At 39.7% G+C, this 40,503-nt stretch carries 41 protein-coding genes and 1 pseudogene (1 of these 42 only partly in view); 27 read left to right on the forward strand and 15 right to left on the reverse strand.

The window, feature by feature from the left end; all coding sequences use genetic code 11:
- On the reverse strand, positions 1-615 hold the 5' portion of the coding sequence (locus N9I19_RS06585) for a glycerophosphodiester phosphodiesterase (RefSeq protein ID WP_289336890.1). 135 nt of this gene lie to the left of the window's left edge; 615 of the gene's 750 nt are visible here — the first part of the coding sequence; the start codon lies at positions 613-615; its stop codon lies off the left edge, out of view.
- Positions 616-761: 146 nt separating this feature from the next.
- Between N9I19_RS06585 and N9I19_RS06590 the strand changes: the two genes are divergently transcribed.
- From N9I19_RS06590 to N9I19_RS06605, 4 genes are all read left to right on the forward strand, one after another.
- Positions 762-1,589: an undecaprenyl-diphosphate phosphatase gene (locus N9I19_RS06590; RefSeq protein WP_284469361.1), complete on the forward strand. Its 828-nt coding sequence runs from the start codon at positions 762-764 to the stop codon at positions 1,587-1,589.
- Between the two features lie 376 nt (positions 1,590-1,965).
- On the forward strand, positions 1,966-3,288 hold the full coding sequence (locus N9I19_RS06595; RefSeq protein ID WP_289319437.1) for an APC family permease: 1,323 nt from the start codon (positions 1,966-1,968) through the stop codon (positions 3,286-3,288).
- Positions 3,289-3,436: 148 nt separating this feature from the next.
- Complete coding sequence (locus N9I19_RS06600; protein WP_317777308.1) at positions 3,437-4,630, forward strand: MFS transporter; 1,194 nt, start codon at positions 3,437-3,439, stop codon at positions 4,628-4,630.
- A gap of 99 nt (positions 4,631-4,729) precedes the next feature.
- A complete protein-coding gene (locus N9I19_RS06605) occupies positions 4,730-5,059 on the forward strand; it encodes a hypothetical protein (protein WP_061465409.1) in 330 nt (109 codons plus the stop codon).
- Positions 5,060-5,123: 64 nt separating this feature from the next.
- On the opposite strand, the gene N9I19_RS06610 is transcribed toward N9I19_RS06605, so the two are convergent.
- The gene (locus N9I19_RS06610; RefSeq protein WP_176431797.1) at positions 5,124-5,267 is read right to left on the reverse strand and encodes a hypothetical protein; all 144 of its coding nucleotides are present in this window, start codon (positions 5,265-5,267) and stop codon (positions 5,124-5,126) included.
- Between the two features lie 145 nt (positions 5,268-5,412).
- On the opposite strand from N9I19_RS06610, the gene N9I19_RS06615 reads away from it, so the two are divergent.
- The 3 genes from N9I19_RS06615 to N9I19_RS06625 all read left to right on the forward strand — a co-directional run bounded on the left by N9I19_RS06615 (position 5,413) and on the right by N9I19_RS06625 (position 9,775).
- Positions 5,413-6,276, forward strand: a complete 864-nt coding sequence (locus N9I19_RS06615; protein WP_317777309.1) for an STAS domain-containing protein — start codon at positions 5,413-5,415, stop codon at positions 6,274-6,276.
- A 262-nt stretch (positions 6,277-6,538) separates the two neighbouring features.
- Positions 6,539-6,976, forward strand: coding sequence for a hypothetical protein (locus N9I19_RS06620; RefSeq protein ID WP_317777310.1), 438 nt, complete (start codon positions 6,539-6,541; stop codon positions 6,974-6,976).
- A gap of 429 nt (positions 6,977-7,405) precedes the next feature.
- Positions 7,406-9,775 (forward strand): penicillin acylase family protein, encoded by a 2,370-nt coding sequence (locus tag N9I19_RS06625; protein ID WP_317777311.1) that lies wholly within the window; start codon positions 7,406-7,408, stop codon positions 9,773-9,775.
- A gap of 52 nt (positions 9,776-9,827) precedes the next feature.
- Here the strand turns inward: N9I19_RS06625 and N9I19_RS06630 are convergent, their stop codons facing one another.
- Positions 9,828-10,046: a hypothetical protein gene (locus tag N9I19_RS06630; protein ID WP_089361833.1), complete on the reverse strand. Its 219-nt coding sequence runs from the start codon at positions 10,044-10,046 to the stop codon at positions 9,828-9,830.
- Positions 10,039-10,662: a sigma-70 family RNA polymerase sigma factor gene (locus N9I19_RS06635; RefSeq protein ID WP_061465403.1), complete on the reverse strand. Its 624-nt coding sequence runs from the start codon at positions 10,660-10,662 to the stop codon at positions 10,039-10,041. The genes N9I19_RS06630 and N9I19_RS06635 overlap by 8 nt, the downstream gene beginning before the upstream one ends.
- A gap of 156 nt (positions 10,663-10,818) precedes the next feature.
- On the opposite strand from N9I19_RS06635, the gene N9I19_RS06640 reads away from it, so the two are divergent.
- The 5 genes from N9I19_RS06640 (at position 10,819) to N9I19_RS06660 (ending at position 15,241) form a co-directional block, all read left to right on the forward strand.
- The gene (locus tag N9I19_RS06640) at positions 10,819-10,980 is read left to right on the forward strand and encodes a YvrJ family protein (RefSeq protein ID WP_081092540.1); all 162 of its coding nucleotides are present in this window, start codon (positions 10,819-10,821) and stop codon (positions 10,978-10,980) included.
- Between the two features lie 392 nt (positions 10,981-11,372).
- The gene (locus N9I19_RS06645) at positions 11,373-12,209 is read left to right on the forward strand and encodes a GNAT family N-acetyltransferase (RefSeq protein WP_317777312.1); all 837 of its coding nucleotides are present in this window, start codon (positions 11,373-11,375) and stop codon (positions 12,207-12,209) included.
- Positions 12,210-13,011: 802 nt separating this feature from the next.
- Positions 13,012-14,607, forward strand: a complete 1,596-nt coding sequence (locus N9I19_RS06650; RefSeq protein ID WP_317777313.1) for a spore germination protein — start codon at positions 13,012-13,014, stop codon at positions 14,605-14,607.
- A gap of 193 nt (positions 14,608-14,800) precedes the next feature.
- A complete protein-coding gene (locus N9I19_RS06655) occupies positions 14,801-15,034 on the forward strand; it encodes a hypothetical protein (protein WP_289319445.1) in 234 nt (77 codons plus the stop codon).
- Positions 15,035-15,073: 39 nt separating this feature from the next.
- The gene (locus N9I19_RS06660) at positions 15,074-15,241 is read left to right on the forward strand and encodes a YciI family protein (protein ID WP_317777314.1); all 168 of its coding nucleotides are present in this window, start codon (positions 15,074-15,076) and stop codon (positions 15,239-15,241) included.
- A 232-nt stretch (positions 15,242-15,473) separates the two neighbouring features.
- Here the strand turns inward: N9I19_RS06660 and N9I19_RS06665 are convergent, their stop codons facing one another.
- Positions 15,474-16,712: a Ger(x)C family spore germination protein gene (locus N9I19_RS06665; protein ID WP_317777315.1), complete on the reverse strand. Its 1,239-nt coding sequence runs from the start codon at positions 16,710-16,712 to the stop codon at positions 15,474-15,476.
- A 77-nt stretch (positions 16,713-16,789) separates the two neighbouring features.
- Positions 16,790-17,896 (reverse strand): GerAB/ArcD/ProY family transporter, encoded by a 1,107-nt coding sequence (locus N9I19_RS06670; RefSeq protein ID WP_317777316.1) that lies wholly within the window; start codon positions 17,894-17,896, stop codon positions 16,790-16,792.
- Between the two features lie 310 nt (positions 17,897-18,206).
- On the opposite strand from N9I19_RS06670, the gene N9I19_RS06675 reads away from it, so the two are divergent.
- The gene (locus N9I19_RS06675; RefSeq protein WP_317777317.1) at positions 18,207-19,070 is read left to right on the forward strand and encodes a DUF4349 domain-containing protein; all 864 of its coding nucleotides are present in this window, start codon (positions 18,207-18,209) and stop codon (positions 19,068-19,070) included.
- Positions 19,071-19,121: 51 nt separating this feature from the next.
- Here the strand turns inward: N9I19_RS06675 and N9I19_RS06680 are convergent, their stop codons facing one another.
- From N9I19_RS06680 to N9I19_RS06705, 6 genes and pseudogenes are all read right to left on the reverse strand, one after another.
- Complete coding sequence (locus N9I19_RS06680) at positions 19,122-20,489, reverse strand: amino acid permease (RefSeq protein WP_284469371.1); 1,368 nt, start codon at positions 20,487-20,489, stop codon at positions 19,122-19,124.
- 314 nt (positions 20,490-20,803) lie between these two features.
- Positions 20,804-21,079, reverse strand: a pseudogene (locus tag N9I19_RS06685) (endonuclease); the annotation flags it as partial.
- A 13-nt stretch (positions 21,080-21,092) separates the two neighbouring features.
- Positions 21,093-22,268 carry an MFS transporter gene (locus tag N9I19_RS06690; RefSeq protein ID WP_317777318.1) on the reverse strand — a complete coding sequence of 392 codons (1,176 nt, stop codon included), beginning with the start codon at positions 22,266-22,268 and terminating at the stop codon, positions 21,093-21,095.
- A 128-nt stretch (positions 22,269-22,396) separates the two neighbouring features.
- Positions 22,397-22,708: an ArsR/SmtB family transcription factor gene (locus tag N9I19_RS06695; RefSeq protein ID WP_061466277.1), complete on the reverse strand. Its 312-nt coding sequence runs from the start codon at positions 22,706-22,708 to the stop codon at positions 22,397-22,399.
- 421 nt (positions 22,709-23,129) lie between these two features.
- On the reverse strand, positions 23,130-23,477 hold the full coding sequence (locus tag N9I19_RS06700; protein ID WP_061465392.1) for a phage holin family protein: 348 nt from the start codon (positions 23,475-23,477) through the stop codon (positions 23,130-23,132).
- A gap of 155 nt (positions 23,478-23,632) precedes the next feature.
- Positions 23,633-24,523: a TetR/AcrR family transcriptional regulator gene (locus N9I19_RS06705; protein WP_317777319.1), complete on the reverse strand. Its 891-nt coding sequence runs from the start codon at positions 24,521-24,523 to the stop codon at positions 23,633-23,635.
- Between the two features lie 646 nt (positions 24,524-25,169).
- On the opposite strand from N9I19_RS06705, the gene katA reads away from it, so the two are divergent.
- From katA to rpsN, 13 genes are all read left to right on the forward strand, one after another.
- Positions 25,170-26,624, forward strand: coding sequence for a catalase KatA (katA, locus tag N9I19_RS06710; RefSeq protein WP_061465390.1), 1,455 nt, complete (start codon positions 25,170-25,172; stop codon positions 26,622-26,624).
- A gap of 326 nt (positions 26,625-26,950) precedes the next feature.
- Positions 26,951-28,144: a M14 family metallopeptidase gene (locus tag N9I19_RS06715; protein WP_317777320.1), complete on the forward strand. Its 1,194-nt coding sequence runs from the start codon at positions 26,951-26,953 to the stop codon at positions 28,142-28,144.
- Positions 28,145-28,783: 639 nt separating this feature from the next.
- Entirely contained in the window at positions 28,784-29,941 is a 1,158-nt protein-coding gene (gene purT, locus N9I19_RS06720) for a phosphoribosylglycinamide formyltransferase 2 (RefSeq protein ID WP_317777321.1), read from the forward strand.
- A 498-nt stretch (positions 29,942-30,439) separates the two neighbouring features.
- Positions 30,440-31,804 (forward strand): alkaline phosphatase, encoded by a 1,365-nt coding sequence (locus N9I19_RS06725; RefSeq protein ID WP_061466275.1) that lies wholly within the window; start codon positions 30,440-30,442, stop codon positions 31,802-31,804.
- 22 nt (positions 31,805-31,826) lie between these two features.
- Positions 31,827-32,474 carry a DUF4352 domain-containing protein gene (locus N9I19_RS06730; protein ID WP_284469374.1) on the forward strand — a complete coding sequence of 216 codons (648 nt, stop codon included), beginning with the start codon at positions 31,827-31,829 and terminating at the stop codon, positions 32,472-32,474.
- A 102-nt stretch (positions 32,475-32,576) separates the two neighbouring features.
- Positions 32,577-32,729, forward strand: coding sequence for a YpzG family protein (locus tag N9I19_RS06735; RefSeq protein ID WP_072272311.1), 153 nt, complete (start codon positions 32,577-32,579; stop codon positions 32,727-32,729).
- 215 nt (positions 32,730-32,944) lie between these two features.
- Positions 32,945-33,325 carry a nucleotide excision repair endonuclease gene (locus N9I19_RS06740; protein WP_176431821.1) on the forward strand — a complete coding sequence of 127 codons (381 nt, stop codon included), beginning with the start codon at positions 32,945-32,947 and terminating at the stop codon, positions 33,323-33,325.
- Between the two features lie 163 nt (positions 33,326-33,488).
- Positions 33,489-33,659 carry a hypothetical protein gene (locus N9I19_RS06745; RefSeq protein ID WP_176431796.1) on the forward strand — a complete coding sequence of 57 codons (171 nt, stop codon included), beginning with the start codon at positions 33,489-33,491 and terminating at the stop codon, positions 33,657-33,659.
- Positions 33,660-33,820: 161 nt separating this feature from the next.
- Positions 33,821-34,195, forward strand: coding sequence for a hypothetical protein (locus tag N9I19_RS06750; protein ID WP_317777322.1), 375 nt, complete (start codon positions 33,821-33,823; stop codon positions 34,193-34,195).
- Positions 34,196-34,402: 207 nt separating this feature from the next.
- Positions 34,403-35,596: a GTP-binding protein gene (locus N9I19_RS06755; protein ID WP_317777323.1), complete on the forward strand. Its 1,194-nt coding sequence runs from the start codon at positions 34,403-34,405 to the stop codon at positions 35,594-35,596.
- A gap of 21 nt (positions 35,597-35,617) precedes the next feature.
- Positions 35,618-35,767, forward strand: a complete 150-nt coding sequence (gene rpmG / locus N9I19_RS06760; RefSeq protein WP_061465383.1) for a 50S ribosomal protein L33 — start codon at positions 35,618-35,620, stop codon at positions 35,765-35,767.
- A gap of 66 nt (positions 35,768-35,833) precedes the next feature.
- The gene (locus tag N9I19_RS06765; protein WP_317777324.1) at positions 35,834-37,003 is read left to right on the forward strand and encodes an NAD(P)-binding domain-containing protein; all 1,170 of its coding nucleotides are present in this window, start codon (positions 35,834-35,836) and stop codon (positions 37,001-37,003) included.
- A gap of 266 nt (positions 37,004-37,269) precedes the next feature.
- Positions 37,270-37,539: a 30S ribosomal protein S14 gene (gene rpsN, locus N9I19_RS06770; protein ID WP_061465381.1), complete on the forward strand. Its 270-nt coding sequence runs from the start codon at positions 37,270-37,272 to the stop codon at positions 37,537-37,539.
- A 384-nt stretch (positions 37,540-37,923) separates the two neighbouring features.
- Here rpsN and N9I19_RS06775 read toward each other — a convergent pair whose 3' ends face one another.
- From N9I19_RS06775 to N9I19_RS06785, 3 genes are all read right to left on the reverse strand, one after another.
- A complete protein-coding gene (locus N9I19_RS06775) occupies positions 37,924-38,310 on the reverse strand; it encodes a VOC family protein (RefSeq protein WP_317777325.1) in 387 nt (128 codons plus the stop codon).
- Between the two features lie 226 nt (positions 38,311-38,536).
- Positions 38,537-39,220 carry a DUF3600 domain-containing protein gene (locus N9I19_RS06780; protein WP_317777326.1) on the reverse strand — a complete coding sequence of 228 codons (684 nt, stop codon included), beginning with the start codon at positions 39,218-39,220 and terminating at the stop codon, positions 38,537-38,539.
- Entirely contained in the window at positions 39,220-39,801 is a 582-nt protein-coding gene (locus N9I19_RS06785; protein WP_284469378.1) for a sigma-70 family RNA polymerase sigma factor, read from the reverse strand. The genes N9I19_RS06780 and N9I19_RS06785 overlap by 1 nt, the downstream gene beginning before the upstream one ends.
- 208 nt (positions 39,802-40,009) lie before the next feature.
- On the opposite strand from N9I19_RS06785, the gene N9I19_RS06790 reads away from it, so the two are divergent.
- Positions 40,010-40,279, forward strand: coding sequence for a DUF1292 domain-containing protein (locus N9I19_RS06790; protein WP_089361813.1), 270 nt, complete (start codon positions 40,010-40,012; stop codon positions 40,277-40,279).
- Positions 40,280-40,503 lie beyond the last annotated feature (224 nt).

Genomic DNA, 40,503 nt, shown 5'->3' on the forward strand with positions numbered 1-40,503 from the left:
TCCAAGTTTTTTCGCTTTATCACTCATTGCTTGAGTCAGGCTATTTTTATCAGGATGAAAACCGGCTTCTTTTTTATCACGTAAGATTTCTTCGAAGTTTTCAGGAAGCCCTTCGAACAATAATGCACGTTCAAGTTCTGGGGCAAGCATCTTCACTTTTTCAATTGATTGATGGTTGAAGGAAGATAGGATCACCCGATTTTCCATTCGGTATTGATGAATTAAATCAATGATCTTCTGTTCGATCCCTTCGTAAGCGAGTTTATCCGTTTTGATTTCGATATTCATCAATAAAGCATTATCCCTGGCCCAGTCGAAAACTTCTATTAAAAAAGGAATCCGCTCCCCAAGGAATTCCTTGGAGAATTTGCCCCCGGCATCAGCCGTCTTCAGCTCTTGTGACGAATGATCTTTTACATAACCAGTAAGGTTGGTCGTTCGATCAAGTGTTTCGTCATGGATGATGACCAATTCCCCATCAGAACTGAGGTGGACATCGAACTCGATCCCCTCGGCACCGATTTCTGCCGCCTCTTGAAATGCAGCCATGGTATTTTCAGGATGCGTCCCTTTGGACCCTCTATGGGCGAAAATCAATATGTTTTGCAAATTCATCACTTCCCCTTTAAACTTTATCTTGAACCCTATCATACATGTATCCCTAAATTGTTTCAGCAATGTTTAATAGACAATATTTTAAACAACGAGTAAAATACATATGGTATTTCCATAACAGGTGTTCGAATTATGAGGTGAAAAAAATGAATATGTGGGAAATTTTTGTTGCTGTTGTCCTTGGTCTTGTTGAAGGATTAACTGAATTTGCTCCTGTATCGTCTACAGGGCACATGATTATCGTTGATGATTTATGGCTGAAATCGAATGAACTTTTCGGGAGTGAAATAGCCAATGTGTTCAAAGTGGTTATCCAGCTTGGTTCGATACTCGCTGTAGTCGTGCTCTTCTGGGGGCGATTCATGGACTTGCTTGGTTTAAGGAAAATGAAAGACCCATCTGCTGTGAAGGGCCAAAAGCTTAACCTCTTGCAGATCATCGTCGGATTGTTACCAGCTACTGTATTAGGTCTATTGTTCGAAGATTATATCGATGAAAATTTATTTACCATGAAGACGGTTATCGTTGGATTAATCTTGGGCGCATTTTTAATGATTGCGGCTGATAAATTCCGTCCAAAGCTGACTACAGAAACGGTTGACCAAATCACTTATAAACAAGCTTTGGGTGTAGGGTTAATTCAATGTTTGGCACTGTGGCCGGGATTCTCACGTTCAGGTTCAACGATTTCCGGTGGTGTGCTATTAGGGATGAGCTATCGGGCTGCTTCCGATTTCACGTTCATCATGGCGGTGCCGATCATGGCGGGTGCCAGTCTTTTAAAGATAGTTAAATATTGGGATTACTTCACACCTGAAGTTATGCCATTCATTATCGCAGGTTTCATAAGCGCATTCATCTTTGCGTTATTCTGTATCCGCTTTTTCTTGATTTTAATCAATAAAGTTAAATTGACTCCTTTTGCCATCTACCGGATTGTCTTGGCGGTTGTGCTTTTATTCATTATTTGGTAATACGAATTGAAGTTTGAAAGAGGAGTGGAACCACCCCGTTGATTCGGAGTGGTTTTTTTGTGTCCGAGAAAAAACCTGGTATCTCAGACTATATATATAACGAATGATACTTACGTTTTGTGATATTTAATTCGTTATTATTGAGTTAAATTTCTATAAAACGTTTTTTCTGCAGAGAATATTCGGTTTTTGTTGCAGTTCCAGACATAATTAGTAAAAAAAATATAATTTTAATAAAGCTAGCTAAGAACAGTAATACCAACGTGTCCGGAACCTTATTGGACTATTCAAATTATTGAATAAGTTATTTCTATATAATTTATATGATATAATTTTAGTATAAAACAAGTACATGTGTACACCTGGGGAGGACATCATGGGGAATGACCAATTGAAAAAAACGATTGGCTTTTGGATTGGAACATCTATTGTAGTTGGTACAGTTATCGGTTCTGGTATTTTCATGAGACCTGGTGACGTGCTTGAGTTAAGTGGTAATTCAACCATGGCCTTATTAGCTTGGCTGATAGGTGGCCTGATTACCCTGGCAAGCGGATTGACGATTGCGGAAGTGAGTACTCGGATTCCTAAAACTGGGGGCTTATATGTCTATATGGAAGAAGTGTACGGAAAAGCATGGGGATTCCTATGCGGCTGGGTTCAGACATTGGTATATGGACCTGCAGTCATGGGCGCACTCAGTTTATACTTCGGGTTATTAGTCGCAGGAATATTTAATATCGCTTCAGATTACACTTTGGCAATAGGCATTCTTACGATCGTATTTATAGCAGGCATGAATCTGCTGGGGACAAAATACGGCGGTATAATACAAACATTATCGACCGTTGCTAAATTGATCCCCATCATATTCATAGCGGTGTTCGGTATCGCACAAGGTGATATGCCTGTATTCAATATCAGTAGTGAAAGTTCAATGAAAATCAGTATGGCTGGTGCGATTTTGGCTACCCTCTGGGCGTATGATGGCTGGATGAATGTCGGCTTCATGGCAGGGGAAATGAAAAATCCACAGAAAACGTTGCCGAGAGCAATCATAACAGGATTAGTCGTGGTCATGGTCGCTTACTTGGCTGTGAACCTTGCCATGCTTCATGTTTTGGGAGCAGAGGGAGTCATCGCTCATGGTACGAATGCAGCGAATGTTGCGGCAACGCTTCTATTTGGTGAATTGGGCGGGAAATTGATATCAATCGGAATAGCGATTTCAATCTTCGGATGTTTGAACGGAAAGCTTCTGACCTTTCCGCGCATAACCTTGGCGATGGCGACTGATAAAATGATGCCTGGCCATAAACAAATCGGGAAAATATCGCCCAAGTTTAAAACGCCCATAAATGCTACGATATTACAAGTGATCATTGCCATCATAATGATGGTTGTAGCAGACCCTGACAAACTTACCAATATGGCCGTATTCTCTGTCTTCTGTTTTTATGGATTAGCCTTCTTCGCGGTCTTCATCTTACGCAAGAAAGATCCCGATGCAAAAACATATAAAGTACCGTTTTACCCATTCATTCCCATTGTAGCCATTGCTGGTGCAATATATATTGTTGTAAGCACATTAATCCAAACACCTTTAAATGCCCTGTACTCGGTGATCATCCTCTTTATAGGTATGCCTGTGTACTGGCTGCTTAAAAAAAGTGAGCGGGATGATAAACGTTCATATTAATGAAAAGCCCTTCACTGCATGCAGTGAAGGGTTTTTTGTGAATTGCTGGAACTTACTTTTCCGTTTGGCCATAAGTGGCGAAATAGACAACTCAGGAAGTTCGTATTAACATAGGGGGGAAGTTTAATAGTGAAGGGTCTGAACAAAAGTGAATTATATCGAGCCTGCTGGCAAATCATTCAGGAAAACAATCTTGGCTTTATTTCTTGGTAGCTTTGTAACGTTTGCGGATCTGTATAGTACTCAACCGGTCATTCCGGTTTTCGCAAAGCAATTCGGGGTCTCTCCTGCAATGGCAAGTCTTACATTATCTTTCGCAACAGGAACGCTTGCCATCTGTTTATTGCTTGTTTCCTTTTTCTCAGAAAATATCGATAGGAAAAAAATAATGGGGACAGCGCTCACTCTGTCTGCGTTGTTATCCATATGCGTCAGCTTCATCCAGGATGACCTATACATCCTTATTGCAATACGGGCGATTCAAGGAGCGGTGCTTGCAGGTTTCCCGGCAATTGCGATGGCCTATATCAATGAAGAATTCGATCCGAAAAGCCTGGGCTATGTGATGGGAATCTATGTGAGTGGTTCGAGTATCGGCGGATTGGCAGGCAGGCTGATTGTCGGAGTGCTGACCGACCATTTCTCATGGAACATAGCGATTGGCAGCCTTGGGGCTTTAAGTTTGATCATCAGTCTGGCTTTTTGGTTGATGCTTCCACATTCGCAGCATGCTGTCCGTAAAAAAGTATCATTGTCGAGAATTAAAACCTCCCTTATTAATAACTTATGGAATAGCAGACTAGTACTTTTATTCGGGATGGCCTTCCTATTAATGGGCTCGTTCGTTACCGTTTATAACTTTGTGGGTATACCATTAATGGGACCGCCATATCATTTATCACAGACATTGATCGGCTTCATTTTCATTATTTATCTAGTGGGGACATTTAGTTCTACATGGATGGGGAAGCTTGCCGATCAATATAGTCGGAGGTTTGTTCTTCTTTCCGGAATCGCAATCATGCTGCTGGGGGCCCTTTTAACCTTATTGGATCCACTTTTGTTGAAGATAATCGGGCTTGCCCTGTTTACATTTGGCTTTTTTGGAGCTCATTCAATTGCGAGCACCTGGGTCGGATCGTTAGCTAATAAAAGTGAAAAGGCACAAGCATCCGCTTTATATCTCCTGTTTTACTATGCGGGGTCAAGTGTAGTAGGAGCATCAGGAGGTTTATTCCTGATGAAGTTCGGTTGGGGAGGGGTCATCTCGGCTGTATCCATCCTAATCATCCTTGCTGCCGTTTGTGTCATGATGGTTGAAAAAGTGAAAATCGTTAAATAAAATGGTCTTTTCTAGCATGATTTTCCGGAATCCTGAATATAATCTAGTGAAAAACGATATTGAATAAAAGATTGATAAGAGAAGAGGGTAATAGATAGAGTGAAACGAAAAGCAGTAATTCTCATTGGGTTAATAGCCGTTTTAATTATATTATTCGTTGTATACTTAACAAGTCCGGGCAGATTGGAAAAGGTGGAGATTGTTGAAAAATACTATCCACATTTCTCCGATGGCAAGGCAGTCGGTTTTAAGACGAACGAAGTCATTGATGTGACGGAAACCGAAGAGGGATCCAATTGCGCAATGAAATTCAACAATGGGAAAACGTTGGAAATCGATTGTGACCGTTATTTAACATACAAAATCGATGAAACAGTTTATATTACCACGGAAGGAAACCATGTGAAGGAAATTCGAAGAAAAAGATAGTGGCAGGAAGAGCTGAGTTTGCTCAAAAAATTTAAAAACCCAGACCATATTGGAATGGGCTTTTTCACTTTTTATCTTTGTTTTTATTTTTATCCTTTTTATTACGCCGTAGTACATCGAGGATTCTGCGGCTGTTATTTTTACTGTTTATGAGTTCGACTAAATCGCTCATGTTTTCAGATTCAAAGTCTTTTTGATCCTTTTTCATGATAATCCCTCCAAGTCATATATCATAATACCCTTATTAAGAGAAGGGTAAACGTCTATTATCATATTGGTAATAGAAGGATTTTATATCTTTTACCATTAACTATTTGATAAAATGTGATAAAAGCCCTGTGTGGGAGGTCTACATGGAAGAATTAAGAATGATCGGTGAAAAAATCGAAAAATTCAAATATATCTTAGTGGAGCATATCGAGTTGTTTGAAGAAGAGGGCCCACTCTATGATTTTGAAACCAGTAAAGAGGTAAGGTCGCAACTAATTCAAATTCATGCAGATGCCTTGATTCACGGTAAGGCACAAGCGATGGAAAGTATGAAAATAACGGGTATGGAAATAGGAAAGCGCGTCGTGGACATGGGAATCCCTTTAAATAAAAATATTGAGGAAGCTCAGCTGGTGCGTAACCTTTTCTGGAGTTTCATTGAAGAAGAAGTAAGCAACCGCTACTACTCCATTGAAATTTTGCTAAAGGCAAGCTCGATAATTGATGCAATACTGGATCAATTCATACACTGTGTGAGCATAAGTTATGTGAATCATTATAAAGAAATGGCAAAAGTGGCAAACGATTCTTTGCAGAAAATAAAAGAAAACCAGGAAGTCATGGAAGAATTGGCCACTCCGATTGTTCAGACCGTTTTAAAGGATGTGCTGCTCTTACCATTGATCGGGCGCATTGATGATTGGAGAATGGAGTCGATGCAATCGACGGTACTGCAAAAATGTGCAGACCTGCATGCGGAAGTATTGATTATGGATTTCTCCGGCATTACCTTTACGAAGGAAAGCAATATGCTCACACTGCTGGATCAATTAGTGGGGGCACTGGCGTTGATGGGAACGGAAACGATGTTTGTCGGTTTTGCCCCTGATGTGGTGAAAGAGATTGTCAAACTTGATTTGTCTAATCAGGTAAAAGCTTTTCTATCGTTCAGGCAGGCACTGGAATATCTGCTTAAACAAAGAGGGCTGGCCCTTCAGCCAGTATGATGGAGGTATCCTCTTCAGGGTATCTTTTTTTGTATGTCATGAAGTTTCCTAAACGCAAGAAGTTTGGTGAATGGTGGCAACCATACCAGCATCTTTCTTCATTTTTCGTCAAATGGATATATCTCCATGATATAGTGAAATGGCGTGAATACGGACATGTTGCTTTATTCATTTAGATAATGAATGGGAAAAACGTGAATACGAAAAGCATACAAGAAAAAGAGATAGGACATGTAAAGCCCGAAAGGAAGGTGGATGAAGAGTGTTTTTCAAGAAAAATGAAGAACTTGATCCGAATGAAAAATGGTATTGTGTGGGGATCATGACGGATAATGGGTTGGAGGATGAAGAATATGATGTTTTGTCGAAACGCATCCTTGAATCAGTCCAAAATGTGTCGGTCATATCTGACTTAATAAGGGTGGAGTGGGATCGGGAAAAATTGCGAACCTTGAACGAGCGTTTTAATGCTGATACATTTTCTGACCCATGTTATATCATTAATAAATTCATTCCAGAGGATATAAAAAGGGAAAGAAAACTTCTGGAGAAAAATCATAAATGGAAGAGGCTCTTTGGTTTCCTATCCCCGGTTGAATACATGGAAGCTGAGACGAAGGCAGCCCATGACTTCGATAAGGCCCTTTTTTATACGGATGATCCAGATAAGGTGATTGAATACATAATTGCTAATAGCTAACATCCCCTGAACATCGATACATTGTATCGGTGTTTTTGTATTTGACAATGTTTATCGAATTTCGCGGAAACAATTCGTCCTTGCGCAGAATAATCCGACCTTGAGTGGGAACAATTCGTCCCTGCGCGGAATAATCCGTCCCTGCGCAGAAAAATTCGACCTTGCGCGGAAAAATTCTACCTTGCGCAGAATAATTCGTCCTTGAGAGGGGACAATTCGTCCTTGCGCGGAATAATCCGTCCTTGAGCCGTAACAATTCGACCTTTAGCGGAAGGTCCGACCCTGAGCGGGAACAACCGTCCTTGCACCTTTCTCCCTTCCGGAAATAAACAGAGGGAATGTTAGGAAGTTGGTAGGAAAGGCGGGTGGGGACGCGGAATATCTTAAGTAGATAGTAAGAGAGTTTTAAGGGGGGAGTGAGATGAATCGATGGAAGTTGCCGTACCTCAGCAAAAACCAAAACGGAAGTGGAAAAAGCGGGTGCTATGGAGTCTTGCAATCCTGATTTTACTTTTGCTGTCTGTCTTGATTGCAGCAAATGTATTTCTTTCAAGGTCCTTGCCGGAAACAAAGGGGGAAATTTCGCTTCCAGGCCTTTTGAAACAAGTAACAGTTGTGAGGGATTCCAGCGGGGTCCCGCATATCAACGCAGCGAATGAACATGATTTATATTTAGCCCAAGGGTATATCCAAGCACAGGACCGTTTATTTCAAATGGATTTAAGCAGGCGTCAGGCGTCAGGAAGATTGAGTGAAGTGATTGGTGAGAAAACCGTCAAAAATGATAAATATTTCCGCACACTTGGGCTAAGGCGGGCAGCTGAAGCGTCTTATGCAGTATATACAAGCGACGGTAAAGAAGCCTTGGATGTGTTTGCAGAAGGGGTAAATTTATATATCGATGAATTGAAGGAGAATGGGAAATGGCCGACCGAGTTCACTTTACTTGGATACGAACCAGAACCGTGGACACCCGTCGATTCGCTCACCATCGGTAAGTATATGGCCTTTGATTTAGGCGGGAACTGGGAAGATCAGGCGTTTAGACAGTATTTGCTGCAAACCTTCCCAAAGGAAAAAGCGTATGATCTATTCCCGGATTATCCAGAGGGCGCACCATATATCATCAGCAAGGAAGAACTGGATATTGAAAAAAGCTTCGCCGGGGCCGTTGTTCCTAATGAATTCAACGGCAGCAACAACTGGGCCGTATCTGGCAAGAAAACGGATTCCGGGCAGCCGTTATTGGCGGATGATCCCCATCTGGGGTTAGCTACACCGTCCGTTTGGTACCAAATGCATTTGGAGGCCCCGACAGTCAATGTGAGCGGTGTTACTTTTGCCGGGATTCCGGGTATCATTCTCGGTCATAACGAAAAGGTCGCTTGGGGTGTGACGAATACAGGCCCGGATGTCCAGGATCTGTATATTGAGAAGAGACACCCGGAAAACGAGAAAGAATTCGCCTTCAAAGATAAATGGGACAAAGCTCACATCTTAAACGAACCGATCAAGGTTAAGGATGGTAAGACACTTGACTATAAAGTGACGGTTACCCGTCATGGACCGGTTGTCTCCGACTTTGCCGGGAAAAGCGGAAAAGACACAGTCCTTGCATTAAGGTGGACGGCACTTGATCCATCCGCAGAGCTTGAAGCGGTACTTAATATGAATAAAGCGGAAAACTGGAAAGACTTCGAAAAGGCCCTTTTGAAATTCGAAACGCCGGCACAGAATTTCGTCTTTGCCTCAGTCGATGGGACCATTGCCTTTAAGGCGAATGGGAAAATCCCTATCCGTAAAAAAGGCGATAGTATGCTGCCTGTACCTGGCTGGACGGATGAATATGAGTGGAAAGGCTACATTCCATTTGATGAACTTCCAAAAACGGTCAATCCGGAAGAGGGATTCATTTCGACAGCGAATAATAAAGTCATCTCAGATGATTATCCTTACCATATCAGCAATAACTGGGCACAGCCGTACCGTCAGATGAGGATACAGGAGTTTTTAAAAGCGAATAAAAAGCTTACTGCAGAAGATATGCAAACCTTGCAGATGGATCAGATGAATCTGCAGGCTAAGGAGTTTGTCCCTCAATTTATAGAGGTACTGAAAGGTCCATCGGGAATACAGGAAGACAAGGCACTAAGGATTCTGGAGAAATGGAATCATATTGATTCCGTTGATGAAGCAGCACCGATGATTTTTAATGTATGGATGAAAAAAATAGGGGAAGTTTTGCTTACAGAAGAAATAACGGAAGAAACGCTCAACCTCTTTAATGGAAGGCGTTCGGCCGTTGATGAACTACTAAGGCGGGCATTGGGCGGTAAGCCGGGTCCTTGGATTGAAGAGGCAGGCGGACTGGAGCAGGTACTCGCCAAGTCGTTACAGGAGACGTTAATGGAACTGGAAGAATCACAAGGTGACGATATAGCTGAATGGGAATGGGGAGACTATCATCAGGTAAGGTTCAACCATCCTTTAGGAAGTGTCGCCCCGTTAAATTATTTATTTAATAGCGGCGGCGGATTGCCGGTCGGCGGTAGCAGTGTAACCGTACAGGCAGCGGCATTTTTAGATAACGGAACCGTTAATCATGGTGGCTCCTGGAGATTTGTCATTGACCTATCCGACATGAATAAGGGATATCACCTCGTTGGGCCTGGGCAATCAGGTAACGTAAAAAGCGAGTGGTACCACGATCAGCTTGATGATTGGGCAGAAGGTACTTATCACAAAACGGTATTGGATGATCCAAAAGGTGATAAGCTGACATTGAATCCATTATACTGATATTCAGCAAAAAAATACCAAGTCCAGCATGCATGCTGGACTTAGTACTTTTTCATTGTTTTTGCTTAGTCAGGAATTCTGCAAGGAACTCCTCAAAATTAGGGGCCTCGATTGAAACGATTTTTTCATATGACTCAATGATCTTGAGTTTAATCTCTTGTTCCAGATCATTCCGGTCTTGATAGTTGGTGTTTTTTAACGATTTTTTTATTTTAGGATTCAAAGAATCGATTAGATTCATCAATTCTTCTTTTGATAGTTTTTTATCCACAATGGCTTTTCTCCTTTCTATTATATACCTCATCCATATAGTGCTTTCGAAGTTTTTTGAGAGCTTGTTTACGAATGCTTGAGATATTCTGGGGAGATTCATGAAAATAGGCAGCTATTTCCTTGTTGGATAGGCCATAGGAAAAGATCATGGTCAGTACTAGACTTTGTTTGGCTGTTAACTTCTTCAAGGCTTTTATCATCTCTTCATCACTTATGTGTGAAGAGAGCTCATTCGTTTCCCCCATCTTTTCAAGTTGAACGTCCAAAGTGCCGATTCGATCGATCATTCCGAAAGTATCCTTTGGTGTCGCATCAAGTACCATTCGATAGCGTTCCCGCTGCTTCCGTGCCCTTTTATCAAAATCAACGGAGAAAAAGTAAATCAAGGAGCACATGTATTTGTATACTTTAGCCCGGTAATAGAAAATTTTGAAGGTCTCGTTGAGATGACAAATGTTATGTGAAGAAGGGGAATCAAGAGTTTCGGTAAAAATCTTTAAATGCTCTGGGTTCTGTAAAAATACTTGAATGATCGGTTGTTCAAAGAAAGATGAGTACTGTTGTTGCAGAAACTCCAATGAATGAGAAAAAAAATGAGAAGTTAACTGGTTCATTGCTATCCCTCCTTTATTTAATAAAGTGATAGACAAGGGGAATAAATCAATTATATAGGAACGTTTGTTCCTTTATCCATAAACCAATAGTGCTAGATTGATTTTTTTAAACAAGTTTCACTTTAGATATCAGATACATGAAAAGGGGTGAAGAGGATGATGATTGAGGATGCTACTGTGTGGGTGTCATTAGTTAGCGAATTTGGCTATCCATTCGTCGTTTCTATGTTTTTGCTCTTCCGCTTCGGTAAACAATTAAAAGAACTGACAACGGACGTAGAGAACTTAAAAAAGTCCGCTCATAAAACGAAACGATAACCTCAGGACGTAATGTGCTAGGTAGTAAAAACCGAATTTCGGATTCTATTCTAAAAAGGGTCCGGAATTCGGGTATAAAGAAATAGGTACTATTTCACCAATGAATCCCTCCTTTAAAGTCAAATAAAAAAATCACAGACCATTATTTGGAATATAGCACAAAATGGGTAAAAAATAATCGTCAATTGGAATCATTTTACTACAATAATTCATCCGTCAATGGAATTAGATAGGAAATCCTCCCCTCATACGATCTTAGTTTTATGGATTAAAGTGAAAATACTTTTAAAAAAACAACATTCGTAGAAAACTTATGGAAAGTATGCGGCATCCATGTAAAAGGATGCTGCTTTTATTTTTTTTTGGTAATAAACTGATAGTATGGAAAAGGGGTGGGAATTTTGAATGAGAAACAGCTAGAAGATATTCGGATTCTACAGCAGGAATGTGAGCGGGAAGATTTTACATTAAAGCTGAACTGGGAGACACTTCGCAGTCGAAATGGTGTGAATAAGAATGATTTTCTTCACTATGATGGATTAAAACTTGTTGGTTTTCTTGGTCTTTACGATTTTGGAAATAAAGTGGAGATGTGTGGGATGGTACATCCTGAATTTCGGAGGCAAGGAATTTTTACAAAGCTGTTGGACGACGCTATAAGGAGTGCCATGGAGCGCAACTTTAAGTCGATCATCTTGAACTCGCCTGCTCAATCACATTCAGGGACAGGGTTTTTGAAACAGCTGCCATGTGAGTTCTCTTTTTCTGAGTTTCAAATGAAATGGTCTGGAACGGAGCTTGATGATTATGAGGATGCAGTCGTTCGCCCTTCACGGAGAGAGGATGAGGAAACGGAAATTCAGCTGGATATTCAGTGTTTTCAATTTACGGAAAAAGAGGCGAGGGATTATTATCAGCGCATCCTGCACGAGGATACCCTGAAAACCATGATGATTGAAAAGGATGGCTGTCCTGTCGGTAAAATTCGTGTTGATCAGTCAGGTAGGGAAGCATGGATTTATGGATTTTCCATTTTACCGGAATACCAGGGAAAAGGACTTGGCAGAAAGGTATTGAAAAAGGTGGTAGCTGAACAATGCCAGCTTGGATATGATATTTTTCTCGAAGTCGAGGCGACTAATGAGCATGCTTTAAGACTCTATGAATCTTGTGGATTCAAAACGATTCAAAGACAGGATTATTATCAATATAAAGGGCTGCAGCGCTAAATGGGATATTAACGAAAAAGAGTTTTTGGGGGATAGGAATGCTGATATTATTCACTTATAACTGGCAGGTCAGAAATGAGTGGTTCAAATCTAGAAGCTTTCGTTAACTACGTGAAAGAAACCTTCAAAGGCGGAAAAATCACTGCAGAAATTGAAGGCAGGATTACCAATATCAATAATTAATTAGGATTTACCGGTGAGTTAAGAGAGTTTACTCGTGAAACTATAAAAGAGAGCGTTCCATAATACAAAGGGACGCTCTTTTTTCTATTAATGACATAGACGTAGCTATATAAACACCTTTTTTGTAGAAAAGTATTAAAAATTGGAAAATAGGCATGATAATAGCGAAGACATTGAACAATTCATTCGTTAACACGATAAACTTGGACTGTTAAAAAAATGAACAATGCATGCAGCCGGATAGTGAAAAAAGAGAGCAAACCCTGTATTCGGAAACAGAATTTACTTCAAATAGTGAACATTTAGTGGAAAATCATAAAAATAAAAAGAATCTTAGCTCGTCCGTGAATCCTCATGGCTGATAGTCCAGATTATTTATATAAAGAAGTTAGCTAATGACACCATTGGCAGTTTTAATATAGAACGACTTATGAGTGATATTAACAACATTAAAAACTGTACATATAACCTCCATAAACATGACCATCATGAATTAGCAAATACATAGTAGAGAAAATATAAAATTACAAGTGCTTTTAAGAACCAAATCTTTTCTCAATAATTTATCTAATAACTCTACCTTCTAAAGAAGAAAAAAACTGAGAGAGGGATAAAATGTATGAGTTTATTTAAGAAAAAAAGAAAAAACAGCATTAACCTCTCCTCATCCAAAGACGATCAAAATAAGGAAACAAACAAAGACTTGTTAAAAACAAGCCTTCAAGGAAACATTCAATATGTTAAGCAACAGCTTGGAAATAGCGGCGATATCGTGATTAGAGAAATACAAATTGGCAAAGGGCGAATCGTTAAAGCATGTATTTTTTATACGGATGGATTGGTGGACACTAATGCCATTCAGAATTTTATCATGGAATCACTCATGTTAGATATCCATCCTGATCAGGAGCAAATGATATCGTCTCAACAGAACGTTTTACAAGTATTGAAAGATCGCATCCTTTCGGTTGGAGACATACAGGATGTTACGGAATTCAATTCTTTATTTACTTCCCTGTTATCAGGGGATGTTATTCTCTTATTGGATGGATATCCACAAGGGTTTACAATCGGTATGCGTGGTGGAAAAGACCGTGGTGTAACGGAATCCACCACGGAAAGCGTCGTTCGTGGGCCAAAGGAAGGTTTTACTGAGAACTTGCGGACCAATACGGCGTTAATCCGCAGAAAAATAAAAACCCCCCGACTTTGGTTGGAATCGAAAAAAATTGGAGAATTGACCAAAACCGAAGTAGCGATCATGTATATCGATGGAATTGTGAATGACAAAGTCGTCGAAGAAGTGCATAAGCGTCTGAATCGAATCGATATCGATGGAATCCTGGAAAGTGGGTATATTGAGGAATTGATTCAAGATGAAACGTTCAGTCCCTTCCCGACTATATATTATTCGGAACGCCCTGATGTGATTGCCGCCGAGCTTTTGGAAGGGAAAGTTGCCATACTAGTGGACGGAACGCCGATTGTTCTAGTCGTTCCTGCACTATTCATCTCCTTTATTCAGGCTGCGGAAGATTATTATCAGCGTGCAGATATTAGCACCCTGATTCGTTTTCTTCGTTTTTTTACTATTTTTATTGCTCTACTAGGACCATCCCTATATATCGCTATCACCACGTACCACCAGGAAATGTTACCAACCCGACTGCTGATCGGTCTAGCCTCTCAACGAGAAGGAGTTCCCTTTCCTGCATTCATTGAAGCCCTCATGATGGAAGGGGCGTTTGAAATCTTGCGGGAAGCTGGTTTACGAATGCCAAAAGCTATAGGACAAGCTATTTCAATTGTAGGGACACTGGTGATAGGAACAGCGGCAGTAGATGCTGGAATCGTATCGGCTGCCATGGTAATTGTTGTTGCAATCACGGCTATTTCAAGCTTTGTGCTTCCTGCTTTTACCATGTCCATGTCGATTCGAATGCTCCGTTTCCCGATGATGGCGCTTGCCGCTTCTTTTGGCATATTCGGGTTAATCGTTGGGTTCATCGCAATTGTTCTTCACATGTGCAGCTTGCGTTCCTTTGGGGTTCCCTATATGAGTCCTTTTGCTCCTTTTATCAGTGAAGACATTAAGGATACGTTTATTCGGGTACCTAGAGGGGGGATGTTTTCTCGCCCCCGTTTAATCAACCAGAAAAACAATAAACGCGAACAAGTTTCGACAGCACCGAAACCGCCGCGGAATAACATATAAGATTGAAACCAAAGTTATGTAATGGGCATCAAAATACACAAAATGCTTCTATTCAGATTGGATGAAGTCAAAAGCTACCAAGTGGTATAAGTTGGATTGGAAATAAACAATGTTGATGTAAGGTTGATACAAAGATATGACCGTACGGTATCCCATTCTGTTATAAAGCAATTAGAGAAAGGAGTAGTTAATAGTGGCGGGTGTTGCAGGAATCCTTGTCATCGTCGCTGGGATTATCGCGATTGATGTTCCTTATCTTTTGAGGAAAAAATTAAAAAAGGAACTATGGATATTCTCCATTATTCTACTATTCGGAACCGCGTTAAGCGTTGCCCAAGCACTGAATATCAAGGTTCCCAATCCACTAGATTGGGTTACAGCTATTTATAAACCGCTTTCTGACATGATTGAGAAAGTATTGAAGTGAAAAAAGAACAAAAGATGTTTAAAATGGAAAAATAAGCAAGTGTGTCCGATTCATATCGAGTATCTAAACGAACTTGATCAGAAAGGGAAAGATTTCGAAAGCGGACCTTTCATGGATGGTTCAGGCTACTTTACAGAAACACTTGAAGAAGCGCATTCATGTCTACATTATGATCCACAAGTCGATCATAATGTAGACATGAATTAAAAATTGGTCAATTTAATAACGAATGGCTAAAAGAAATGAATCAGTGTGATTCGGAGTAATGAGGCCTTCAAAACGGGAGCTGGAGACAGTTCCTTTTCTTTTCCGCTAGATGATGGGAAAATCCTTGGTTTATTCCTTTGTGTGGTATACCAATTAGGGGCCATGTGCAAATAGATTCCTAAAGGCTTTCATGAAACACAACGTAACCCCATTTCTTGATAAAGCAAACCAATTACTTGATCTTTTCTAAAAAGGAATTACCAACCGTACCTACGTGCCGTATTTCTCCTTCTACATTTATATTTACAGGCAAGTTCTCAAAACTTTTATCCCAATCTTTTTTTAGTTTTTTCCAGGCTTTAGGATCAGCTCGATGAATCGCCTCACCAAATCCAAAAATGTCTACTTTTTCATTTTTCTGTACCTCTTTTATTGCCTTTTTGAACGACTCCTGCGCTCCTTTTTCATAAATTTCCTCCAATTTTTCAATCGTTTCTGGTTTTGTCAAATCAATATGACATTCGACTTCACCTAAATTGCCTTCCACATGAATATTTAGATCAATCTCAGGTTTTCCATTCTTTATCTTACCTTTCATTTCCGTGTTTGACCTTTTCACTTCATACACAGCTTTTCCACCTTTAGGACACGGTAAATTCACAACAGTACTTTTCTCCTTGTTTGTAATGACGTTATACGTTTTGCTTTGATTCTCATCTAACCAGCCAACTAATTTATCATATTTAAATACCGCTAATTTTTGAAAATGCAAACGAGCGGGGGGATCAATCATTTCTATATTCTGTTTGCTTAAAGAAGTTTTTTTGTCTCCTTTTATATCTGCTTGGATTCCTGTTAACACCGGTTGTTTTCCATCACTTACAATATCGGCGACCAGATCGTCTAACTTAACGAAACTTGTCGCTGACCATGCAGTTGCTGAGACTTCCAGGGCATCAAATATCTGATTTGCAGGGATTTTTTCTAAAGAAGTGGGCACCTTCAGGATCTCTTCTGCTCTCATTCCCTTAGCTACGACGATATAAAAATCGGATCGCAGTTCCCAGTCCCTTGTGAGAAGATCTAACGGTTTACCAATTCCTTTTTTCGCTAATGACTCACCAATCACGAGGATTCGAAGATGTGAGGGATATATTTTTCTTGGGGATTCCTTGGTCATTTTGCGGAAAGCCTCAAAGACAGTTTTCCCTTTCGCCTGATAGATGACTGTTGGTGATGCACCGGAACTTCCACCGCTTTTTCCCGTAGCTAATTCTCCTGGATTTACCACTTGGGCGGTTAAGAGAAATTGATCATCCTTTGTACTATCTAGCCCTATTGCCAGCGCAATAGCTAGTTCATTCAATTCACGACGGTTCCAGCAACCTGTAGTGAATAACAGGAATACGATTAGCATGATAAACAGGGTATAGCTCCGTTTCATAGACGAGACTCCTTTCGCTCTATTCATTTATAGGGGTTCAGCCGAGAAGAATATAGTTATGTAGAATATCTATACTCTAAAAATCTGAAGTAAAGAAACGTTTTTTACTTTTGATGTATTTTTTTTCGGAATGCATTGACTGTTAATAAGAGAATAGGAAAAACAAGTCCGTACGTTGAAACATATAGGGGCCAAATTTCTTTATCAAATTTGATTGAATGGGCCACATTGGGATGTATAAGTACTGAAAGCGAAACCAAGACCATCCCTAAAGGTAGCGTAAGCGGCCGGTAATTCTTCATATTAAATGTATGTGCAAGACCTATAACAGAAGCGTAAAAGTAAAAACTCATTTTATAATAAATCGAGATAATCCACATTATAGCCATTATTGCTTCAATCCTTTGGAAAAAATCGCCAACGTTTATTTTTCTGGCCAAAATATAACTTGGATACGTGTTTCTGGCACTAGCATCTGCACCTAAAACTATAATAGTTAAAGCGATTATGATGAGTAAACAGATTCCGGCGATTAGTACTCCGATAAAAAAGGCTTTTTCTGCAGCTTTTTGTTGATTCACTGAAACAGGAAAAATCATTAATAAAACAATCAATGGCAAAGAAAAAAAACCTGTAAAAAGAAAAACAGCATGAATCATCGGTTTTATTCCTGCTTCAAATACCGGTTGTATATTTTCAAACTTATATTGAACAGGAGGTAATAATATTGAAACCACTAGAATTATGAATAAAAAAACAAAGATAGGAAATAACAATTCTGCAGAACGAGCCAATGTTTCAAGACCAAGTCGAATTCCCATTATTAAGATGCATGCGAAAAGAATAATGATCGCTTCAATTGGTGTATCAGGCATAATCTGTGTAGTTAAGAAGTTCCCAACATAAAGCAATAATTCTGACGTTGAGTAAAGTGAAAATAAAACAAACGAAAGAGAGACTGCCTTACCTAACCATTTGCCAAAAATTGTTTCATTGATTTCTACCAGTGTCATAGTAGGGAACATCCTGCCTACGGCGATATATAAAGCCACCAGCAATAAACCTATGCCTATACCGAATACAGCTGCAATCCAAGCATCTTGTTTTACCTCTTGAGCCATGATTCCAGGAATCACCAAGATGGTCGTACCTACAGAAAATAGAATAACTATTATTGCAAATTGTCGAGTGCTAATTTTGAAATTTTCCACTATATCCCGACTTCCCATCGCTGATTATAATTCTTATTGTTGCCTTTGTATTGTTAGAATAAACTCTTGCCTTTTAGAAAGCGTTGATACATCTAGGCTTTCAAAATTCTTTAGAATTTCTTGTGGGCCAATACATCTTCATTTGAGCCTCAGACAACCGGAACTAATCCACTTTTAGCTAATTCTCTATAGTCGATATACCATCCATCTTTATACATAATTTGGATGTTTTGTAACGCCACCTTTTATCCGAAAGTGTAACTTTCTTCCAAATTATTCGTCGGTAATGTTAAGAGAAGGAGGAATACCGATGAATCGAAAAAAAGTGATACTAATTTTCAGCTTGTTTCTTTTCCTGGGGGCATGTAGTAGTAATGATAAAGAAGAATCCTTACCGAAGTCACAGGAAGAAAAAGCGGAAAGTAAAATGGACTCCTCTTTATCAGGGGAACAGGCTTCTGATAAGAAGGCGGAAAAAGAGGCGGCAACAAATGATAGGATGGTCATCCACCAAGCACAGCTTCAGTTGAAAGTGAAAAATCTAGAAAAAACACAAATGAAGATTGAAAGAAAGGCGAACGAATACGGCGGCTATATTGTAGAGTCCAATGTATACAGGGAAGATGAAGAGAGGGTAGAAGGTACGATCACAGTCCGGATTCCGGAAGCTCGTTTTCAGGACTTTCTTGTCGTTACCGAGGGGCAGGCTTCAGAAGTGGTCGGAAGGAACGTGACAGGCCAGGATGTAACGGAGCAATATGTAGATTTAAAAGCAAGACTGAAGTCAAAGCGGGCTGTGGAAGAGAGGTTACTTGCATTCATGCAGGACGCTAAGAAGACGGAAGATTTGCTGAAAATATCATCCGATCTTGCCGCGGTTCAAGAAGAAATCGAGCAGCTGACCGGTCAAATGAAGTATCTTGAAAACCAGACCTCATATTCGACGGTTACAATCACGTTATCACAGGAACGGATCGTGGTACCGGGTATTGATAATGCAAAACTGGATACATGGGAGAGAACGAAGAAACAACTTGCAACAAGTGCGAATTTATTACTTAAAGCGGGCTCAGGGATCATTGTTTTTATAATAGGAAACTTGCCGATCCTCATTGTTTTAGGCGGAGCTGGTGCGGTGGTACATTGGGCGATGAAAAGAAGGGGTAAAAGGTAAAAGGCAGAAAAAAAGAGGGTGCCCAAATTCGTTTTGGGCACCCTCTTGCATTTATCCTTTTCGTTTATTCAATCCGGTCACATAATACAGGACTACCAACAGGACGATCCAGATTGGACCAACGATAAGAGCAATTCTTGTATCTGCAGAAAAACCGAGTATAACCATTACGAATACTAAAAAGGCTAGAGTGAAATAAGAAGTGAATGGGAAAAGTGGCATCTTGTAAGCTAAGCCTTGTTTTTCTCCCGGACTCATTTTCCGTCTAGAGATGATCTGTGTGACAAGTATGGTTCCCCATGTCCAGAGTGCACCAAATGTGGCGACACTTGTAACGTAACTGAAAACTTTCTCGGCTTCCATGTAGTTAAGGTAAACACCGAAAAGTAGAACTACAGCTGAAACGATAATGGCAACGCCAGGAACGCCTGACTTTGTAGTACGTTCGAAACTTTTAGGTGATTCACCTTGCTGCGCTAGGTTGAATAACATTCTTCCTGTACTGAAGATCCCGCTGTTACAAGATGAAAGGGCCGCTGTCAGTACGACAAACTGAATGATTCCTGCTGCGCCTGGTATACCGATTTTATCAAACATCATAACGAATGGGCTGTCTTTTCCATTCATTTGATCCCACGGAGTAATCGATAGAATGACTGTAAGAGCTAAAACGTAAAAAAGTAAAATTCGATAAAAGACGGTATCGATGGCTCTTTTTAAAGATTTTTCTGGATTTTTGACTTCACCTGCGGTTACACCGAGCATTTCAATTCCCAAATAGGCGAACATGACCATTTGGAAAGAGAGGATGACACCGGATATTCCATTAGGGAAAAATCCACCATGTTCAACTAGGTTACCGAATCCAACCGCGATTCCGCCGTTCCCCAGTCCAAAGATAATCATCCCGAAGCCAAGAACGATCATAAGGATGATTGTAACTATTTTAACTAAGGCGAACCAAAACTCCAATTCACCGTAAGCTTTTACAGCAAGAAAGTTAATCGTTGTCATGATGGCAAGTGCGGCTAACGCCCAAGCCCATTGTGGAGTCCCAGGGAACCAAAATTGCATATAGATTCCGACTGCCGTAATTTCAGCCATACAGGTGGCAATCCAAACGAACCAGTAATTCCAACCGGTTATATATCCGGCAAGAGGACCGACAAATTCACTTGCATAGCGACTGAAAGAGCCTGCGACTGGATTTTTGATCGCCATTTCCCCTAGTGCCCGCATGATAAGATAGATCATAAGCCCGCCGATAGCATAAGAAATAATAATGGCTGGGCCAGCTAATTTAATCGCAGATGCCGATCCGAGAAATAAACCGACTCCAATTGCTGCGCCAAGAGACATTAATGCGATATGTCTTTCTTCCAAACCTCTATGCAGTTGAGATTCTTTGGAGTTTTGCATAAGTTTCCCCTTTTCTTTTGGAGTTTAATTTTCTCTATCTAGCATTTTATCACTAGTAGAGCTGAATACATATTATTTATTGATTTTTCACATAATATTACAACTAAATAATATATTTTAATAGAAAGTTTGTAAAGTATAAAAATGAAAACGCTTACTATAAAAGGTGTTAGCAATATAAAAAAAGTTGTAATTTTTATAATATTAAAATAGATTGCTATTTAAATAAAATATAATTATGTGATTTTTCTAAAAATTTAGACTTTTAAATAAGAAAAAGCTGTCCCATAAAAAGGAACGGCTTTTTCGTTTAATCATGACAGGTGGCTGAGGGCCAATTCCGGGTGATCTATGAAAGGGTTGCGATTATCGATCATAGTAATTTTTATTATAAATGATTTCATTTCGATTTCTTTTCGTTCAAAAGTATCTGCTGGGTCCTGTTCGTTCCATTCCAGCAGGACCGCCAACTTTCCATGATAGGGATTGGTGAAGCTGCTCACTTGATTATTTAGTTCTAAATCAATTTCACCACTTTCACCGTAATAAACGGCCATATAAAACAGCATTCGAGCAATTTCACTGTTCATTCAATTCACGAACCTACGCTACGTTAACTCCCTCTACGTTAGAACTGAAAATTTTAATTTTTATCATGATCAAAAAGAAAGCTAGCAATGCAAACACAATTCCGCTCCACATGAGTTGATGTATTCCTAAGTGAGAAATAAACCAACCACCAATAGACGCCCCTAAAGTAATTCCAAGATTTGAAAATGAGACAAACAAGCTATTGCCGAATTCAGGTGCTTCGTTCGCTTCAGTTGTCAACCATGTTTGACTGACAATTAGACCACCAGAATGAACTATTCCCCAAATGAAAACCATTAGAATCATCGGAATTAAATAAGAGCCTAAATAATAAGCGAATAAATAAATTACTATGTATAGAAGGGGAAACATTATAACGGTCTTAGTTATGCTTTTTCGCAAGAATCCACCAAATAAAAAATTCCCAAAAATCATGATTAGACCAAACGCCATCAACATTACACTAATCAAAGAACCATTCATTTGTGTTAATTGTCCAAGATATTCGGCAAAGTAGCTGTATACAGAGAACATTGCTGCAAAGATAAACATAACGGCTGCGATGTTTAACCATAATCCCGGTTTACGTAATATTCCAAGCTGCTTGCCATAAGACATTTTTTCCTCATTAGGCATGGAAGGAAGCCACAATAATATTCCTACAAAAGCAATCGCATTTACAACAGCCCCAAATAGGAAAGCAGTTTCTAACGAAAACTTTTCCGCGAAATAAGAAGTTAAAGGTACACCAAATGCAAATCCGAAAGTAATTCCGGCAAAAACCTTTGTAACTGCTTGGTTACTTTTTTCCGGAGGAACAATTTTGGCTGCAGTCACAAGGGCTATTGAAAAAAAGACAGGATGAAAAATGGCGGGTAGTATACGGAAAGCTAGCATGATATCAAATTTCGTTGTACATGCATAAATAATATTTGAAATCGTGAACATAAATACTGAGGTTAATAGAATTACTTTACGATTAATTCCAGAAGCGAGTAAGGTCAAGAATGGACCTGAAATGGCAACAATTAAAGCAAATATACTTACAAGTAAACCTGCTTGTGAAGTTGTTATATTAAATTTTTGAGTGATCTGGGGTAGGACTCCCACAATACCCATTTCAGTTGTAATAATGCCGAATACGCCTAGAGCCAACATAATAATAAGCAAAGGGTTAACTGTTTTCATTAATATAAATCTCCATTCCTATTGTATATTCCTTAATTTATATACAGATTAAAATCATTTATAAAATTAAATATCTGTATATCTAGATATGTAAAAACAAAAAAAGAATGACCTCCTTTACGTTTATTTTATAGTTCTTTTTGAATGTACTCGGAAAATTCATGTATTGTTTTTTCATTCCGACGATAATAAGTCCACTTTCCGATTCGCTCAGACTCCAACAGACCAGCTTTTTGCATGGTTAACAAATAACTAGAGATGACAGATTGGGCAAGCCCCGATTTAACCTGAATATCTCCCACACATACACCAACTTGAAAATTTAGACCTTGTTGAAAATAAGGCTTTTCATTAAAGAACTTCTCTGGATTTTTTAGCCATAGCAAAATTTGACGACGTGTATCGTTTGATAAAGCTTTATAGATTAATGTAGGTTCCATATAAATCATTATATCTATTTTTATAGATTTGTAAATGCAAATTTACCGTTTTCACTAATGCGGAATTTGAAGATGCGGAAATAGTAATACGAAAAGAAGTGAATCTATGTAGTGAATAAGCTCTTATCAAAGGCGACTTTAGTAGTCCTTTCGATATTCCTGTACGGTCATCGATGATTTCGTGCAAGGGGGAATCTGAGCATATAGGACAGCATAAAACTTGGTTTAGCTTTGTGAACAGGTCATTCTTCCATAAATCGATTCGTTCCATTTCCATATAAATCGGTATGTACGGTTATTCCTTGTTAATTGTCAAAGATGGGCGAATACAGCCTGTGAAGGTTTGCAGAATTTGGGGAAATAGCCCGGGAAATATCGAAGGCTGTTATGAAAATGGCATGAATACTAAAAACCGTCAGCATCACTGACGGTTTTTTTTACTCTTTTTTATAAGAAGACTCTGAATGAAACTTAATAACAATGATCCGATTAAAGCTCCCCAAAAAGAATGTATGACAAAGCCACTGACTACATAGGAAGTGATTTGGAATGTGAAAGCATTGATAATGAAAGAAAACAATCCGAACGTCAGGATGGTGATCGGCAATGTGATAAGTTGTAGAATGGGTCTAACCAGCAAGTTCATGATTGATAATATAAAAACCGCCAGCAGGGCTGTGCCATAAGATTTAATCGTGATGGAGTCGAGAAGCCAGTCAATAACGAGCAATACCAGCCCGTTGATAAGAAAACGCATTATTATGTTCATGAAAAACTCCTCCTGAAGTCACTATACTACAAGTCCATTATACTAAAACTTCGTGAATTTCAGTTAAATGTTTGCAGAATTGTCACAAAAAAAGAGGGATACGGATTTGTATTCCCCATAAGAGGAAGACCCATTTTGGGGGCCATTTTTTCTATCTAGTTGTTGGCAATGATCTTTTCGAATTCACTTAATTCCAATGTGTTTTTCAGCTTTGGATTGGTGTTTAAGGAAAGCAGGGCACTTTCGATGAGAAAGATTCGCGGATCGCTGCTTTGTAAAAGTTCCTCTTGGATAAAGTGAATTAATTTTAAGTTTTTTACCCGTTCTGCTTCATCAACTTGACATAGTTTCAAGATCATCTTTTTTAGATCATTTGCAGAGTGCAGCAGTGCTGTATGAAAATCCTGCTGTGTATGGAAGCACTCCGGCAGCCATTGCTTGATAAGATCGGGTTCTAAAAGCTGTGCGTTTGACTTGCTAACATCTTCGAAGATGGTTTTAATCCTGTCCACACAATAACGGATAATTTCAGTAGGGTTGAATTCGGGCTCTTTAGCCAGGGCATTAAAATGAATCGTTTGATGCATCATCCCCGAGTAAAGAATGGCACAGTCCAAAATATAGGGTTTTTTCTCAGTACCGAAAATATCCAGAAACCGTTTTGATAGCCAATGTATATGCTGGAATTTAGCATGTGTAATGAAGTTCTTAAGTTCTGTATCATTTGAAATCATTACTTCTTCATATAAGGAAAAGAGTTTATTACTTTTATTGGAGTGCATTTGTAATTCAGATTGTTTGATGAATATTTCAATATTTGAAAGGTTTTGCCCAATTAGCAATTCATTCCGCTCTTTTTCGAATTTTTCTTGCGTAGATAGGAAGACTGCCTTAAGCAATTCGCTTTTAGAAGAAAAGTAGTTATAAAATGTTCCTTTTGAAATGCCGCTATAATCTAAAATATCCTGAATGGATGTTGCTTGATAACCCTTTTCAATAAATAATTGGTGTGCATATTTTACTACCTGCTGTTTCCGCTCATTCATATATTTATATCACCCTTACTTTTATTGGACGGTCATTTTAACGTAATAGTATCTTATTTTCTATACGAACACAAACCAGTATGTTTACAATTTCCCCAGCATAATAAGGGCGATGGCTTCTTATGGACACTTTGTTTCAGTGACTGCTTGGGAATGGATCAGGACTGTTTAAATCAACTCACAAAAGCGATGAAAAATTAAGTTCCATGCATCCTTCTTTTCATTATGTAAATAAAGGCTAATGAAGTGAATAAAGTCACAGGGAGAACCATCGGGTTTGTTATAAAATAAATAGAATGAAATAGGTACAGTGGCATCATTTCAAGAAAGCATAAATGGATATCCGTTCCGATTCTCGATTACTATCCCATTAGTGGGAGAAATGATAAAATCACTTGTCATGAAGGAATATTGGGTATGAAGGTCGTATACCATTATTAGGAATTCCATTATGGGGACATGTTTTATACCGTCAGTGTTTGTACTTCGCTTACTTTCCGTATTCTGGATATACATAAAGTTATAAATTAATGAAAAAGGATAATGAATTGATTATTATATTAAAATTATTATAAATAAGTATTGATTTTTTCCTGAGAAGCTTTATCATTATATACATAAATAATAATGAAAAGGTGGTTCAATTATGACAAACAAGAAAAACCTTACTACAAGCTGGGGAGCACCAGTTGGAGATAATCAAAACTCAATCACTGCCGGCGAACGGGGTCCTGTACTCATTCAAGATGTACACTTGTTGGAAAAACTTGCCCACTTTAATCGTGAACGTGTGCCTGAACGTGTAGTTCACGCGAAAGGTGCCGGTGCATTCGGTACTTTTGAAGTAACGAACGACCTTTCTCAGTATACGAAAGCTAAACTTTTCAATGGTGTTGGCAAGAAGACAGATCTTTTTATCCGGTTCTCTACAGTAGCCGGTGAATTGGGTTCTGCTGATACAGTCCGTGACCCACGTGGATTTGCTGTTAAATTCTACACGGAAGAAGGAAACTACGATATCGTCGGTAATAATACGCCTGTATTCTTTATTCGGGATGCGATTAAATTCCCCGACTTCATTCATACACAAAAAAGAGATCCTAGAACACATTTGAAAAACCCGACGGCAGTTTGGGACTTCTGGTCACATTCACCAGAATCTTTACACCAAGTAACGATCCTGATGTCCGACCGAGGCATTCCTGCCACACTTCGTCATACACATGGTTTCGGAAGCCACACATTTAAATGGGTGAATGATGAAGGGAAAGGCGTTTGGGTGAAATACCACTTCAAAACAGAACAGGGCATCAAAAATCTTGATGTCAATCTAGCTGCAAAACTAGCAGGTGAAAACCCTGATTACCATACGGAAGATCTTTTCAATGCGATTGAAAAAGGGGACTTCCCTGCATGGAAGTTATATGTTCAGATCATGCCTTTGGAAGATGCGGATACTTACCGTTTCGATCCATTTGATGTAACGAAGGTATGGTCTCAAAAAGATTATCCGCTAATCGAGCTTGGGCGTATGGAATTGAACAGAAATCCTGAAAATTACTTTGCTGAAGTGGAGCAAGCGACGTTCTCACCGGGAACATTCGTACCGGGAATTGAAGCTTCCCCAGACAAGATGCTTCAAGGACGTCTATTCGCATATGGAGATGCACACCGTTACCGTGTGGGCTCGAATCACAACCAGCTTCCGGTTAACCGTCCGAAAGTAGAAGCGAACAACTATCAACGTGATGGCTTCATGCGTGCAGATGACAATGGCAAGGGATCCGTTTATTATGAGCCGAATAGTTTTGGAGGCCCTGCAGAATCAACGGAAAATAAAGTCACTCCTTTTGAGGTGACAGGGAAAGCTGCACAAGTAGGTCATAATAGTGATGATCACTACACTCAAGCAGGTGACTTATACCGTCTATTGAGTGCGGAAGAGAAAACCCGTCTTGTTGAAACGATTGTGGGCGCAATGAAACCAGTGGAATTGGAAGAAATCAAACTTCGCCAAATCGGCCATTTTTACAAAGCCGATCCAGAATACGGAACGCGCGTAGCTGAAGGTTTAGGTTTGGCCGTACCACAAGAAGCGTAAAATATGGAAATTCTAAACTATTAAATGCAAACAGGCATCCATTCATGAATGGGTGCCTGTTTTGTTTTATTCCGGGATGTCCTGTTTATCAAGAAGGTGAATGTTATGCCCCATTTTAAATAGTAAGCTTTTTGAAAGCTTGGCGAATGCCTGAAGTAAATAATCAAAAGGCATCGTTGGAGTTCATGGATCAGCGAATTCTGGATGATGCCATTTTGAGGAGTGATCTACAACAATCTTGTAGTCCCGATAAATGAAGAAAGGTCCGGGTGCTTTGGCAATGATTAAACCAAATCAGCATACATTTGGTTAAGAGGAGGTGCAGTATGGACGTTTTTGTTCGGCAGAATGATTCCTTGTGGTATTATAGCCAATTATTCAAGGTGAATTACCAACTTATCATTGATTCCAATAGTCGGATTGATCCGCTTGCGCTTATTATAGGACAGCAAATCAAAGTTCCTGGCTTTACGACGACCGGCTATAAGATTAAGCGAGGGGACTCATTATGGGCAATTGCCAAATCACATAATCTTTCACTGGATGCCATATTTCTCGTTAATCCTAAACTCAACCCTAATGCCCTGCATGTCGGTCAGACGATTTCTGTGCCATTAAGGATTACGTGGAGGCTAATTCAAGGAAACCAGGAATATGATTATGGGACGATGGTGACCGATGTAAGACGTTTGAAAAGTATCTACCCATTTATTAAAACCTCCCCCATTGGGGACTCGGTGCTTGGAAAGAATATTCCCGAAGTAATGATTGGGAATGGTGGCAAACGAGTTCACTATAATGGTTCCTTTCATGCGAATGAGTGGATTACGACGCCTGTGATCATGACCTTTTTAAATGATTATTTACTGTCGGTCACGAATCAGACTGACATCCGCGGTATGTCCCTGTTGCCTTTTTATCAACAGACGATGCTGTCGATCGTTCCAATGGTGAATCCGGATGGAGTGGATTTGGTTTTAAAAGGCGCACCTGCCGATGAGACATTGAGAGGACGGCTCGTGGAATGGAATAATGGAAGCGAAGACTTTTCTGGCTGGAAAGCCAATATTAATGGGGTGGATCTGAATGATCAATTTCCTGCCAAATGGGAATTGGAACAAGCTCGCAATAATGTAACAAAGCCAGGTCCGGCAAATTTTTCCGGGGAAGGGCCGCTTACACAGCCTGAAGCTATTGCAATGGCGGAGTTGACAAGAAAACGTGATTTTAACAGAGTTCTTGCTTTCCATACCCAAGGAGAGGTCATTTATTGGGGGTTTGAAGATATGGAACCGCCCGAGTCCGAAACGATAGTCAATGAGTTTGCGAGGGTCAGTGGATATGAACCAGTCAAATCCGCCAATAGTTACGCAGGGTATAAGGATTGGTACATTCAGGATTGGCGAAGGCCAGGGTTTACCGTGGAGCTTGGCAAAGGAACCAATCCCCTTCCTATATCACAATTCGATGAGATTTATCAGAAGTCGCTAGGGATTTTCTTAGCAGGGTTATATATGTGAATTTTGACCAATTGAAAAAGCTCGACTCCGTTTCCATGGGGAAGAGCTTTTTAGTCTTATAAACTATTAGACTTGAGACGATGAGGGCTGCTGCAAAAAATAAGTAAAGTTATGCTTTACTTATCGATTGCATGATTAACTCGCTTTTTAGCCTAAAAAGTAACGGACGTTCTCCAGTACTCGTCCGAGTAATATTGCAGCCCCTACCAAAAAGAATCCTGATAGTTTTACGATAAAGAAGTTTGACTTCCTTAGCGCTAGTATTGGCCCCACCTACGCCATATACTTTGACGGCCACGCATGCCATCCAACCTAATTCCATTATAATAGAAAGCGCTTACATTTTCAAAATGAATCGTAGTGCAAATTTCGACATGTGCATCTGTGTCCCCAATCAACAGAGGGGAAAGGGCCTTATCGAATCCTTTTGAATAGGGAGACTCCGGTGTATATACCTTTCCGGAAAACTACATAAAACTTATTATTCCTAGTTTTCAAGTTATTTTTTAAAAACTTAAATGAACTGTAGTCATTTCCTGTTTTTTGTGTGATTTTTAATGAAAATACGAATAAATATTTATTTTTATTCGTTTATAGTTCGTATATAATAATTTTAAGGTATTGAGGAGGAGAGACTGAATGTATAAATCCAAAAAGATTTTATTATTGGGCTCCGGTGAATTGGGGAAAGAAGTCATACTTGAAGCACAGCGCCTTGGTGTGGAGACCGTTGCTGTAGACCGCTATGAACTAGCCCCTGCCATGCAAGTCGCCCATCGCAGTTATGTGATCGATATGCTTGACGCGGAACAACTAAGGGGAATTGTAGAAAAAGAACAACCCGATTTGATTGTACCGGAAATCGAAGCCATTGCTACATCTGAATTAGTCAAATTGGAAGAGGAAGGCTTTCATGTCATTCCGACGGCAAGAGCAGCTAAATTGACTATGGATCGTGAAGGAATCAGGAGGTTGGCTGCTGAAACCCTGGAGATTCCGACGGCAGCCTACAAATTCGCTGATACTTATGAAGAATTTGCCCAAGCTGCCAAAGAAGTTGGATTTCCGAATGTCGTAAAACCGCTGATGAGTTCTTCAGGGAAAGGTCAAAGCGTGTGCCGAACGGAAGGTGACCTGGAAGAGTGCTGGAAAATCGCGATGGAAGGCGGCCGGGTTCAAAATGGACGGGTGATCATTGAAGAATTTATCCGTTTTGATTCGGAAATCACGCTGCTTACTGTCCGGGCCGTAAACGGTACCATGTTTTGTGCTCCCATCGGCCACATTCAGCAGGGCGGGGATTATATTGAATCCTGGCAGCCGCATAATATGACAGAAGCGCAAATAGTGGAAGCGAAAAGAATTGCCCATGCCATTACAGATGAACTTGGAGGGTACGGATTATTCGGTGTTGAGCTTTTCCTCTCTGGGGATAAAGTCTATTTCAGTGAAGTTTCCCCACGTCCGCATGATACGGGGCTAGTGACACTAGTGACTCAGAATTTGTCGGAGTTTGCCCTGCATGTTCGAGCGATCCTAGGATTTCCCATCCCGGAAATCACGCTGGTCAACCCAGGTGCCAGCCGCCCATTAAAAGCGCAAGATGAGTTATCGGAATATTCTATAGTCGGTGTTGAACAAGCCTTGGCTATACCAAATACACAAGTCCGTCTTTTCGGAAAACCGGTTACAAAGGCCGGGAGAAGGGTCGCTGTAGCCCTGTCATCTGCCGATTCAATCGAGGTAGCGAGAGTAAATGCGGCCCGTGCTTTGGAATGTTTAGTTGTAGAAAAATAATAGTGAAAAAAGCGCTCTTTGAATGGAGCGCTTCAGTCAGTCGGCGGTAAGGGAGCGGTTTTCTGAAAATGAATGGAACGTTTCAAAGAAAAAACTGAAGGCAAACTCGCTTTCTGCGAGTTTGTCTTCAGTCTGAAGCATCCTGAATGGATGCTTTATTTTCTTTTTTCTCCATTAATTTTTTTAGCACTTTCAAATTCCTAACAAATCACCCCGAATTGAAGAAGTTGAATGAAAAGAACTTTGTTCAAGATCACTTAACCACGTTGGTGTTAACCAATTTTTTTTCACTCCTCTAAACCATATAAAATTTCCCACTACTGATGATTTTCCTGAATAACAAACAACCTCGTAAAAGTGCATACAATCCCGTGACATGTCTGCCTTTACCTTGTCTTAACAATAATCCTACTGCATTTTTACATAGCCTTGACATTGTATTCATCATCTTCACCTATAGTTTAATTAGATATTAATTATAGGGAGGTCATTCATTTGATTCATAATTGGAGTAAAAAGGTTTTGCCCATTACACTCGCTTCTGCATTAGCATTTGGAAGTTTATCATGGTCCGCAGCGGATCGTGTTTCGGCAAAGGATAAGCAAAAAAAAGAACCGGAAATCAAGAACGTGATTTTCCTTATCGGTGACGGCATGGGTGTTTCCTATACTTCCGCTTACCGGTACTTAAAAGATAATCCTGGTACGAAGGTGGCAGAAAAGACAGAGTTTGATAAATACTTGGTTGGCCAGCAGATGACCTACCCTGAAGACGCTGCACAAAATATAACGGATTCAGCCTCAGCAGCAACGGCAATGTCTTCGGGAGTGAAGACCTATAACGCAGCAATTGCAGTGGATAATGATAAATCTGAAGTCAAAACCGTATTGGAAGCAGCAAAGGAAAAAGGAAAAGCGACGGGATTGGTTGCCACTTCTGAAATCACTCATGCTACACCAGCATCTTTTGGAGCCCATGATGAAAATCGGAAAAACATGAATTCAATCGCAGACGATTATTATAATGACTTAATCAAGGGCAAACATAAAATTGACGTCCTATTGGGCGGTGGGAAGTCCAATTTTGTCCGGCCTGATGTCAATTTGGCGAAAGCCTTCGAAAAAGACGGGTACAGTTATGTGACTGATAAAAATCAAATGCTTAAGGACAAAAATGAACAGGTCCTTGGTTTATTCGCTTCTGAAGGACTCCCGAAAATGATTGACCGCCCAAGTGAAACGCCTTCTTTATCAGACATGACAAGTTCGGCAATCCAGCGCTTGAATAAAGACAAAGATGGATTCTTCCTTATGGTTGAGGGAAGCCAGGTCGATTGGGCCGGACATGATAATGATATTGTAGGTGCAATGAGTGAAATGGAAGACTTTGAAAAAGCATACAAAGCGGCCATCGAATTTGCGAAGAAAGACAAACATACATTAGTGGTGGCCACTGCCGATCACTCTACAGGAGGATTCTCGATCGGGGCTAAAGGAATATATAATTGGTATGGTGAACCGATCAAGGCAGCCAAACGCACCCCTGACTTCATGGCGGATGCCATCGTCAAAGGGGCCGATGTTGAAAAGACTTTAAAGCAATATATTAATCAAAATGAACTGAAACTAACTAACGATGAAATCAAAACGGTAACAGAAGCCGCCAAATCAAAAAATGTGACGAACGTCGATAATGCCATCGAAGCCATATTCGACAATCGGACCAACACTGCATGGACTACAGGGGGACATACAGGTGAAGATGTTCCGGTCTACGCATATGGACCATATAAAGAACGTTTTGCAGGACAGGTCGATAACACGGATCAAGCCAAAATCATCTTTGATCTATTAAAGAAGTAAAAATACTTCAGGGAGGGATTCAATGAACAGACTGATGATTGGTGCCCTGATATTAACGACATTTGGTGCTCTTAATACACAACCAGCTTACAAAGAAGAAACGACAGCTAAAGAAAAAACAGAGGAAGTTGCACGGCCACTGGTGAAAAAGGATGTCTATGTTCCGAATCCACAGCTTCCTGATGATTTAAAATTGAACCAAATCGGCCAAAACGTTTCCGATGCTAAGGGCGACTTAACTTTGAAAGCCTATAAAAAAGTGAATGAAGCGTTGAATGTTGGTCCGATTGAGGTTGAAGTCAAAGATATGAAAGTGATGCATGCCACTCCGGATTACAGCATGATTGATTTCTTTCATGGCTATACTCATGATGAAGATTTCGATATCGTAAAAGTGAACGTGGAAATCAAAAACAATTCGGATAAAAAAATCAAGTTTTCCCCAGTCGCATTTCTTGAAACGGACAGCGGGGAACATCTGACGTGGGAAGATGACATCTACTTAGAAGAACTTACTGGTGAAATAGAAGGAAATGGTTCGAAAAATGGAAACATTGGTTTCATTCTAAGTGATGGAAACATAGAAGGCATATCCTTCATGACAAGTGATGCGGTAGATGAAGAAGGGGAAGTCCTTGCAAAAGGCAAGTCAGCTGAATTCGCTTTTTAAAGAATATGTATAAATGCCTTGGAAAAATTAAATACTAGAACAAGTGATGGGGTTACTATCACTGAACGGAATATCCAAATCCTAATGATGAGGTGACACAGAATGAGCTATAAAGATCAATTAGATCCACATTCTCAAAAGTTTCACCATAATTGGACAAGACCTAAGCGTTCAAAATCTCAAGTTAATGGCCATACGCAAGAATCGCAAACAAACATTATACTAAGAAGCAATGCAAAGGCTCACAGGTGGTAACGGATATTTCCGACAAAGAAGGAGGCTCTCAGCGAGTCTTCTTCTTTATATTTAATGCTGAATCGACATCGAATCTAAACCATTAAAGGGATACATGGCTTTTCATTCATAATTATGATACCATTTACCTTTAAGTGTGCCTGGCGTGAAATTTATCCATTACCGGAGCAGTGTTTCCGATTGAAAGTTTCACCTTATACAAATAGAGGACGTGAATTGTAATGATAAAAATTGAAATCCCTGCAGCGGATATAAGCATCAAACAAAGAAAACAAGTTATAGAAGGAGACGAAGCTGTCATTCCTGAAATTTACGGGTTTATCGATTTTCATTTGATTCCCCGTGATAAAGGCGGCATCATCTTGTTTTACAATGAAAATGATGAGCTGATTTTTGTCGGAAAAGCTCGTAAATTAAGACAAAGGGTCAAGAAGCATTTCGAGGATAATGTTTCTCCGATTAAAGAGCATCGTAATGAAGTCAAGAAAATTGACATTCTTATAGTCGAAGACGCTATGGAACGTGATATCTATGAAACGTACATGATCAATAAACTTCATGCTAAATACAACGTCGACAAAGTGTTCTATAAATAAGGAAAAAAAGCTGGCTGCGCATGCAATCAGCTTTTTTTGTGGGCAAACAAAGTTTACAACTAATGTACAAAAATAAGTTCCGTACATTTACAGTCACTTAATGTTAGGTTAACAGGGTTGGTTTATATTTAAAGTAATCCAATACATTTTCAGGAGGTTGCTATTGAAGAAAATACTTTGTAAAAAGGTGTTAGTTATCTCGATCGGGACAGTGATTGCCTTTGGGAATTTAACATGGTCCGTGTCACAAGCTTCTAAACTGGCTAAACAGAGAGAGATTGAAACTTTTGAACAAGAGACAGTAAAATCTTCAGAGTGGGAAATGGCGGAATAAGCATATGAACCAAAAAGTTTGTTGCTCGATTTGCAACAAAGTAATACGTTAAAGGTTCTTCTTAAAAAAGGAAAAATGAATTGGATAATGAAACGTTGCTGATGATCAGCTGTATATGGAAGTACAATAAATTATAAAGCCGCACTGGAGGTTCATTACACATGTTGTTAGGTGTGATTGGGCTTCTATTTATTTTTATGGCTCTTTTCGTAAAGATTGTTGTTTTTAAAACGAAACTATTTAAGGTTGATTGGAGCGGAGTGCGAGACTCCTGCGGGAGCAGCGGGACAGGTGAGACCCCACAGGCGTTTACGCCGAGGAGGCTCACCGCCCGCCCCGCGGAAAGCGAGCATCTGGAGGGGAAATCAACCACAACTCACTACCTGGTAAATAGCAACAAAGTATGTGAAAACAGCCATTTTTATAAACTAACTTTAATTCAATTCGTTAATAATAAAATAACTTATACAGTCAAGGCCGGCGAAAACGATGGAGCGTATTTTTGGAATTTCTGCACAGATGAATTTTTTACGTGAGTGCCCATGCTGCTGTATTTGGAGCAATGGCGATAAACTCGTTCAGGAAATATTCGAGAGGTAATTTTGAAAAAACTTGCAAATAGTAATGATTACGTTTTATTATAAAGGGGTAGTGCTAAACAAAAAAATAATTCTATCGAATAAATCGTAATGATTTTGATTTGCGGGTGGGTAAAAGCAGAAATGTTTAAGGAGTGTTTGTGAATGAGAAATAAGAAAATCCCTGTTACAGTTTTGAGTGGATACCTTGGCGCGGGAAAAACGACACTGTTGAATCATATCCTTGAAAATCGGGAGAATCTGAAGGTTGCCGTCATCGTCAATGATATGAGTGAGGTCAATATTGATGCTTCCCTTGTCAAACAGGGAGGGTTTACCCGGACAGATGAAAAGTTGGTGGAAATGCAGAACGGTTGCATATGCTGTACGCTTCGTGAGGATTTAATGATTGAAGTGGAAAAGCTGTCCACACAAGGTAATATCGACTATATCGTGATTGAATCGACCGGTATCAGTGAGCCCGTTCCGGTCGCCCAAACCTTCACGTATGTTGATGAAAACGTGGGAATTGATTTATCACAATTTTGTCGGCTCGATACGATGGTCACCGTTGTTGATGCGAAGAACTTTTGGCAGGATTATGCTTCAGGGGAAACTCTTATTGATCGAATGCAGGCAAAGGATGAGGCCGATCAGAGGGAAGTGGTTGATCTATTGATTGATCAAATTGAGTTCGCCAATGTAATACTTCTAAATAAAATGGATTTAATGAAGCCCGAAGGTATAGGGAAGTTAAATGGGGTCTTTCAAAAAATAAACCCGGATGCGCGGATTATAGAAACGGATCATTCCCAGGTGCCATTAAAAGAAGTCATGAACACCCATCTGTTTGATTTTGAAAAGGCAAGCCAAGGGGCGGGTTGGATAAAGGAATTAAATGAAGAGCATATTCCAGAAACCGAAGAATATGGGATTGCCTCCTTCGTTTACAGAAGGAAAAAACCATTTCATCCATCGCGGCTGATGACGTGGTTGGAAAGTTGGCCGGTGGAAGTTGTGCGGGCAAAAGGCTTCCTTTGGTTGGCATCAAGAAATGATACAGCGGGCCTGCTATCACAGGCTGGACCGTCATTAATGATCGAGGGAGCAGGTAAATGGATTGCTGCTTATCCTAAAGATGAACAACAGCAGATACTCCAGGATGAACCTGAATTATTGGAACGCTGGGATGATATTTACGGAGACCGGATGACGGAACTAGTGTTGATTGGCATTCAAATGAATCAACAGGAAATCGAAAATGAATTAGATCAATGCTTATTGACGGAAATAGAGCTGCAGCAGGATTGGTCTCTGTATGAAGATCCATTACCTGCATTTACGGAAATAGTTCATTAATAAACCTTAGGAGGAACAAACATGAGAGTAAACATTACTTTAGCATGCACAGAATCAGGGGACCGAAATTATATCTCAACGAAAAACAAGCGGAATAACCCGGATCGAATCGAATTGAAAAAGTACTGCCCGCGTTTAAAGAAACACACGCTTCACCGAGAAACGAAGTAATTCCGTGGTTTAAATCGTAATGATTATGTTTTATTGAAGAGAATGGATGTAAAAGGGGGGAAGTTCATGTTGGAATGGGTCATTATTGGCGGAGGCATTCAAGGTACGACGATGGCCACATTTTTACTAAAGTCAGGAAAAACGACAGTGGACCAGCTGGCGATTGTAGATAGAAATGAAGAACCATTGGCGAGATGGAAGCATTGTACGGAAGTGATTTCAATGCCATATTTACGTTCACCATCCGTACACCATCTGGATGTGAATCCATTCAGCCTGCAGAAATATGTGGAAAAAGCAGACTGGAACAATAACTTTTATGGCCAATATAAGCGGCCATCCCTACAATCCTTCAATGAACACTGTGCTCACGTTGCAGATGATTTATCTATTAAGCAGGCATGGGTGCAAGGGAAAGTCACCTCTGTCTGTAAAACGGGACAGGGATGGGAAGTACAATTGCAAAACAAGCGACGACTTGCAGGGAAAAAACTCGTGATTTCAATTGGTATTGGTGAGCAGCATTATTGGCCGGATTGGGCACTGCAATTAAAACAAGAGCATGAGGGCTCCATTTTTCACATATTCGATGAAAATATTCCGGAGCTGACACAATTACATGGACCCATCACGATCATTGGGGGAGGTATATCTTCTGTCCATCTGGCTTTAAAGCTGAGTAAGATCTATCCCAATGAAGTAACGGTACTAAAGCGGCATCCGTTTAGAATTCATAATTTCGACAGTGATCCTGGTTGGTTGGGGCCGAAAAGACAGCGTCCTTTCCGTGCTATAACAAGCTATCAAAAAAGACGCGAAGCCATTATCCATGCCCGTTATAAGGGATCCATTCCACCTGACTTACTTAAAGTGCTGATGAATCAGGTTAAACAGGGATTATTGCGTGTCATGGATGTTGAAGTGATAAGCGCTGTGTGGAGGGACGGGCATATTAGCCTCAGGGATAAAAACGAAAAGGTTATCCAACAAACAGGGACGATCCTTTTAGCAACCGGCTTTAAGTCTTCAATGCCAGGGAAGGATTGGCTAACGCCAGTCATCCAGTCGCATGATTTACGCCTTGCTGAATGTGGTTATCCGATTGTATCGCAGTCGTTGCAGTGGGGACCTGGTTTATATGTCACGGGTGCATTGGCTGAACTTGAAATGGGACCGATATCCAGGAATATATCTGGAGCAAGACAGGCAGCGGAACGAATTGTGAACAGTTTATAGAATTTATAGGCTGTTTTCACATACTTTGTTGCTATTTACCAGGTAGTGAGTTGTGGTTGATTTCCCCTCCAGATGCTCGCTTTCCGCGGGGCGGGCGGTGAGCCTCCTCGGCGTAAACGCCTGTGGGGTCTCACCTGTCCCGCTGCTCCCGCAGGAGTCTCGAACTTCCGCTCCAATCAACCTTAAATAGTTTCGTTTTAAAAACAACAATCTTTACGAAAAGAGCCAATTTATAAAATCATTATGTTTAAAAAGGAGAGATTAAAATGGCTAAAAAATCCAAGGTGGTAAAAGCACAAAAACAGTTGGCAATGGTCGAAAAGTATGCAGAACTTAGAACGCAATTGAAGGAGAAGGGGGATCATGCTGCATTGGCCAAACTCCCGCGTGATTCTTCGCCGACAAGGGTTCACAATCGTTGCGGAGTAACAGGAAGGCCCCGTGGATATATGCGCAAATTCAACATGTCACGTATCGTTTTTAGGGAACTTGCTCATAAAGGGCAACTGCCAGGTGTCAAAAAGGCAAGCTGGTGAAGCGGGGAGAAAAGCAAGGTTGATTCAGGGGGAAGGTTCCTTGAATCAACTTTTTTTTTTGAAAAGGAAAGCTTTAAGCAGTAAGAGTATATATTATTAAATCGGTTAATAAGACAATTTGAGAAGTAGGATGTATGATTTTTTTTTAGTTACAAAGAGGAATCGTTCATGAGAATAAGAGCCCTTAATAAACCAAGGGCCGATTCATGTCTTAACCTAGCTTAAAGGAAGTGTATGGCGTAATCTTATTTTACTAACTTTAATGCTTGTTCAGAAATTAAGGCACGAAAAGGGGGCGTGAGAGAACCAGTTCGGTTTAGGTAAGGTAAGATAACGTAAAGAAAGCAGAAGTTTTATCAACTCTGCTTTTTTATTAATCAACTTTTACCTTTGGAAAAATTCAATCCACTCTTTTTCTGGTCCATATATGTAGAAATAGCGATAACCATTTGGAAGGGTGACGATTTCTTCATCAATCAGCTCGATGTTATCTAAACTTTTAATCCGGTCATATTCCTTTTCGATATCATCCACAGTAATTGCAAAATGGTGGATCGTGGCTTCGGATGGCAGTGTGTCGCTATAACCTTGAATTAATTCAATTTCTGTTTCGTCTGAATCATTGTATCCAAGGAATGCTAGTTGGATTACACCATTAGTATGTAGCACCCGCGATTTCACTTTTAAATCTAATACATCCTGATAAAAGGTTATGGATTCTTCAAGATCTCTTACAACAACTCCGATATGATCGACTCTTTTTATAGCCAAGGAACTTCCTCCTAATTTTGTTTAGTACAATATGAAAGTATTAGTATATATAACATTATTCGTAATAATATTACAATTTTGGGGTAGTGTTTTTCTGATTATTAAAAAATGATAGATGAAGGAAGAATTGGCTGGTGAATCGTGGAAAATGATTGATAAAGAAATAGACAATACTTAATGAAGAAAAGTATTGTCTATACATGTATAGTGGAGAACTCTTTCTACTTCATTGAATTTGCATCCCATTTACATAATCCATGAAATCCCTTGCTTCTTGAAATTCAGCTTGAAGATTGGCAGGTAAGTCATCGACATTAACTGAGCCGTTTTCACTCCCACTTTGCACGGCAATTTTTTCATATGTCATAAGAGCCTCAATATACGTTTCGTATTCCTCAGCCGTTAACAACTCTTCACTGGATACTAGTCCGTTTAATTTATCGAAATATGGCTGTATTTCCATAAAGGCTGTTTTTAATTCAGCGATTTTTCTTGAAGGAAGTTGGTCGTAATCAATATTGCCGTTTGCATCTCCATAGTCTAGCTTAGACTCAGTTACTACATGTAATAATTCTTTGAAATCAGCATACTCTTCTTTTCCCAATTCACCTTTAGCTTGGGACAGTTTTGCATCGAAAAGGAGGTATCCCTCCATGGTAGCATTAGCCAAATGCTTTTTTACCTGCTCGAATGATCCGTATAGATCATCAGCCAGGAAGGATTGATAGGCGAAAGCACTGGTTGGGAGTAACAGTGAAGCAATTAGCACGCTTGTTATTAAATATTTTTTTCTTTTTCCTCGATTAGTTGTTATTGTACTCATTACTTTCACTTTTAGTTCTGGTGAAGGATTTAGGCTCTTACTTTCTTCATATAACGCTTCCCTTAATTGATTATGAAGATTGTTCATTATACATTCCTCACTTTCTCTAAAAATAATTGACTTTCTTTTCCTTTCGCATTCAACTTTCTTAAAGAAGCGTGAATCCTGGATTTAACGGTTCCAATCGGGATTTCTAAAATTCTGGCTACCTCTTCTTGTGAATAATCATTTAAGTAGCGAAGAATTACGACTTGTTTTAGCTTGTAAGGTAACTGGTTTACTAAATCTACGAGTTGTTGATTAGAAATTTTATCAACAATGTCATGAGAAAAATCTGGAACATTGATTCGTACTGCTACTTCTGCTTCTGCCTTTTTAGAAATCCTTAGGCGCATCCATCTTTTCCGTCGATAGGTTTGAAGCTGCCGTATGACAATCCCCATTAACCATGGTTTGAAAGGTCTTTCGCAATCATATTTACGAAGAGACTTATAGACCTCTATGTAGATGTCCTGAATCACATCGTCAATATCCGCTTTTTCGTCTATAAGAAAGTGAACGTTTCTATAGACACTTTGAATAGTTTTTTCATATAGCTCGTCGTATGCCTGTTTCTCTCCCTTTAAGAAAAGTTTGATGCTGGAAATTAAATCATTTTGGTCACTCATCCTATAACCTCCTTCCGTCTATACTATATATTGGTAAGGTATTAATATTTCGTTCGCTTTTTAGGGGTATTTTCCCATTTTAATGGATTATTTTCTTGAAAAGAAAAGAATTTATTTTTTTCCAGGGCAAAAATTTGTTTCTATATGGAATAGTCGATATACTATGGAAACAACTCCATTATTTAATGGATATGGGAGGAGAGGTAATATGGGTAATATTCGTGAAGGTGAGGTTTTCACCCTTACTGATGACAATGATGAAGGCCATGAAGTTGAGGTTTTAGGATCATTGGATGTAGAAGGAACGGAATATGTAGCAGTAGGTTTGCTTGAAGATATTGAAGAAGATACAGAGGAAGATATCGATATTTTCTTTTTCAGGGTCGAAGGCGAAGGTGAGCTGCTCGATATTGAATCGGATGAAGAGTTCGAAAAGGTATCATTGGCGTTTGAAGCGGCATTTGAAGAGAAAGAATGATGGGGCAAGAGTAAAAGGCGGCACAATATGTGCCGCCTCAGGCTGTTGAACAAAAGGTTTCGGAATGTTCTCATTCCGAAACCTTTTTGATTTTTTATTGAATTTGAAGTACTTTCTTTAATTTCTTTCTCTTCTTCCTTATCGAAACTCTTTATAAAGCTTCATTATTCCATCTGCTTCGCATCGCAAGTTATAAAATAATTGTTTTTCCAATTTGGAAACCT

Origin of the sequence: Peribacillus sp. CSMR9, assembly GCF_033141925.1 — a bacterium.
Classification (GTDB): domain Bacteria; phylum Bacillota; class Bacilli; order Bacillales; family DSM-1321; genus Peribacillus; species Peribacillus simplex_A.

What these genes read in the sequence shown, in the direction of transcription:
- N9I19_RS06780 (WP_317777326.1), bottom strand. Translation starts at nt 39,220, where the DNA reads ATGAACAATCTTCATAATCAATTAAGGGAAGCGTTATATGAAGAAAGT.
- N9I19_RS06765 (WP_317777324.1), top strand. Translation starts at nt 35,834, where the DNA reads ATGTTGGAATGGGTCATTATTGGCGGAGGCATTCAAGGTACGACGATG.
- katA (WP_061465390.1), top strand. Translation starts at nt 25,170, where the DNA reads ATGACAAACAAGAAAAACCTTACTACAAGCTGGGGAGCACCAGTTGGA.
- rpmG (WP_061465383.1), top strand. Translation starts at nt 35,618, where the DNA reads ATGAGAGTAAACATTACTTTAGCATGCACAGAATCAGGGGACCGAAAT.
- N9I19_RS06675 (WP_317777317.1), top strand. Translation starts at nt 18,207, where the DNA reads ATGAATCGAAAAAAAGTGATACTAATTTTCAGCTTGTTTCTTTTCCTG.
- N9I19_RS06640 (WP_081092540.1), top strand. Translation starts at nt 10,819, where the DNA reads ATGATGATTGAGGATGCTACTGTGTGGGTGTCATTAGTTAGCGAATTT.
- N9I19_RS06785 (WP_284469378.1), bottom strand. Translation starts at nt 39,801, where the DNA reads ATGAGTGACCAAAATGATTTAATTTCCAGCATCAAACTTTTCTTAAAG.
- N9I19_RS06680 (WP_284469371.1), bottom strand. Translation starts at nt 20,489, where the DNA reads ATGCAAAACTCCAAAGAATCTCAACTGCATAGAGGTTTGGAAGAAAGA.
- N9I19_RS06635 (WP_061465403.1), bottom strand. Translation starts at nt 10,662, where the DNA reads ATGAACCAGTTAACTTCTCATTTTTTTTCTCATTCATTGGAGTTTCTG.
- N9I19_RS06715 (WP_317777320.1), top strand. Translation starts at nt 26,951, where the DNA reads ATGGACGTTTTTGTTCGGCAGAATGATTCCTTGTGGTATTATAGCCAA.
- purT (WP_317777321.1), top strand. Translation starts at nt 28,784, where the DNA reads ATGTATAAATCCAAAAAGATTTTATTATTGGGCTCCGGTGAATTGGGG.
- N9I19_RS06695 (WP_061466277.1), bottom strand. Translation starts at nt 22,708, where the DNA reads ATGGAACCTACATTAATCTATAAAGCTTTATCAAACGATACACGTCGT.
- N9I19_RS06755 (WP_317777323.1), top strand. Translation starts at nt 34,403, where the DNA reads ATGAGAAATAAGAAAATCCCTGTTACAGTTTTGAGTGGATACCTTGGC.
- N9I19_RS06705 (WP_317777319.1), bottom strand. Translation starts at nt 24,523, where the DNA reads ATGAATGAGCGGAAACAGCAGGTAGTAAAATATGCACACCAATTATTT.
- N9I19_RS06700 (WP_061465392.1), bottom strand. Translation starts at nt 23,477, where the DNA reads ATGAACATAATAATGCGTTTTCTTATCAACGGGCTGGTATTGCTCGTT.
- N9I19_RS06590 (WP_284469361.1), top strand. Translation starts at nt 762, where the DNA reads ATGAATATGTGGGAAATTTTTGTTGCTGTTGTCCTTGGTCTTGTTGAA.
- N9I19_RS06650 (WP_317777313.1), top strand. Translation starts at nt 13,012, where the DNA reads ATGAGTTTATTTAAGAAAAAAAGAAAAAACAGCATTAACCTCTCCTCA.
- N9I19_RS06595 (WP_289319437.1), top strand. Translation starts at nt 1,966, where the DNA reads ATGGGGAATGACCAATTGAAAAAAACGATTGGCTTTTGGATTGGAACA.
- rpsN (WP_061465381.1), top strand. Translation starts at nt 37,270, where the DNA reads ATGGCTAAAAAATCCAAGGTGGTAAAAGCACAAAAACAGTTGGCAATG.
- N9I19_RS06615 (WP_317777309.1), top strand. Translation starts at nt 5,413, where the DNA reads ATGGAAGAATTAAGAATGATCGGTGAAAAAATCGAAAAATTCAAATAT.
- N9I19_RS06610 (WP_176431797.1), bottom strand. Translation starts at nt 5,267, where the DNA reads ATGAAAAAGGATCAAAAAGACTTTGAATCTGAAAACATGAGCGATTTA.
- N9I19_RS06690 (WP_317777318.1), bottom strand. Translation starts at nt 22,268, where the DNA reads ATGAAAACAGTTAACCCTTTGCTTATTATTATGTTGGCTCTAGGCGTA.
- N9I19_RS06665 (WP_317777315.1), bottom strand. Translation starts at nt 16,712, where the DNA reads ATGAATAGAGCGAAAGGAGTCTCGTCTATGAAACGGAGCTATACCCTG.
- N9I19_RS06750 (WP_317777322.1), top strand. Translation starts at nt 33,821, where the DNA reads ATGTTGTTAGGTGTGATTGGGCTTCTATTTATTTTTATGGCTCTTTTC.
- N9I19_RS06730 (WP_284469374.1), top strand. Translation starts at nt 31,827, where the DNA reads ATGAACAGACTGATGATTGGTGCCCTGATATTAACGACATTTGGTGCT.
- N9I19_RS06735 (WP_072272311.1), top strand. Translation starts at nt 32,577, where the DNA reads ATGAGCTATAAAGATCAATTAGATCCACATTCTCAAAAGTTTCACCAT.
- N9I19_RS06790 (WP_089361813.1), top strand. Translation starts at nt 40,010, where the DNA reads ATGGGTAATATTCGTGAAGGTGAGGTTTTCACCCTTACTGATGACAAT.
- N9I19_RS06625 (WP_317777311.1), top strand. Translation starts at nt 7,406, where the DNA reads ATGGAAGTTGCCGTACCTCAGCAAAAACCAAAACGGAAGTGGAAAAAG.